Source organism: Natronolimnohabitans sp. A-GB9 (assembly GCF_030848565.1).
Lineage (GTDB): Archaea > Halobacteriota > Halobacteria > Halobacteriales > Natrialbaceae > Natronolimnohabitans.
The window spans coordinates 1-57,671 of the sequence record NZ_JAVDDV010000005.1 but is presented as its reverse complement, the minus strand read 5'-3'; the positions used below and the strand labels follow the sequence as shown (position 1 = coordinate 57,671).

Sequence of the window (57,671 nt, the reverse complement as noted above, 5' to 3'; positions counted from 1 at the left end):
TACGGGATCGAGTACGGTCCGCATCTCGCGGCGTTCAGTGTCGGGTACGTCCTGTTTTCGTATGCGTCGGTTCCGGGCGCCGTCGTCGGTCAGTTCGACGTCGGCTACACCGCAGTCGGGCTGTTGATGAGCGCGGCGCTGGCCGCGTTCGTGATCGTCCAACCGCTCGGCGGTCGGTTCGTCGACGGCCGATCGACGGTACCCGTACTCCTCGGCATCGTGTGTGCCAGTTCCGTCCTGGCCGTCGTCATGGATCTCGTCGACTCCTTCGGGTCGTTGCTGGCGCTGCGAGCGCTCTGGGGGCTCGCCGGCGGGCTCGCGGTGACCGTCTGTGCGACCCAGATCTCGCGGGTGTATACGGGACCACGGGCGACGTGGCACCAGGGACTCAACGGCGGTATGTTCACTGCCGGCGGTGCAGTCGCCTATCTCGTAACGCCGTCGGTCGTCGATTCGACGGGCTGGTTCGGCGTCCACGCCGTGGGAGCACTCGTCGCGGTTCCGGCCGGCGTCGTGCTCTGGCTCGACTCGGACCGTGCCGACCGGACGCGTCCTGTCACCGAGAGCGTCGATTCCAACCCGCAGCGACGCACCGACGGCGGGACCACACCGAGTACTCTCGCGGTGTTGCGCTCGCCGACCGTCCTACTCGCCGCGGCCTGTAACTTCGCGACGCTGGGCGGGTACGTGACGCTCTCGACGTTCGTGGCGGCGTACTTCGCCGATCTCGGACTGGCGGGGCCGTTGAGCGCGCTCGCCCTGTTCGTCGCCTCGCTGGGTCGGCTCGGTGGCGGTATCGCAGTTCTCCGTCCCAGCGTTCCCGACGGCCGGGTGATCGCGGGTGCGGCAAGCGTCGGCGCGGCGAGTCTGTTCGTCCTCCTCGTCGCCGACGGCGTCGCTCTCGTCGCGCTGCCGTTGCTTGCCCTCGCCGCGGTCTCGCTGCCGTTCGGCGCGATCTTCAAGACGGCGTCGACGGCTGCGGGTCGCGACGGGACGGCGGTCGCGTTCGTCGTCGCCTCGGGTAACGTCGCCGCCCTATTGCTTCCCGCGATCACCGGCCACCTCCGGGACGCGACCGGCGAGTACACGCTCGCCTTCGCCCTCATCGGGCTGTTAAACCTCGTCGCGGCCGTCGCCGGCATCGCGATCGCCCGGCGCCGCTGACCGTCGACGAAACGCAGAGTGTCAGGGTCTCAGAACGTCTCTAAAATCCCCAGCACGCGTTCCTCGGCTTCTCGACTCGGTCCGTTGTCGTCACCGTCGCGGTCGCTCTCGAGGTGGTCCTCGACCGTCCGTTCCATCGCCTCGTCCGGGGGTGTCGACTCCCAGCCCAGCGCGGCGAGTTTGTCCGTCGAGAGGATGTGTGGGTACTCCCGATAGAGCGGGTAGTCGTCGAGTTCGATTCCGCCGGCCTCGAGTTCGCGGGGGCCAGCGGTGACCACGTCGACCGTCGTCCCGACTGCGTCGGCGACGACCGTCACCAGCTCCTCGAGGGTCACCAGCCGTCGATCACCGACGTTGTACGCCTCGCCGGCCTCACCGCGTTCGGCGACGATCCGAAGGGCGCTTGCGACGTCCTCGACGTACGCGCGGTGTCTGACGTTCGTTCCGTCGCCGGGGACGAGAACCCGGTCGAAGCGGTTCACGCGGTCGATCCACCAGCCGAGACGTTCGGTGTAGTCGTGAGGACCGTAGACGATCGGCGGTCGGACGCTCATCGCAGCGACGCCGTCCTCGGCGGCCGCGAAGACCGCGCGGTCGCCCTCGGCTTTGCGATTGCCGTACGTCTCCCGGGAGTCGTCGGTCGCCTGGTCGGCCGTACAGGGTTCGAGTGGCGTCTCTCCCTCCCGTTTCGGGATCTCCTCGCGACCGTAGGCCGCGCCACTCGAGACGTAGACGTACGCCTCACAGTCGGCGAAGACACGCGTCGCCGCGCGAACGTCTTTCGGCTGGTAGGCCACGCAGTCGAAGACCGCGTCGGGGTCGATCGTCGTCGCCGCGGCCTCGAGCGCCGAGTCGTTCGTCCGGTCGCCTTCGACGTGGGCAACGCGGTCGTCGTCCGCAAAGGGGTTGTCGTGGGTTCCGCGGTTGAGCAACGTCACGTCGTAGCCACTCTCGAGTAACTCATCGACGAGATGGCGGCCGATAAACCGCGTGCCGCCGATGACGAGTGCGTCGTCCATATCGGACCGTCGTCGGTGGCGGGGAAAACGGTGGCGACCCGTCCGTTGCCACGACTCGCACTGGCTCATACGGACTGCTGTTCCGCTGTTCCGCCTATCGCCGTGCTGGCGATCGGCGGTCGGCGATCGGCGGGACGTGACGACAGGAGACCGTATCACAGACGAGGCCGGACACTCTCGCGAGCGGAACAGTCTCCGACGTGGCGAACTGGTTCTTTTGGCCTGTTTGTGGTACTCGATACCACGAATGTCCTTCCAACAGCGGTCAAGCGGGGCGGGCGAGTACCCACTCGAGTGTGACTACTGTCAGTATCCGATCCCCGGCGATCCCGTAGAGAGCGACGACGGCGTCTTCTGTTCGGCGGCTTGTCTCGAGGGCGACGACGGAAGCCCGATGCCCAACCCGGGCGCGTACAAGCGGATCGTTACCGGCGTCGAACCGCTGGATTCGCTGGTGCCGAACGGCGTTCCGGCGGACGCGTTCGTCCGGCTGGCGGGCGCTGCGGGAACCCGTCGGAGCGAACTCCTGACGGAGCTCGTCTGGCGTGCCCTCGAGCGGGGCGAGCCCGCAGTCGTGGTGACGGCGACGACGCCACCGACGGCGGTGTTAGAGCGGTTCTTCGAGAACGGCTGGAACGTCTTGCCGGCGCTCGAAGACGACCGACTCCGTCTCGTCGACTGTTTCACACACGATCTCACGGACCGCGAGACGGACCGGGAACGACACAGCGAGTGGATCGAGTTCGTCGGCAAAGCAGCAGCCGAGTCGATCGTCACGGTCGACCACCCGGACGACGTCGACGTGATCCGGGCGCGTCTGACCGACGCCCTCGACGCTCTCGAGATGAGCGAGACGGGGCTGGTCACGATCGACTCACTCGAGGTGCTCGCCCGCCGACTCCAGGGGGATCGCCTTCACGATACCCTCCTGGCGCTGCGGGCGACGATCTGTAAGGCCCGGTACGTACCGATCGTCGCCGCCACCACGGCCGAGGACGGCGCGGTCGCCGTCGACGACGCGGCCGTCTTCGATGGGATCGTCGACCTCCGTATCGTCGACGGCCTCGAGTCGGAGACGCGCCAGCGGCAACTCGGCGTCCGGAAGCTGACCGGTGCCCGCCATCTCCCGCAGTGGATCGCTTACGAGTACGAGCCAGCCCGGGGGCTGTTCGCACTCGGGTCGACGACAGACCCGGATCGGGCGCTCGACCGCGGTCCCGTCGAGCGAAACCCGCGAACGATCCAGTGATGTGGTCCTCTGTACCGACGTCCCGAAATCAGTGCACGCGAACTCACGCTCTGCTTTTATCCGCCTCACGACGGTAGGGGCGGTGGCGAACGACCGACGAGATCGGTTCGACCGCGACCGAATCAAACGCGATCTACTACGATTATGAACGACCGAAACGACCGGCGACGAACGAGCGATCGGGGTACCGAGCACTCGAGTGAGGGCGGCGACCGTCGCCAGCAGGGCGGCCGCGGCGGCGGCGATCGACAGCGAGGACAACGCGGGGAGGCCGGACGCGAACGGACCGACCGCTCGCGACGGGACCAGCACCGTGAGCAGGGCTTCGAAACGGACGCGATTCGTGACGGATCGCTCGAGTACGGCGGCGAAGCCCGTCGACAGGACGCTCACGGCGGCGGACAGAGTCAACAGGGTCAGCAGCCGACGGGCGGTCGACAACGCGGACAGTCGACGACGGGTCAGCAGAGACAGCAGGGATACGGCCAAGAAGGACAGCAGAGCTACGGCCGGCAGGAACGCGGTCGACAGGAGACGCCGCCCCAGCAGGATCGACAGAGTCAGCGAGGACAGCAACCACGACAGCGCCGCGGGCGACAGGGAGACGAACAGTTCGGTCGAGAAGGCCACCAGCAGCGTGGTCAGGGACGTAGTAAGCAGCGCCAGCAGCCGATGGGGGGACGACAACGACAGCAGGAGTACAGTCGACAGCCCGAGGCCGGCTCGAGCGGTGGACAGCCACGACGCGAACGAAGCGGTCAGCAGGGACACGAACGAGAGGGCCAGCAGGGACGACGGAGCCAGCAGGGGCGCGAACGACAAGGCCAGTACGCCGAACACGGCGGCCGCGAGGAGTCCCGTCGCGAACGGCAGGAACACACCGGCAGTCAGTTCGAACCCGACGTAACCGACGAGGCGGACCTCGAGTACGGCGGTGTCGCACGGCGAACGACCCGTCAAGATCAGGGCGAGCGATCGCAGTTTGGCGGCGAGCAACAACAGCAACGGCGAAGCCAGCAGCCGCCGGGTGGTCAGCAGGGCCACCAGGGACAGGACCGGAGCCAGCAACAGCAGCGAGGCCAACAGGGCGGTGACCGACGCCAGCAACAGCAACGAGGCCAGCAAGGCGACCGACGCCAGCAACAGCAACGAGGCCAACAAGGCGACCGACGCCAGCAGCAGCGAGGCCAACAAGGCGACCGACGCCAGCAGCAGCGAGGCCAACAAGGCGACCGACGCCAGCAGCAGCGAGGCCAGCAAGGCGGCCGACAGGACCGCGGCACCGACCGGCGCCAATCCCGCGGTCGAACGGAGATGCAGGGCCAACAGGAGCAACAGGACCGCCGGGAACGTGGCTATCGAGGCCCCCACCAGGAGCAGCGCCGTCACCGCGGCCAGGGTGGCCGACACGACGACGACTCACAGCGTGGGGGGAGCCAGCAGGGCTTCCAGCGCGGTCACGAGCGCCGGAGGGAGTCCCGCCAGAGCGATGACCAGCGCCAGCGTCGACGTGACGAGGGGCCCCAAAATCAGCCCGGGCGACGCGGCAGCCAAGACCGATCCGGCGACCGTGGTGACACCAACTACCGCGGCGACGATCGGTCCGGTGGCGGCCTCGAGCACCGCCGACACGAGCAACGATCCCAGAGCGGTGACTGGACCAGTGAGCCGGAGTTCGACCGCACTCGAGGCCGGGACCGAGAGCAGGAGATGGGCCGCGATCAGGATCGGGATCGAGACCTGGGACAATCCCAACGATCCGGCGGTGGCGAGGAGCGCCATCACGCCCAGCGACCCGACGAGGACATGAGCAACCGTCGACACGTCCACGAGAATCTGCCGGAGCACGACGACGAGGAGCGTCGCGACGAACGCTAACGAACTTCGGCACTGACGGCCACCGATCCCGTATCGCCCGTAGAACCGGTCTGATACTTTCCAGCGGCTGTGATACGGTCCCCTGTCGTCACGTCCCGCCGATTGCCGACTCCGTGCTGGAGATCGGCGGGAGATCGGTCCCGCAGTCCGTACGAACCACGTTCGTTTTTGCCGCCTCGAGTTCGATACCCGATATGGGCGGAACGTACGTCCTCCTCGTCGACGTGCCTCGAGCGACGAGCATCGACGTTGGGGCCCTCGGCACCTGTGATTTTTCGGCGGGCACTTACGCCTACGTCGGCAGCGCGTTCGGATCCGGCGGCTTCGCCCGACTCGATCGCCACCGGGAACTCGCCCGCGGCGACCGTGAGACGCGCCACTGGCACATCGACTACCTGCTCGGCCATCCCGAGACCGGACTCGAGGCAGCGATCACGTTCCCCGACGCCGCTCGGGAGTGTGAACTGGCTGCCACGCTACCGGGCGAACCGGTTCCGGAGTTCGGTTCCTCCGACTGTGACTGTCCGGCCCACTTGCTCGCCGCTCCCGACTGCGAGACGATTCGCGAAGCGGCGATCGAGGCCGGTGGCATCCGCGATCGAGATCGGTAACCGGTTCGACCGAACGGGAACCTACACGGTAGCGACGCGCTATCGGTCGTCCGAGCTGTCACCGTCGTGTCCATCTCCTTTCTGTTTCGTTTCGTGATACTGTTGGACAGCACGAGTCGACGATCGGTCGCGCGACCGACGTCTCACTGACTGCTGTCCGACAGTATGAGTCGAGACACCGTCCCGTGGCAGCACCGTTATTATTAAAATTGCTGCAGTAGATAACAACTTTTGTACAATGGCGTGTTCGAACATCATAGTAGGGGGGCAGGATACTGCCTATGCCAGCTGATACGGCCGCCGTCACGATCGTCGGCGGCGGTGTCCACGGGGTCCACCTGGCAGTGCGGCTTCTCGAGGCCGACGCGGTCGGGTTAGCGCAGCTGCGTATCGTCGAGCCGGCCGGACTCCTCGGCGGCTTTCGCCGGAAGTGTCGCCAATGTGGAATGGACGAGCTCCGATCGCCGTTCGTCCATCACGTGAGCAACGATCCGTTCTCGCTACGGGATTTCGCACGGGAACGTGGCCGCGAGTGCGAACTCGTCGAAAGCGAGGTCGGAGCGGACCGGCCGACACTCTCGTTGTTCTTCGATCACGCCGACTGGATCTGTGATCGATACGATCTCGAGTCGGCGGTCGTCGACGCGGCCGCGACGGACGTCCACGACGAACGCGACCGCGTGGCGGTAGAGACGACGGCCGGCACGATCTCGACACGGTGGTGTCTCCTCACCGTCGGCTACGGCGGGTCGTACACGCTTCCGGAGTGGTGTCGCGACCTCCCACCGACGGCGCCCGTCACCCACGTCTGGGATCGGACGTTCGATCCCGAAGCTATCGACGAGACGGCCTCGATCGGTGTCGTCGGTGGTGGGATCACGGCCGCACAACTCGCGACGTCGCTTGCCCGGCCCGGTCGGGAGGTGACGCTGTTCGCCCGGAGTCCGTTTCGCGTCGAATCGCTCGAGGCCAGTACCGACTGGATGCACTTTTCCGGCGTCGTCGATGAACTCCACGACCTCCCGCCGGCGTCGCGTGCCCGCCAGCAAGCCGTCGTCGAGGCGCGCTACGATGGGACGATGCCGCCGTACGTCTTCCGTCGTCTGCGGCGAGCGATCGATCGGGAAGCAGTCGAACTCGAGCGATCCGAGATCACCGTCGCGACCGAAGCCGGAGGTACCGTCGTCGTTACCTGCCGCGATGGAACTGCGATGTGTCTCGACGCGCTCGTCTGTGCGACCGGGTTCGGGTCGCCGTACGACGGCCCGCTGTTCCGGCGACTGCGCTCGAGTTCGACGCTCGAAACCGGATTTCAGGGAGCACCCGTCCTCGACGACGAGACGTTGCGGTGGGTTCGCGAGGATGGATCGCGGTCCCGGATCGCTGTCTCGGGTGCCGCTGCACGCCAGGTGCTCGGCCCGTTCGCCCACAACGTCATCGGTGCCCGGCGAGCGGGTGATCTCATCGTCGACACCGTCGCTTCCGAGCCGGTCGGTTCGGACCGTGAACCGGTAGTGCAGTGACCGGCCTGCGTCTCGCCTCGTATCACGATCGATACCCGACGCGACTCGAGGGGAGCCACGATCCCGTTCCGGCAACTCGTCGAGCGATATCGAGCCGTCGAGCCCACGATCTTATTAACGCCATTCTCATTTTTAGCAAACGTTTTCATCGTGGCGGTCGGAAAGCAGTATATGAGCGATGAGCAGACCGAACGGGACACGGCCGAAAGCACGACCGAATCCGAAGACCAAACCGACGAGCAAACCGGACAGACGCGAGTCTGCCGAGCGACCGGACGGGAACAGGGACTGATCGGGAAGTACGATATCTGGCTCTGCCGACAGTCGTTTCGAGAGATGGCCCGCGATATGGGGTTCCGGAAGTACGATTGATACGGACTGCTTTCCCGAGTTCCCGCCGATCGCCGTCCCCGCGTTGCGATCGGCGGCCAGTGACGACAGGAGACCGCCTGACTGCTGTCCGACAGAATGACGACAGCAGTCCGTATGCGTTCCGCTTCTGACATCGTCACCAGCGCTCGAGTACGGTCGCCACGGGTCGGTGCCCGGCACCGAACGTTATTACCCGGGCTCGAGAATCGACGTCCATGAGTGACACTGATCCAACTGATTCGACCGCCGTTTTAGCCGACGACGCGATGGAGCGATTCCCCGTTCCCGACTACGAGGACCTCCCAGCGGATCTCCGCGAACGCATCGATCACGAGACGGAGCGGGCCGGGTTCACGCCGAACGTCTTCGCCGCGATGGCGTACAAACCGTCCCATTTCCGGGCGTTTTTCGAGTACCACGACGCGCTCGTCGAGGACGCCGCACTCGAGCGCGAGGAGATCGAGATGATCGTCGTCGCGGTTTCGGGGATCAATCACTGTTACTACTGCAACGTCGCCCACGGCGCGCTCGTTCGGATCTACGCCGACGATCCGACGCTTGCAGACCAGCTCGTGGCCAACTACCGGACGGCCGATATCGGTACTGCCCATCGCGCTATGCTCGACGTTGCGGTGAAACTCACCGAACGACCGACCGACGTCGAAGCGGACGACCTTGAGCGCCTCCGGGAGGTCGGATTCGACGACGAGGAGATCTGGGATATCGCAGCGGTCACGGCCTTCTACAACCTGAGCAACCGACTGGCGATGTTCGCGGGGATCCGACCGAACGACGAGTTCCACACGCTCGGCCGGGAGTGACGGCTTCGGTCGCTATCAGTCGTCGCTCGCGGCGAAACTGGTCGAGTCGGCTTCGACGTCGACCTCGGGCATGCCGGGCAGTTCGTCGCGGACGTCGTCCGATCCCTGCTCGGTGATCGCTTCGTGGTAGGCTTCGGGCATCACCTTCACGAAGGCATCGAGCGTTCGCTCCCAGTTTTCGAGGAGGCGTTCGCCCCGCTCGGAGCCGGTGTAGGCGACGTGGTTCTCGACGAGCCGTCGAAGCATCTCCTCGTCTTTCTCCTCGAGTTCGTCGTACAGCGAGACCATCCCGGTGTTGGCGTTGTCGGCGAACTCGTCGTCGGGGTCGTAGACGTAGGCGACGCCGCCGGACATGCCGGCGGCGAAGTTCTTGCCCGTCTCGCCGAGAACGGCGACGACGCCGCCGGTCATGTACTCACAGCCGTGGTCGCCGACGCCCTCGACGACGGCCTTGGCACCGGAGTTACGGACTGCGAAGCGTTCGCCGGCGACGCCGTTGACGTACAGCTGGCCGTCGGTCGCACCGTAGAGCGCGACGTTGCCGATGGCGACGTTCTCCGTCGGATCGTAGCTGGCTATCTCGGGCGTTCGAACCGTGACCTTGCCACCCGAGAGCCCCTTGCCGACGTAGTCGTTGGCGCTACCGTCGAGGTGCAACGAGACGCCGCTTGCCAGGAACGCACCGAAGCTCTGTCCGGCGGTCCCCTCGAGGTCGACCGTGATGGTATCCTCGGGGAGACCGGGTTCACCGTAACGGCTGGTGATGCGATTCGAGAGCATCGCACCGACGGTGCGGTCGACGTTCGTCACCTCGGTCGCTACGTTGACTGGTTCCTCGTCTTCGATGGCGTCGGCCGCGGCCTCGATGAGATCGCGATCGAGCTGGTCCTCGAGTTCGTGGTCCTGTTCGCGGATCTTCCGTCGAACGTCGCCCTCGGGGTCGGCGAGCACCGCAGAGAGATCGACGTTTCGGGCCTTGGGGTGGTCGACGTCGTCGCGCTGGGCGAGGACGTCGACCTGGCCGATCATCTCGTCGACGGTTTCGAAGCCGAGTTCGGCCATGATCTCGCGCAGCTCCTGTGCGATGAACGTCATGTAGTTGATGACGTGTTCTGGCTCACCGGGGAACCGCTTGCGCAGGTCCTCACGCTGGGTGGCGACACCGACTGGACAGGTGTTGTTGTGACACTGACGGGCCATCACGCAGCCGCTGGTGACCAGCGAGGCGGTACCGAAGACGTACTCCTCGGCACCGAGCAAGGCGGCGACGGCGACGTCGCGGCCGGTCTTCATCCCGCCGTCGGCGGAGACGCGAATGCGATCTCGCAGCCCCGTCGCACGGAGCATCTGGTTCGCTTCCGCAAGCCCGAGCTCCCAGGGAAGGCCGGCGTTCTTGATCGAGGTGCGCGGCGAGGCACCCGTCCCACCGGAGTGACCCGAGATGTGGACGACGTCGGCGTTTGCCTTCGCGACCCCTGCTGCGACCGTCCCGATGCCGGCTTCGCTGACGAGCTTGACGTTGATGTCGGCGTCCTCGTTGGCGGCCTTGAGGTCGAAGATCAGCTGCTTCAAGTCCTCGATCGAGTAGATGTCGTGCAGCGGCGGCGGCGAGATTAGCCCGACACCCGGCGTCGACTTGCGGACGTGAGCGATCATCTCGTTGACCTTCGAGCCGGGGAGGTGGCCGCCCTCACCCGGCTTCGAGCCTTGAGCCATCTTGATCTGGAGTTCGTCGGCCGACGAGAGGTACGTCGAGGTGACGCCGAACCGTCCGGACGCGACCTGCTTGACGTTGCACTCCCGTTCGGTTCCGAACCGTTCGGGCGGCTCGCCGCCCTCGCCGGAGTTGGACTTGCCGCCGATTCGGTTCATCGCGATCGAGTTGTTCTCGTGGGCCTCCGGCGAGAGGCTGCCCAGACTCATCGCGGCGGTGGAGAACCGCTGGACGATCTCCTCGATGGGTTCGACCTCCTCGAGGGGGATCGGATCGCGATCGGAGTCGAACTCGAGCAAGCCACGCAAGGTCTGAAGGTTCTCGTTTTGCTCGTTTACCATCGCGGCGAACTCCTGGTAGCGCTCGTAGTCGTTTGCGCGGACGGACTGCTGGAGCGCGCCGACCGTGTCGGGGTTCCACTGATGGTGGATACCGTCCGACCGGTGTTCGAACTCGCCGTGGCGGTCGAGGTCCGTCTCGTCCTCGGCGAAGGCGGTCGCGTGGCGCTCGCGGACGTCCTCCTCGATCTCCGCGAGGCCGATTCCTTCGGTACGGTTCTCGGTGCCCTCGAAGTACTCGGCGACGAGATCGCTATCGAGCCCGACGGCTTCGAAGATCTGGGCGCCCTGGTAGCTCTCGACGGTCGAGATCCCCATCTTGGCCATGATCTTCAACAGGCCGTCCTCGACGGCGCCGACGTAGGCGTCGATCGCGTCCTCGGCATCTGCGCCGTCGTCGCCGGCGGTGAGATCCGTGATCGTCTGGTAGGCCAGGTACGGGTTGACCGCCCCCGCTCCGTAGCCGACCAGCGTCGCGAAGTGGTGGACGGTACGTGGATCAGCGGACTCGACGACGAGCCCGACGTGGTTGCGAAGCCCGTTGCGGACGAGATGGTGGTGGACGCCGCCGGTCGCGAGCAGGCTCGGGATCGCGGCCCGATCTGCGTCGACGTTCCGATCCGAGAGGACGATGATCTCGTGGCCGCCGTCCTCGATCGCGTCGACGACGTCCTCGCGGACGCGTTCGATAGCCGCCTCGAGGTCCGTACCGGGTTCCTCACTGGTCGGCTCGTAAGTGATGTCGATCGTCGCGGCCGTAATGTCGTTTGCCGAGGAGCCACGGATCGACTCGAGTTCGGCGTCGGTCAGGATCGGCGAGTCGAGTACGAGCTGGCGGGCGTGCTCGGGAGACTCGTCGAGCAAGTTGTGCTGGAATCCGAGCCGGCTCTCCATCGAGGTCACGAGCTCCTCGCGGATGTAGTCCAGCGGCGGGTTGGTGACCTGAGCGAACAGCTGCCTGAAGTAGGAAAACAGCGGTCGGTTGAACTCCGTCAGTACGGACAGCGGCGTGTCGTCGCCCATCGAGCCGACGGGGTCTTTCCCCTTCTGGGTCATCGGCTCGATCAGGTTCTCGAGTTCGTCGTGGGTGTAGCCGAACGCGGCCTGGTAGTCACGCAGCCCCGCGACCGGCTGCTGGGGCGTACTCTCGCCGGTCGTTCGGACGTCGTCGAGGTGGACCTGCTCCTGTTCGATCCACTCGCCGTAGCGGTCGTCGGTGAGGTCGTCGAACACCTCGTCGTCGGGGATGACTCGACCCTCGTTCGGGTCAGCCAGGAAGAGTTGGCCGGGCTGGAGACGCCCGCGCTCTTCGATCTCGTCGGGACTGGTCTCGAGCGCGCCGGCCTCGCTGGCCATGATCAGGCGGTTGTCGGTCGTCACGTCGTACCGGCAGGGGCGCAGCCCGTTGCGGTCGAGGACGGCGCCGACGCGTTCGCCGTCGGTCGCAGCCACCAGCGCGGGACCGTCCCACGGTTCGACGAGCGAGGCGTGGAAGTCGTACCAGTCCTTGCGGTCCTGGTCCATCTCGTCGTCACCGCGCCAGGCCTCGGGGACGAGCATCCGCAACGCGTGTTCGAGGTCGCGGCCGTCCTGCATGAGCAGTTCCAAGGCGTTGTCGACGCTTGCGGTGTCCGACTGGTCTGGGTCGTCGATGATCGGTTTGACCGCCTCGAGGTCGGAGAGCACGTCGCTCTCGAGGTCGGTCTCGCGAGCCCGCATCCAGTTGATGTTGCCCTGGATGGTGTTGAACTCGCCGTTGTGGATGATGTTGCGGTAGGGGTGAGCGAGGTGCCAGGCGCCGAGCGTGTTCGTCGAGAACCGTTCGTGGACCATCGCGAACGTCGACGCGACGCGTTCGTCGGTCAGGTCGGGGTAGTACGAGGGAACTTGAACGCCTTTGAGCAGCCCCTTGTAGACGATCGTATCCGAATCGAGAGAGCAGACGTAGAAGCGTTCGATGGCGGCGTCGCGATCTGTGGCTCGTTGCGCACGCTGCTCAACGGCGTTTTCGAGTGCGCGGCGAGCGACGTAGAGCCGCCGGTCGAAGGTCTCATCGTCGACGTCGTCGACGGGCGCGACGGCGACCTGCCAGACGTCGGGCTCGGACTCGACAGCCGTCTCGCCGAGGTCCGCGTTGTTCGTCGGCACCGATCGCCACTCGAGGACCTCGAGATCGTAGGTCGACAGCGACTCTTCGACCAGTTCGACGAGTTCGGCGCGGGCTTCGTCGTCCTGTGGGAAAAAGAGCGATCCGATGGCGTAGGTCTCGGGAAGCTCTACCTCGAGGACGTCCTGGAAGAAGGCGTCGGGTGTCTGGATCATGATACCCGCGCCGTCGCCCGTATTCTCCTCTGCGCCGGTGGTCCCGCGATGTTCGAGATTGACGAGCAGTTCGAGTCCGTCCGCGACGACGTCGTGTCCTCCGTCTCCATCGAGGTCCATGACGACGCCGACACCGCAGTTCGACCGTTCGTCCGTGGGATCCGCGAGCCCCCGCGAACGCTTGGCGGATGATCCCATCTGTGGCTGTGTCATACACTGTGATACCCAGAACTGATATAAGAGGCTACCCCATAATGACTAAGTGTATTATAGACACATACAATCGGATATAAGGTATACTGTTACAATTGAATGGGCCTGATCGACAATGATAGTCACACGTCGATCGCGCACGAGCGGTCGTTGACCGGCGGGACGTGTATCCGACGCGAGCGGTCGGTTCTGGCAGAGTACGACAGTCTCACGGACTGCTATCGACTGGGTCCGGGGACAGTACGAGAACGGGCAGGAATGCTGCCCGGGCAGGGCAGCGATGTCAGAGGCACGTAGTGCTCACCCACCAGAGTGAACACCACACGTGTTCATCAACGTTCCATCGGTAAGCACTATTGGGTTAAAGAGTTAGGTTTGAATCCGGGCACCCTCCCATGGTACCACTAGCTGGTGAACGCACCCCGGGGTCAAGCACCCCCGTTGGCTGCATACGTGCCTCGACGATCCACCGTGACGACCGCCTCGATGACTCTCATACTGCCGGAGAGAACGATTCACCGACGGTTCACTGACTGCTGTCCGGTAGTATCAGAAACAGGGGCCCTGACGGACGGGCAAAGCGATCCTCGGCAGAAACGGGGTCGCTCGAGGCACTGATACGGATTGCTGTAACGATGTACCGCCGATCGCCAGGACGAGGTCGGCGTCCGGCGGTAATTGACGACAGGAGACCGTATGAGCCGAACATATCGTGATTTGGAGGACGTTACCTAGTACCGTTCCAACCGTCGATTGCTGGGTCGAACCGACCTGAACGGCAGGGTTCGACCTGGCAGTTCAGGCGTGGACCGCCATTTAGTACCGTCCCCAGCGTCGAGTGATGCGTACACACAGCCGACCGCTATCGGTTGTACCCATCACTGCAGGCTGGGGACGCCACTTAGTACGACTTCGCGAAGTACGCGATCTCGTCGGCGGGATCGCCACAGACGGCACACTCGTCGTCTTCGGGTTCGGGAACCTCGCCGGCTGTCTGGCCGCCCTCGTCCTCGAGTGGCTGCATGACGATCTCGGCGGCGACCTTCTCCTTGATGGCCTCCTCACAGGCTTCGTCACCGCACCACGCCGTCTTCACGTAGCCGCCGTGCTGGCCGATCGTCCCCATGATCTCCTCGGGGCTGTCGGCTTCACGGATGTTCGCTTCGAGGTTCTCCTCGGCGGCCGCGTACAGTTTGTCGTAGATCTCCTCGAGGTGTTCGTCGACGGCGTCGACGATTCCGTCGCGGTCCTCGACTGCCTCCTCGCTGTCCGGCCGGTGGACCAGCGTGACTTCCTGATCTTCGACCTCGTAGGGGCCGATCTCGAGTCGCAACGGCACGCCGTTTAACTCGTGTTCGTTGAACTTGAAGCCGGGGTTGCGCTCGTCGCGATCGTCGAGTTCGACGCGGAAGCCGGCCGCCTCGAGGTCCTCGGCGAGGTCCTCGGAGTACTCGAGAACCTCGTCTTTGGTGTCTTCCTGCCAGATCGGGACGATGACGACCTGCGTGGGCGCGACCGTCGGTGGGAGTACGAGCCCCTGGTCGTCGGAGTGGGTCATGATCAGCGCACCGATAGCACGCCAGGACAGTCCCCACGAGGTGGTATAAGCCGTCCGCTCTTCCTCGTCCTCGTCGACGTAGGTGATGTCAAACGCCTCGGCGAAGCTCTGGCCGAGGTTGTGACTCGTCGCTCCCTGGACGGACTTCCCGTCGGGCATCAGCGCCTCGACGGTCGTCGTCGTGTCGGCGCCGGGGAACTTGTCGTGTTCGGGTTTCTTGCCGCGCAGCACCGGGATCGCAAGCACGTCCTCGTAGACGCGCTCGTATTGATCGAGACGAGTCCAGACTTCCTCCCAGGCCTCCTCGTTTGTGGCGTGGGCGGTGTGGCCCTCCTGCCACATGAACTCCTTCGTCCGGAAGAACGGCTTGGTCTCCGTGGCCTCCCACCGAACAACGGAACACCACTGGTTGATCCGCAGCGGCAGATCACGGTGGCTGCGGGTCCAGTCGGCCATAAACGGTGCGATGATCGATTCGCTGGTCGGTCGAACCGCCAGCCGCTCCTCTAACTCGTCGTGGCCGCCCTGGGTCACCCACGCGACCTCGGGGTCGAACCCCTCGACGATGTCCTTCTCACGCTCGAGGAAGGACTCGGGGATGAACATCGGGAAGTAGACGTTGTCGACGCCGGTCTCTTTGAACCAGCCGTCCAGCGCGTCCTGGATAGCTTCCCACAGCGCGTAGCCACGAGGCTTCGTGACGATGAAGCCGCCCATCGGGGCGTAGTCAGCGAGATCCGCCTTCTGGACGACCTCGGCGTACCACTCGCCGGGTTTGTGCGATTTCGACTCGGTGATCCCGAGTTCCTGGCTCTCGTCGCTCATTGATTCCACATGCAGTCAGCGCAGTCTTAAACCATGCGAAGGGCGGACGCCCACGGGTTGTCCGGTGTTGATACTGTTGGACAGCACGATTCGACGATCGGTCGCGCGACTGCGGCCGTCCCGAGGGTGACGGCCGCGCGTTCGCGACCGACGTCTCATGACTGCTGTCCGACAGTATGACTGTGACATCCGGATCGCCTCCAAACGTCGTCACGACGGTGTCAAACACCGGGAACTGTCTCACACGGAACGAGAGCAATACAATATCGGGCGGAATGTTCGCCTCGAGAGCACTGTCGAAACCGACCAGGACATCGAAGGTCGAAAGCGTTCGAGAACGGTCGTACCGAAATCTGTGCCCTCGAGCGGATCGCAGTAGGCCGACAGTCGATCGGCGGATTTCTCACTCGTCTTCGTCATCATCGTCGTCCTCGTCATCGTCCTCGTCGTCCTCATCTTCGTCGTCATCATCCTCGTCCTCCTCGTCCTCGCCGTCCTCGCCATCGCCCTCATCGTCCTCATCCTCGTCGTCATCGTCCCCATCTCCGTCGTCTTCCTCATCCTCGTCGTCATCATCCTCGTCCTCCTCGTCCTCGCCGTCCTCGCCATCGCCCTCATCGTCCTCATCCTCGTCGTCATCGTCCCCATCTCCGTCGTCTTCCTCATCCTCGTCGTCCTCGCCATCGCCCTCATCGTCTTCATCCTCGTCGTCATCTTCCTCGTCGTCCTCATCCCCATCTCCGTCGTCTTCCTCATCCTCGTCGTCGTCCTCGTCGGCGTTCTCGCTCTCGTTTTGGGCATCGACATCGCCGTCCTCACCGTCATCGTCGGCATCCTCGTCGACAGCCTCGTCATCACCGACCGCTTCCGAGTCGTCTCCGAACATCTCGTCTTCGGTCTCGCTGTCTTCGTCGGGATCGTTATCGAAACTTCCGTCCAGACACCCAGCGAGTGCGCCGATCGTTCCGACAACTGATGCGACGAGTGTCCGCCGACGAGTCGTATCGACCATAGTAGCGGGACGACGGTATCACGATACCACGGAAGTGTGTTGACGTTGCGATACTCCCTCTGTCTTGTGCGGGTCGTTGTCCGTCTCGTACGGACTACTGTACCGATGTCCTGCCAATCGCCGACCCATATCTGGCAATCAGCGGGACGTGACGACAGGAAACCGTCTCATACTACCGGACAGAAGTCAGTGACCCGTCGGTCGCGAACGCGCGGCCGTCACCGTCGGGACGGCCGCAGTCGCGCGACCGATCGGTGAATAGTTCTGTCCGGCAGTATCAGCCCTCGACTTCGAACGAGCCGTTCCACTCGAGGTCGTAATCGACGAACTCGGCCTCGTCGAGTGGTGTCCCGCCCTCGAAGCGAAACTCGCCGACGACGGTCTTCCCCTCGAGGACGCCCGGCAGCCAGAGGTGGTCATCGTCCCACATTCGATCGTAGGGGACGTCGTCGACGGAGACCCACTCCGGGCGTGCTTCGTCGGTGACCGTCGGCTCGCCAGTAAACGACCGCGTCCGATAGACGTGACAGAACGTGTGTACGTTGCCGTCGAGCAGGAAGGTGAGTTCGCCAGCCTTCGTGAGGGCATCGGGATCGACCTCGAGGCTGACCTCCTCGCGAGTCTCACGGACCGCACACTCCCGGGGCGTCTCGCCGGGCTCGAGTTTGCCGCCGGGTCCGTTGTACCACCCCTCGCCGAGTCCACGGCGTTTCTCGATCAGGAGCACCTCGTCGGTCGCGGCGTCGTCGGAGCCGCGACTCCGCAGCGGGAAACACAGCGTCGTCTCAGTCTCGGCCATACGCACCCGTTCGTTCGATCAGGAATAAAGCGCCCGCCTCGAGCGATCGATGTGAGACCAGTTCCGGTGGTACTATCGGCCCGGCTTCGCAGCTGCGGGACCGTCAACTGTTAAGCCGACACGTACGATTGCCCACCGTATGGAGTACTTGCTGTGGGTCTTGCTGGCGCTTCTCGCCTACTCCTTCGTCGCACCGTTGACGAGTATCGTCATGCAAGACGTCCCGCCGGCGCCGGGACTGTTTCTCGCGACGGTCGTCTTCCTCGCGATCGCCTCCGTCGTCATGGTGGCGACCGGAACCGCCGATCCGTCCTACGCGGTCTCCCTCGAGGCGGGCTACGTCTACGTCGCGGGTGCCTTTCTGGCAGTCGGGATCCTGGCGTATACGGCCGCCCTCGAGATCGGGCCCGTGAGTATCGTGGTTCCGATCTTCGGCATGTTCATCGTCGGCAGTTCGGTTCTCGGTATCCTCGTTCTCGACGAGTCACTGACGGCGACTCGAGTGGCTGGGATCGCCTGTGCAGTGCTCGCGATCGTCCTCACTGCGGGTGGTGACTGATGAGGCGACGGTACCTGTTGCTCTCGGTTGTCGCGTTCGCCGCGTACAGCGTCGTCGCCCCGTTGTTGAAAGTCGCGATGGAGACGATCCCGAGTACGGCCGCGGTCTTCATGTCGAATACGGTCATGCTCGTCCTGATCGGGCTCTTGATGTACTATCAGGGGATCTCGCCACGACCGTATCTCTCGCATCCGAAGACTCCCCATATCGTCGCCTGGGGGCTCTTGCTCGCCGTTGGACTGCTCGCCTACTACCGTGCGCTGGAACTCGGGCCCGTCAGCGTCGTCGTTCCGATCTACGGGCTGTTCATCGCCGTCAGCTCTGTCATCGGGATCGTCGCTCTCGAGGAAGCGTTGACGCCCCGGAAAGGACTTGGAATCGTCTTCGCCGTGCTCGCGGTCGTCCTCATGTCCATGTGATCCCCTCGTGTCTATGTGATCGCTACTCGAGCGAGCGGACGTGGAACGATGGCGGCCGGAATCAGTCGTCGTCGGCCTCGAGGTCGACATCGCCGGCCGGTTCACTGACGTACTCCGCGGGCGCACAGCCTAACGATCGGTGGGGACAGTATCGGCAGTGGTCGCCCGGCGTCGTCTCCCAGTATGTCGGGGTGTCGACCGCTTCGAGCGTCTCGCGGACTGTCGGCCACGACGGGAGCTCGTCGGAGTCGATGAGATCGACGGCTGGCCCCGCGTCCGCACCGACGTAGACGTAACCGACTCGTGTGACGGGTTCGTCGAATCGCTCCTCGCAGGCGCGGGCGTACAGCGCCAGTTGGGTCGCATCCCCGGATGCGATCCGAGCTGTGGTCGTCTTGTAGTCGAGTACGGCGAGGTCGCCGGCCGGCGTTCGCCGGATCGAGTCGACGGCGCCGACGACGTCGCCGGTCACGCCGTCGACGTCCTCGAGCGCGAACGATACTTCCGCTGCCAGCGGCTCCCAGTCGGCGACGGGCGCGTCGAAGGCGGGAGCGGTCGCCTCGAAGAACCGATCGACACAGCCCAAGACGGCCTCGCGATGCTCGAGTAGGCCTCGCGCCGTGAGCTGTCGGACGGCAACCTCACGCCACTCTTTGCGGGTCCGATACCCACGGTAGAAAGCCTCCTCCGCGACGTCGTGGAAGACCGTCCCGACGATCCGGGAGCTAGACTCGAGGCCGTCCCCAGACCGCGAGGGCGGTGACTCGTCGGCGGCCGGATCGTCGAACGCCCGCACGACGTGGTCGAGGTAGTGTTTTCGTGGACAGGTCTCGTGGGTCTCGAGGGCGGTGTAGCTGTGGCGCAACGCGGCCGGCAGCTCGGTCGCGTTCGCGAGCGTCTCGACGGGGAACCGGACGGTATCGGGCGTCAGCGCCGAGAGTCGCCGGCCGCTCGGGAGCCGCCGTGGTCGGGCCGTCCTGTCCGTGTCTCTCCCTGGCTCGTCGCGGTCCTTGTCCCCGTCTCCGCTTTCACGCTCGAGGGCGCCGTAACTCGCCGCGTCGGCCGCTGGCAACAGCGTTTCGTCGCGAAGCAGCCGCCCCAGTCGATGGACGGTCTCGATCGCCTCGCGCGTCTCGAGGGGTTCGATCTGACGGTCGTCGTAGCCGGCGTAGTAGGTGATCGTTCCCGGCGTCTGGCGTGCCGCGACCGCGAGCTCGTCGGTTCGGTCGACGACGGTTTCGGGATAGGTGTCTCGCACTCGCTCGAAGCTCTCGCGAAGCGACGACCACAGTCCCATCCGCTCGCCGGCGACCGACCATTCGATCGCGTCGGCCAGACAGGCATCGGCCGTCGAGACCGCAAGCTCGTCCTCGTTGCCGTCGTAATCGTACGTCGATCCGAAGACGAACAGGTGGTTCTCGGCGCGCGTAAGCGCGACGTGGAGCACGCGCCACTCCTCGCCGACCGTCTCGGTCGCCAGATCGGCACGCAACGGCGACTCGACTTCCGTCGAGAGCGTCGCCGCGAGCAGCCGATAGCGAGCCCGTCGTGCGTAGTCGCGTTCGACACACCACTCCTCGTCGGAGAGGTAGGGGACGAGTACGGTGTCGAACTCGAGGCCCTTTGCCTGGTGGACGGTCATGACGTCGACCGAGTCCGTCGACTGTGTGCCGCGAGTGCGCTCGCTCCCCCCGCCCTGTAACGCCCCCTCGAGGGCCTCGACGAACGCGGGCGTCAACGTCTGGATCACCGAATCGCCGGTGTAGGCGTCGACGAATCGCTCGACGCGCTCGAGCTCCTCGCGTTCCTCAGTCGTGAGAAACCACTCGAGACGAGTGGTCTCGCGGAACCGCCGGACGAACCCAGACAGCGGGTAGACGTCGCGAAGCTCCTCGAGTTCAGTGAGGTGTTTGCGCGCACACTCGACGCGTTCGGGACGGTCGAGCTCGTCGGACAGGGCGGTGTTCATCACCGCGTCGTACAGCGAGCCGTCCCGTCGCTGTAGCGTCGCGAGGTCGGCCTCGGAGAGCCGGTACCGATACAGCAACACGCGCCGGAGGTGGACGTCGGCGTCGGGGTCGACCAGTACGCGCAGGTACGAGACGAGCGTCTGGATCCCGGGAGCGATGTCGCCGCTGGGCGAGCCCGAAATCTCGTAGGGGATCCGTCGCTCCCGGAGCGCGTCGGCGACTGCCTGCGCGTGGCGGTTCGTCCGGACGATGACCGCGATATCCGCGAGCGATCGCGACGAGATGTTCTCGGCGTCGCCGTTTAACAGCCGCGAGACGGTCGTCGCGACCTGAGTGGCCGTCGACTGGCCGAGTTCGTCGCTCTCGATTTTGACGACGCGATCCGGTGGCTCCGCGTCGATTTCCCGCGGGGTCTCGACTGCCGTATCGGCGTCGTCGTCAGTATCGACGTCGCCGTCGGCCCAGTACTCCCCAGGGGTTCGACCGTCCTCTCGGAGCGTTTTCGAGGTCTGGGAACCGTAATCACAGTGGTTTGTCAGATCGAGGATCTCCTGACGGGAGCGGAAGTTGAGTTCGAGTTCGATTGCCTCGTGGTCGTCGTAGGCCGCTGCGAGTCGGTCGAGCCCCTCCCGGTCGGTTCCTCGCCAGCCGTAGATCGCCTGATCCTTGTCACCGATCGCGAGCAGATCCGGCCGCTCGGGACCGTCGGTGAGCTCGGTGATCAGCGCAAACTGGGTCTCGTCGGTGTCCTGGAACTCGTCGCAGTAGACCTGCGTCCACTGTCCAGTGATCTCGGCGGCGATCGCTTCGTCGTCGAGTAACTCGGTCGCCGTCCGCACCAGTTCGTCGAAATCGAGCGTCCGCTCGCGCTCGAGGGAGTCGTGGTAGTCGGCGTAGACGTCGGTGTAGTGGCGGGCCAGCCGCAGGAACTCGACGTAGTGTTTGAGCCGCCCGAACGGGCTCTGTTCGAGGCGGTCGGTCTTCGTACGCCAGATCTCGTTGCCAAACAGTGCGCGGGGCAGCTGTTTCGTCGTCGGATCCTCGAGCGACAGCGCCTCGATCGTGTTGGTTACACAGTCCTGCAGTACCCGAAGATAGCGGTCGATATCGCGGACGACGTCGTCTTCGCGGAACTGTTCCGGTGCCTCCGCGATCTTCTCGCGGCAGTACTCGAGTAGCTTTCCGTAGTCGACGAGTGACGCCTGGGCAGCCTCGAGGTGGTCGTCCGCGTTGAAGTACCGCAGCGCCTCGTTGTCAAAGGAGAGGTCGTTGCCGGCGGTTCGCTCGAGCCAGAGGACGAACTCGTTGCACAGCTCGAGAGTTCGCACTGCCGGCAGTTGCGCCTGGAGCTGGTCGGGTGTGATGTCCTCCTGGCTCATCGCCTGGATGAAGTCGTCGACGGCGGCGGTAAGGTCGTCCGGCGAGCCGTCGCCGCGCCCGGCGGTCGCGAACCCGTAGTCGTTGGCCGCGAGCAGTCGACCGACGATCCGACGGCGCTTGCGCTCGGTGACGACGTCGAACTCGGGCGAGTAGCCGAGGTAGTAGGCGTACTCTCTGACCAGCCGGTAACAGAAGGAGTGGTACGTGTAGACGTCGATCGCCGCGGCGGTCTCGGGATCGAGTCGCTCGGCGACCGCATCGCGAATGCTCCCGGCGGCCTCGTTCGCGAAGGTGAGAACCAACACGTCGTCGGGATCGACGTCGTCTCGTTCGATCGCACGCTCGATCCGCATGAGCATCGTCGTCGTCTTCCCCGTCCCCGCACCGGCGTCGACTGAGGTACAGGCGGCGTGGCTGTCGATGACGGCCTGCTGGTTGCCTTTCGGCTCGTGGGCCGCCCGGCCGCCGTCGGACGACCCGTGGGCGTCGTTACCCATCGAAACGCACCTCCGCCGCGATATAGTCCTCACAACAGACCGTGTACGCACAGTCCGGACAGACCTCACTCGAGAGCTGCTCCCAGCGGTCGGTCGGATCGAACGCGCCGGCAGTCAGGTCGGCGACGACGCGCTCGAGTCGGTCGTCGATCGTCCGGTTTCGGTGTTCGTGTGTCATGCCGTAGGTGTGGTGGTCGACGTAGCGATCGGTCAGGTCGATCGGTTCGAGGGTCGTCTCGACCGTCTCCTGGACCCAGTTGACCGCGGTCCGAGAGCGATCGGCCAGTGGAATCTGGACGTACCGACAGGTCCGGTCCTCGAGCCCGAACCGCTTACACCTGTTCCGGAGGCCGTCGAGGACGACGGCGGTCTCGAAGAGGGCACCGACGAACGAGGGCTCGAAGACGTCCGCCTCGGGATCGAAGTGGTCGGTAAACTGCTCGGCGACGGCGCCCTCCCAGTCCGATCGGTAGCGCAACAGACCAAGCGGGCGCAGCGTCGGGACGAACCGGACGCCGACGATAGACGAGCCGTCGGCGTAGCAGTAGTCGATGGGAGCCGAGATCGTAACGGCGTCGCCCTCGTCGGCCGTCGCCGTCTCGGACAGCGACTGCGTACTCGAGAGCGAACACTCCGGGCCGATCACCTCGCCGCCATCGATCGCCGATCGCAACCGATCGATTCCGGACGCGTGCTCGAGTCCGACCGCGTCGACGTAGGCTTCGAGGGTCGCCTCGAGGACGCGTCGTTCGTGGCGGCGCTGGGCCACCGAGTGAAACCGCTCGTCGTGGTCTTCCCAGAGCGTCTCGAGTCGCGCTCGCGCGGCGTCGAGGAGGGTCGTCCGGTCGCGGTCGGCCTCGTCACGGTCCAGGGCGTCACAGATCGCCGTTTTGAGGATCGCGACGCGGTCCTCGATCGTGGCCGCGGCCTCGTCGCGTTCGCCCTCGAGTTCCTGGACGTGGGCATACTCGTACTGTCGGGGACACCGAAGGTACGTCGTGACGCCCTCGATCGGGATGGGACCGACGGTTCCCGCGTTCGCCGGGGTGTCGGAGACGCCGTCAGTCATCTCGGACCACCTCACCCGCGGCGAACTCGAACTGTGAACGGACCGCCTCGGCGAGTTCGGGATCGACGTCGTCTGCGAGGACGACCGCGATCTCCTCGAACAGTTCCTCGGTCGCACCGAGGTCGGCCTCACCGCCGGTGCTGGCTTCCCGAAGGATTCGCTCGAGTTCGCCGTGAGGCTGGTCGAGCAGCGCCTCGAGGGCGTTTTCTTCGCCGTGGATCGCCGCGTTCGCGTCGGCGTCGACGCTCTCGAGGACGAGTCCCGGCGTCGCGTCGATCCCCTGAAGGTAGCGTGACTCGTCGTACGTTCGCTGTAAGCTCCCGGAACCGCGCTCGTAGGAACAACAGTAGAGCCGGCTCCGCGCGGCGCGGGCGGCGAGTGCGAGCCGCCGGCGGGACCGCTGGGCGTGGTAGGTCTCGAACGGATCGCCAACATCGTCCGCGCCGACGGTGTCGAAGGTAGCCGTGATATCGTCCTCGTTCGGCGCAGTCACGGCGGGGTATGTCTCCATCTCGCGGAGCCACGCCGTCGGGAATAGCTGTGTGAGAAACTGCTCGCCGGGATAGTTGTCGTCGGTCAGATCGAGCAGGAAAACGACTTCCCGGGAGTCGTGCTTGCAGTCCTCGGCAGGACAGACCGTAACGCCGCCGGTCGGCGGCTGGGCCTCGACGGCGTGGACGTAGGGCGCGTCGTACTGGATCGTTCGGCGAAGCATCCGACGAAGCCCCTGCCAGTCGGGCCCGACGAGGTCCGTCTCTTCGACGAACCGGGCGATCTCGAGGATTCGACGGATGCTCTCGTACTGCTCGCGGGCGTCGACCCACGACTCCTCGCGGGCGATCCGTCCCTTCAGGTCCGTCTGCCGGATCCAGCGCTCGAGCGAACGGGCAACGCTCGAGCCGGCACAGGCCTCGAGCAACTCCAGTTCGAAGTCGTCGACGCGGGCATGCAGGCGATCGAGTGCGACCTCGACTGGGTCGGGATCGTCGACGTCGGAGCCGACTCCGTCGCGGCGTCCGTACCCGTCGAGATGTGTCTCGAGGGCGGCACCGTCGCGGGCACACTGCAGTGTGACGAACGCGTAGCACTCGTTGACGACGGGGTCTTCGGCGAGTGAGGGCGTTCCGATGGTCGCCGTCGGCAGACCGGCCTCACGGAGCCGCCGTCGCGTCTCCGGCACGCGTTCGATCCGCGGAACCGCGACGGCGAACTCGTCGTAGCTCCAGCCGTAGCGGTCGCGAAGCGCCTGGATCTCGGTGGCAACTGCACGGACTTGCTGGCGTGCGGTCCGGGTTCGGATCCGGTACGCTCGGCCCCCGTCTCGCTGCGCGTCGGTGTCCGCTCGCGGTGTGGCGCCAGTCGACAAAAATCGCGTGATCGCCCGGTGTGGTCGCCTCGATCGGTCGCCAACCCCGTCTCGCTCGAGTCTCTCGACGTCGAGTCCGGTGCCGACGTGGTCTTCGATACAACCCGGCTCGACTCGCGTCCGTTCGACGCTGGCGTGGCGTTCGCCCAGACAGCGGAGTTCGGCGTCGCGTGTCAGCGCCGCAAGGTAGCGCCGATCGAGCCGGCGAAACTCCTCGAACTCGACGGCGAGGACGGCATCGATCGACTCGCCGATCCGCGAGCGCAGGCCGTCGGCGTCCGCCTCGAGCAGTTCGACGGTGCGAGGGATCACGTCCGCCCGCTCGACGTAGCCCCGGTCCTCGAGTTCCGCGTGGAACCGATCGTTCATCGCATAGAGGAAGGCCAGACAGTCGTGGGGATCGGCCTGCTCGACGTCCTCGAGGCGAAGCTGCTGGCGGGTCGCCTCGAGCAGTAGCTGCCCGACGTCACGGGTAAAGCCCTCGTGGTCGGCGGCCCGCTCTAGATACTCCGGAACCGACCGGCTGGCGCCGTCGATCACCAGCGAGATGAGCTCGATACGTTCTTCGTACTCGAGTCGGTCGAGCGTCGGGTCGTCGGCCTCGAGGGTCTTCGAGGCGTGTTCCGGAAGCGACTCGACGCGGGGTGAGCCAGGAGATCCGTCGGTCGCGGCGACGTCGGCGAGCGCGTCGGAAAGCGTCTCGAGGCCCGCCGGATGGCGTTTCAACACCAGCACGTTCCGGGGGCCGTACGTCTCGGCGAGTGTGGCGTACTCCTCGGCGATCCACTCGAAGAGGACGTCGCTGGGAGCGGGTTCGGAGAGGAGTGTACACGTTCCCTCGAGAGAGGCGGGCGGGGACGCCATCGGTGATACGTCGTCGAGTATAGCCCGTTCAGTACTTAAATGTGCGCCGTCGTGCGGATGTGGTCGTCCTCGTTATGTGATCGACGAAAGTGATATTTGGGCGGTAAGTAGCATCGAGACACTACAGAAAACAAGAGGCAGACGAAATTCGACGCGTCGGCGATAGCCGGACGATCGTGCTGGTGGCATGGATTTCCACGTCCTCCCCAGCCGATTCGCTCGCTCCCGACAGTCGCTCGCTCATCCCTCGCACGATTCGATCCGCGACTCACGTTCGGTTCGCCGCGGATCGGCGCGCGCCACCGCACATCGGCTCGTTGGGCTCGAGCGATGGAACGACGCGGCGACCATCGATCTCGAGTTCGGGGACGCAAGCGACGGGAGAGGGGTGTCGAACGCGTCGAGCCCGGACGGGAATCATACTGTCGGACAGAACTATTGTGAGCAGTTGCCGCTTCCGTCCGGCGAATTCTCTTCAGTGACTGCTGTCCGACAGTATCACGATTGCATCCAGTCGCCCGCCTGTGGCTCCTCGGGATCCGTCGGGATCGCGACGAGGACGGGTTCGTCCGCGGCGACCGCTGACTCGAGTGTCTCCTGGATCGCCGACGGCGTCTCGGCGCGATCGGCGCGCAGGCCGAAACTCGAGGCGAGGCCCTCGAAGTCGATGGGCGTCTCGCCCCAGCCGTAGGCGCCGGCCTCGAGATCGTACGTCCGGTCGGCCTCGTCGCTGATGATCGCGTAATCCTCGTTGACGAAGACGACGACCGTTAGCGGGAGGGCCTCGGCGACGATCGTGTGAAGTTCGTGAACACACATCATGAGGCCGCCGTCGCCGGTCAGCACGACCACGTCGGCGTCGGGGTTTGCACACTGGGCGCCGATTCCCGACGGGAGTCCGGTTCCCATCGTCGCCCACGAGCCGGGGTTGACGTACGATCGCGGCCCGGTGGCCTCGAAGACGTTCAGGCCCCAGACGCGGAAGCCGCCGGCGTCGGCCGCCACGATCGCTTCTCGTGGCACTCCCTCGCGGACGGCCTCGAGCGCGCTCACCGACGGAAGCGGCGGCGACGAGGTCCGCAACGGCGCGAGGCGCTCGCTCGTCGCCTCCCGGACGGCCGCGGCGCGTTCGACGGCGTCGTCGGGTCGGGGTTCGAGGCCACGGTCGGCGAGTGCGTCCTCGAGGGCTGTGAGGGCCGTGCCGGCGTCGGCGACGATCCCGACGGTCGGTTCGTAGCCGGTAGCGAGGTCGTCGGCCTCGAGTGTAACGTGGACGAGCGTCTCGGGGACGTCGACCGACCAGGCGCGGGTCGCAACGGCGTCGAAGTCCGTACCGACCGCGAGCGCGGCGTCGGCCTCGGCAAGCGTCGCGAGCAGTTCCGGGGCGGCGCTGCCCGAGAGCGTGCCGGCGACAGGGCCGCCGTCGCCGTCGGGGAGGACGCCTTTGCCCTTGTACGTGGTCACGACGGGCGCACCGAGTCGGTCGGCGACGCGCCGGAGGTCGTCGCTCGCGTTTGCAGACCGGACGCCGCCGCCGACGACGACCACCGGTTCGTCGGCGTCGGCAAGCAGGTCGACTGCAGACTCGAGGGCGGTCTCGGGAACGTCGGTGACGGACGTCCGGCTGTATGTCCCGGTCGCCGCGAGCGAGACGTCCATCGAGAGGAAGGACTTCGGAATCCCGACGCGGACCGGTCCCTTCGGAGGCGTCTCGGCGACGGCGATCGCCTCCTCGAGGACGGCCGCGGTGCGTTCGGGTCGTTCGACGAGACGGTTCGTCTTGACGACGGTGTCGTAGGTCTCGAGTGGCGTCTCATGGATCCCGTCCCCGCCGCGGATCTCGGGGTCGGTCTCGACGGCGAGATGAACCAGCGGCGTACAGTCGTTGCACGCGTTTTTCAGTCCGTTCATCGCGTTCATATCTCCCGGTCCGGGAACGACGACCGTCGCCGCGGGCCGGCCGCTCGTCTCGGCGTAGCCCCAGGCCTGGTGAGTGACGGCGGTCTCGTGGCGGGCGAGTACGAACCGGACGTCGTCACGCCGGTCGATCGCCTCGTTTAGCGGCAGCGTCTGCTTGCCCGGGATTCCGAACACGGTATCGATCCCTGCAGCCGTCAACCGCTCGAGGACCGCCTGGCTCACGTCCATATACTATGTGTACTGTTCCCCTTCGACAAGCCTTATAGTTGCGACGCCACACAGTATGCGTATGGAAGACATTTTCGTCGCACGTGTCATGTCGACGACCGTACACACGGTCCGATCGGACACACTCGTCGAGGACGCCGCAGGAACGATGCTCGAGAACGACATCGGTTCGGTCGTCGTCACCGACGGCGACGGCCGACTCGAGGGGATTCTGACGACGACGGACTTCGTCCGGATCGTCGCCGAGCGAAAGCCGAAGGATCAGACGCCGGTCTCACAATACATGAGCGAGGACGTCATCACCGCCACGGCTCAGGACGGCATCCGTGACGCCGCGGACGCGATGGTCGAACACGGCTTTCACCACCTGCCGGTCGTCGACGAAGACGAGGCCGTCATCGGCATGATCACGACGTCCGACCTCGCGTCGTACCTCTCTCGAGAAAAAGCACCGAGTCCCGCGTAATCGGTTCGACGCCGTATTCGAGTATCGACGTTGCCCTCGAGTCCGTCTCCAAGTCCGGACCGACGGTCGCCGGGACCCTACTTTTGCTCCGACTCAGTCTCTGAGTCGGACGTGTCGACTCCCGCGTCTTCGGGCAGCCAGCGAACCGTCTCGTCGAGCCGATCCCGTATCTCGCGGGCCTCTGCCGGCGTCAGTTCGACGTCCGCGTGGCCCGTGCCGTGATCGCCGGCCATCGCGTCGATGCTTACGACGATCCGATCGCCGATCTCGTCGTCCGACTCGGGCCGTACCGAGATGTCGGCCCGATCCGGGTAGTCCCGCGGCGGTCCAATCTCGAGGTCGGTCTCGCCGCGAGTGACGCCCACGCAAACGCGTTCTGTATGCTCGAGATCGATCGAATCCGTCGGATCCTCTTCGATCGAGTCTGCGTCTCGGTCGGGAGTCCGCTCGTGGTCGGGCTCGTCGCTCATACGTAGTCGTTGGGTCGCATTCGACTTGGGTGTACGCCCGAGGTCGGAGTGGAACGGACGGATACGCTCGGTCGCTGCGAACGACGTCGACTCGTCCCGTCCTAGCGAGAGATCTCCGTCCCGCCCTCGCTAACGACGGTGTCGACTTCCGACTTGGAGACGAGCGCGGCGTCGCCGGGGATCGTCCGTTTCAGCGCCGCCGTCGCCGCGCCGTACTCGAGGGCTGTCGGGACGTCGTCGCCGTGGAGCCGGCGGGCGATGAACGCGCCGGTGAAGGCGTCGCCGGTGCCGACCGGCGAGACGGTATCTGTCTCGTAGGCGTCCTGTTCGTGGACGACGCCGTCGTGCCAGCCGACGGCACCGTCGGCACCGCGGGTGACGACGACGGTCTCGAAGTCGAACTGGGAGCCAAGCCGGTGGGCCAACTGGCGGGGGTCGCCCTCGATACCGAGGACAGTGCGGGCGTCTCTGGCGGCGATGACGAGGACGTCGATCCCCGGGAACAGCTGGGTCATCGTCTCGCGGGCTTGCTCGGGCGACCAGAGCTTGTTTCGGTAGTTGAAGTCGACGGCAGTCGTCGTCCCGGCCTGTTTGGCTGCCTTGAGCATGTTCGTCGTCGTTTCCCGCAGCGTCGACGAGAGCGCGGGTGTGATTCCGCTGGTGAAAAAGACGCGCGCGTTCTGGATACGATCGACGTCGAACTCCCGCGCCTCGGCCGTCGAGACGGCGCTGTTCTCCCGATCGTAAACCACGTTCGTTCCGCGAGGGTCGCCCGCCCGCTCGAGGTAGTACGTTCCGAGGCGGCCGCGGTGGCTCCAGACGACGTCGGTATCGATTCCGTGACTACGGATTTCGCCGACGACACGCCGTCCAAGCGGAGTCTCTGGGAGCTTCGACATCCAGGTCGCCGTTGCCCCGAGCCGGCTGGCCGCGATCGCGACGTTGCTCTCAGCACCGCCCGCGTGGATCTCGAACTCGTCGGCACTCTCGAGTCGTTCGTTCCCCGGTGGCGACAGCCGGAGCATCGTCTCACCGAACGTGACGATATCGCTCACGGCTCGGCCCTCCGGATCGACCCGCCGATACTGTATACGTCAGTCATATCCGCATCAATGAACGGCGGTGATATAAGTCATAGTGTTATGTCGAAAACTTGTTACCAAGCGCTCGGTTTCGAGAAATCGCGTTCCGGAGCGACATCGGATGGCTCGCGGTTGTACCAGTACATCGTTACAGCAGTCCGTATCAGCCATCGACGGTCTCTTCGACCGCGACGACCCCCGGTTCGTCGACGGCCTCGAGTTCGTCGGTCGTCCCATCACCGCCTTCGATATCGATCGTCATCGATGCGCCGAAGGCCTCGAGTAGCTCACAGCTCGAGACGACGTGGTCTGTAACCTCGGGGACACGAACGCGCCCGCCTGCGAGGGCGATGTAGACGAGCAACTGATCGGCCATGTGGCGATCGACCGGCGGAGCCGGGTCGGTCGTTCGCTCGAGAAAGCGGTTCGCGGCGTCCGCGGCCTCTTCACCGACGCGCTCGGCCGGCTTCCCGCGCTCGCCGAGCGCCGAGAAACCGGCGACACCAGTTCCATGATCGACTCGAAGGACGATCGCCGACCCGGTCGAGGGACTCTCGGCCGTCGTCTCGCGTCGCTCGCCGAGTTCGAGTTCCCGTCCCTCGAGTCCCAGTCGGTCGAGTGCGCCTTCTGCCTGGCGGTGGGCGACGTCGCGGTCGGCCAGTGACTCCGACTCGGTCGCGTAGACGTGGACGGACTCGAGCGACCCCCGTTCCGTGAGGTCGATCGACTCGAGGTCCGACGGGGCGAGTTCGAGGGTCACGCGGCCGCCACCTTCGGGCATGAACCCTCGGCGCTCGACGTCGTAGGTCGCCTCGAGGCCGAACCGTCGGAGCAACGGACGCTTGACGTGGCGAGCGTAGTCGATCGGCGGCGAAAACGGGACGTCGGTGCCGCCGGTGACCGTCACCGAGAGCTCCGACTCGAGCACTGCGGCAAGCGGGAGCACGGCGTCGAACAGCAGCGTCACGCTCCCAGCTGTACCGATGTCGACCTCGTACTCCCCGCCTGGAAGTGAGCCTCGTCCCTGCCCGTTCCAGCCCGTCGTCTCGGCGGTCGACTCGAGGCCCGGATCGAACTCGATCGTCTCCGCGCCGAGTTCGGCGCCGGAGACGTCGGCGTTACAGATCGCGGCCATCGTCTCGAGGACGGCAAGATGCTGGTGGCGAAGGCCAGGCGTCGATCGGTTGCCACGGACGTTTTCGATCCGGATGGGCTCGTTCTCGAGGACCGACAGCGTCAGCGCGGTGCGGACGAACTGACCGCCTGCGTTTGCCCCGTCGAGTTCGTGCGGAGAGGACATCGTAGCCGGTAGTAGGGTCTCGAGTACCGTACCGGTGGTGGTGCGGTTCGACGAACGGAAAACGAGCGGGCTGGAGCCGCGACGAAAAGCGTAGTCGGTCTAGACGCCCCGACCCTGCAACTGCTCTTCCTCGGGGAGATCGGCGTTCGCGTCGCCTTTCATCCCTTTACCGAGGTTCTTCGAGATCTCGGCGAGGCGTTCGGGATCGTCCCAGTTGTTCGTCGCCTCGACGATCGCTTCGGCCATCGCCGGCGGGTTCTCGGCGCCGAAGATGCCGCTGCCGACGAAGATGCCGTCGCACTCGTGGTGCATCATGAGCGCGGCGTCGGCTGGCGTCGCGATACCGCCAGCCGCGAAGTTGACGACCGGAAGCCGACCCAGCTCGGCGGTCTCGTGGACCAGTTCCGCGGGCGCTTCGATCTCACGAGCGTAGGCCTCGCGCTCCTCGTGGGTCATCCCCTCGAGTTCGCGGATCGCGCCTTTGATCGTTCGCTGGTGGTGGACGGCCTGGTTGACGTCGCCCGTCCCCGCTTCGCCTTTGGTTCGGATCATCGCCGCGCCCTCGTTGATCCGGCGCAGGGCTTCACCGAGGTTGCGAGCACCACAGACGAAGGGCGCGGTAAAGTCGCGCTTGTCGATGTGGTAGGCGTCGTCGGCCGGGGTGAGCACTTCCGACTCGTCGATCATGTCGACGCCGGTGGCCTCGAGGATCTGGGCCTCTTTCGTGTGGCCGATACGGGCTTTCCCCATTACCGGAATGGAGACTTCCTCGACGATTTCTTCGACGTCTGCAGGGTCGGCCATCCGGGCGACGCCGCCACGCTTGCGGATGTCCGCTGGAACGGCTTCCAGTGCCATGACGGCGACCGCACCGGCGTCCTCGGCGATGCGGGCCTGTTCGGGGTTGACGACGTCCATGATGACGCCGCCTTTCTGCATCTGGGCGAAACCGCGCTTGACGAGGTCGGTCCCGCGTCGCAGTTCCTCGAGATCAGTATCGTGACTAGCAGTCATGGTACGGGGTTTGGATCCACCGCACTTACGCGTGTCCGTTCGTGACGGGTCGATCGACGACGAGTACGGCCCGATCCCGATCAGGAGCGGTTCGCTCGCGTCTTCCCAGCGGACAGTCGTGCCCGCACTCGAGTGCCGTACAGTCGCGCCAGCGGCTGGGGCCGACAGCCCAGCGCCGTCTGCAGCTCCGGATCGATCTCGAGGCTCGCACCGACGGGCGAGCCGAGTGCGATCTCACCCTCGAGTTCGGCTCGCGTTCGTACCAGTTCGCCGTCCATCGTAGTGTAACTCCACAGCGCCCACTCGCGTTGCCGGGAACCGATCCGTGTCCACGGCCGGGGGACCTCGAGACGGACTCGCTGCGTGCCGTCGTCGTCACGGACGACGGTTCGAAACCCCTGCGGGTCGTCCGTTATCGAGATCGCGGCGCGTTCTTTCGGATACCCCCAGATCTCGCGGCCGAGCGCGACGGACGCCTCGGTCGTCACCGGCAGCCAGTGGACGTAGCCACCGAACTCGCCGTCGACGGCCTGTAGAAACGGGAGGGCGCTTCGACTCCCGCGGACGGCGGGAACGATGACGCCGAACTCGTCGTAGGGTTCGAGTCCGGGTCCGCCGTCCTCGTCCGACTCGTCGCTCGTCCTTCCCACGCGGTGATATCGGATTCCGACGACCATCACGCAGCCGACACCAGGAGCGACGGCGAGCGCAGCGAGCTTCTCGGGAAGGATCGACTCGAGTCGCTTTCGCCGCGCCAGGACGGTCACGCCACCGACCGTACACTCGAGCTCGAGGGGCAACGTGACCTCGTGGCCGGTCGAGAGCGTGACGCGTCGTCGATCCGTGGGTGTGGGCTGCATACGATGGGCCAGCACGCTGGAATAGTTATACTGTTGGGGCCAGTCAGACGGGCTCCTACGGACACCAATCCGTCGGAGATGTCGGTCCAATCGAACGGTATCACCGCCGTCGAACTGTCGCCGACCGCTACTGTTTTGCACACGTCGACCGTCACGTCGGATGAAACGATGTCCGCGACGACCGAACCCCCGAACCGCGATCCGTTGCCGCGATGGCTCGCACCCGTACCGAAACGAATCGAGGACCTCGGGTTGCGGTTCGCGTGGCTCGTCGTCGCGATCAACCTCGCGGGGACGGTCTTCGGCTTCTGGTACTACCGCCAGCAGTTGCTGGACACCGCCATGGTCATGTGGCCGTGGATCCCCGACAGCCCGATGGCGACGCTGCTGATCGCAGTTGCGATCGCGGCGTGGAAACTCGGCTACGAACTACCGTGGCTGACCGCACTGGCCTTCTTCGGCAACGTCATCCTCGGGCTGTGGACGCCGTACACGCTGCTCGTCTTCCACGAGACGTACGCGACCCAGACCCATCCGCTGATGTACCAGTTTCTCTTCTGGAGCCACCTCGCGATGGTCGTCCAGGCCTTCGTCCTCCACCGGATCACCGACTTCCCCGTCTGGGGTGTTGCCGTCGCCGCCGTCTGGTACACGAGCAACCTGATCGTCGACTACTTCGTACCGGTACTCGAGGGGCCACACGGCGTCCACCACACGACGATCCCCGTTCCACAGGACGAACCGATGTTTCTGGGCGCGGACGCACTCGGCGTCGTCGCCGCCGGCGAGGTGACGTTTACGCTGTTGGCGCTGTTTCTCGCGCTCGCGATCCGCGTCAAGAAGTGCGAGCGTGGCACCGTCGGAGACAGCCGCAGTCGTGCGACCGACGGTGGATAGTTCCGTCGGGAGTACGATGCGTATTTAACCGCGGCCTTTATCAATGCAGGCAGTATACCCGGCGTACCCGAACACCGGTGCTCGACCGTCGCTGCCGTCCAATCGAAGACGGTCCAAATCCGGTACAGTCCCCAGCAACCATCATGAGTCAAACCATCGATTCCCCACAAGACGACCTCCTCGGCCTCGAGACCGGCCTCGAAGCGCTCCAGGACAGTCCGGAGTTTGGCGGCCTCGTCGAACCGATTTCGGAACACGAGTCCTACGACCATCTCGCGTTCATCTACGAGTCCCAGGCAGAACAGTTCGCCACTGCCGTACCGTACATCGAACACGGCCTCGAGCGCGGAGAGCGATGCGTCTACATCGCCGACGAGAACGACACCTCGGAGGTGCTTGCGGCCCTTCGGGAGGCAGGGGTCGACGCCGACGCCGCCATAGAGTCCGGGGCGCTGGTCATGTACACCGCACAGGACTCCTACCTCCGGAACGGCTCGTTCGAGCCCGACGAAATGATCTCGTTTATCGCGGACGCGATCGAGGAAGGGACCGAGGAGTACGCCGGCGTGCGGATCACCGGCGAGATGACGTGGGTGTTCGGCGACGATCCGCCGCTCGAGAAACTCATCGAGTACGAGGGGAAGCTCAACGAGTTGTTACCCGACGCGAACGGGATCGCCCTCTGTCAGTACAACCGCGAGCGCTTCCCAGCCGAAATCATCCGCGACGTTATCAAGACCCATCCACACCTGATTTACGACGATACCGTCTGTCAGAACTTCTACTACACGCCACCCGAGGAGTTTTTCGGGCCCGACCAGCCGGAACGCGAAATCGACCGCATGATGGGGACGCTGCTCGATCGAACACAGGCCCGCGTCGAACTGCGGGAGCACCACCAACACCTCGAGCGCCAGATCGAGATCGCAGCAGACGCCGACAGCTCGTTCGAGGAGAAACTCCAGGCTCTCTTCGAACTGGGGTGTGATCGGTTCGATCTCGAACTCGGCGGTCTCGCAACGGTCGATCCGGTACGGGATTCCTTCGAGGTGGAGGCAGTCAGCGACGACCACGAGCATCTCCGTCCCGGCCTCGAGGCGCCGCTCTCGGAGACCTACTGTCGTGCTGCGGTCGCCGCCGACGAGACCGCAGCGATCACCGACCCGGAAGACTGTGGCTTCGCCGGAACGATGGCATACGAGAAGTTCGGCTTCGAGACGTATCTCGGCACGCGGATCAGGGTCGAGGACGCGCCCGATCGGACGCTGTTTTTCGTCTCCTCGGAGCCCCGACCCGACGGGTTCTCCGACGCCGATCGCACGTTCAACCACCTGATGGGCCAGTGGGTGACGTACGAACTCGAGCAGCGACGCCACGAGCGCAAACTCGAGGAGTCAAACGAGCGCCTAGAGCAGTTCGCCTACGCCGCCAGCCACGACCTCCAGGAACCGCTGCGGATGGTGACGAGCTACCTCCAACTGCTCGAAAACCGCTACGGCGACGCCTTCGACGAGGACGGCGAGGAGTTCCTCGCGTACGCCGTCGATGGCGCCGATCGGATGCGCGAGATGATCGACGCGCTGCTGGCCTACTCACGAGTCGACACGCAGGGTGATCCCTTCGAGCCGGTCGAACTGGACGTGGTGTTGGGTGACGTGCTCAACGACCTTCACCTCCAGATCGAGGAGTGTGACGCGACGGTCACGACCGAGCCACTCCCGCGCGTCGAAGGCGATGCCAGCCAGCTTCGGCAGGTACTCCAGAACCTGATCTCCAACGCGATCACCTACAGCGGCGACGAGCCGCCGCGAGTTCACGTCGACGCGAAACGGCGCGGTCGGAAGTGCGTGATCGCCGTCCACGACGAGGGGATCGGTATCGATCCGGAGGATCAGGACCGCGTGTTCACTGTCTTCGACCGACTCCACAGCCGCGAGGAGTACGAGGGCACGGGGATCGGGCTGGCGCTCTGTCAGCGAATCGTCGAGCGCCACGGCGGCGACATCTGGGTCGAGTCGGTGCCGGGCGACGGATCGACGTTCTCGTTTACGCTGCCGGTCGCCGAAGCCGAGGGCCGGTAGCTCGAGACCGGCGGCGAGTGACGACCCGGGTTGGCGGGTTGGCGCCTCGAGCGACTGGGTCGTCCCGCTCGCCCGTTACTTTGATCGGATCGTTCCATCCAGGTTCGAGGCACGTCTTCGACCGGACCGTTGACGACCCCTCATTCAACCACCACTTTATGGTCTGTCATAGCGTCTGTATTGATACCAATCGTTGTGGGCGGCTGTGATACGGGCTGCTGTAACGATGTCCCGCTGATCGCCGATCCCGTGCTGGCGATCGGTGGGCAGTGACGACAGGAGACCGTATGAGGCTCCGTTCCCGAAGTCCGAATTCACAGGCCGAACCCGACCGAGCCCGGAGGACCGATCATGCGTACCCAGACCGACGCCGACGAACCTGCGGTTGAGACCGAATCCGCGACCGAAGCAGAGAGCACTCGAGAGTCGCCCGTAATCCGCATCGACGGCCTCACGAAGCGCTACGGCGACGTTACCGCAAACGACGACGTCACCTTCGACGTCTACTCGGGCGAGATCTTCGGCTACCTCGGCCCGAACGGGGCAGGGAAGACGACGACGATTCGATTACTCCTCGGACTCATCAAACCGACTGCCGGAACGGCAGAAGTTCTCGGTGCGGATATCCGCGATCGACGGGCGCTCACCGAGGCGAAATCAGCCGTCGGGTATCTGCCGGACACGCTCGGGTTCGAGGAACGACTGACGGGGAGACAGGTGCTCGATTACTTCGCCCGGATGCGCGGCGACGAACGACGGGCGGAGCTGCTTGACCTGTTCCATCCGCCACTCGAGAAGCCGGTCGAGACGTACTCACACGGGAACAAACGAATGCTCGGGATCGTCCAGGCGTTCATGCACGATCCGGACCTGATCATCCTCGACGAGCCGACGTCCGGACTCGACCCGCTCAAGCAAGACCGGATGCACGCCTTCCTCGAGGCCGAACGCGACGCCGGGAAGACGATCTTCTTCTCCTCGCACGTCCTCAGCGAAGTCCAACGCATCTGCGACCGGGTGGGGATCATCCGTGAGGGAGGGTTGGTCGCCCTCGAGGACATCGACGACTTGCTCAAACGCAGCGGGAAACAGGTCCGGGTACAGCTGGCGGAGCCGGTCGACGAAGCGGCGTTCGTCACGGAGGAGATGATCGACGTCGAGACCGTCGACAGGACGGTCCGATTCACTTACACCGGCGAGTCGAGCGCGTTGCTCGAGCATCTCGTCGAATTCGAGATCGAAGACGTCGACATCGGGGACCCTCAGCTCGACGACATCTTCAAACACTACTACGGGGACGATACGTCCTCGGAGGGAGGATGACGGCGATTCTGCGTGCCGAGTCCAGGCAGCTGACCCGCAGTTCGATCGTCCTGACCGGCCTGTTGGGGCTGTTGCTTGCGTTCGTACTCGCCGTCTTTCCCGGCTTCGCGGAAGAGGCCGAACTCATCGAAGAGGCGTTTCCGCCGGTCCTACTCGGACTGTTGGGTATCGAGGAGATACACACGATCGAAGGGTTCGTCGGCGGGTACGTTTTCTCCATCGTCTGGCTGCTGTTTGCCGGCATCTACTTCGCGTACGTCAGCGCTGGGATGATCGTCGACGACATCCGTACGCGTCGGATGGATCTCCTCCTCTCGACGCCGGTCTCGCGGGAGTCGGTCGTCCTCCAGAAGGTCGCCGCCCTGTGGGTTCCGCTGGTCGCGTTACACGTCGGCCTGTTCGCGGTCCTCTACGTCGGCATCCAGGTCATCAGCGAGACGCTCGACCCTGCCACGCTCGTGTTGGCACATCTGTTGACCGTCCCCTACTTGCTGGTCTGTGCTGGGATCGGCATCGTCCTCTCGGTCGTTCTCGAGCGCGTCGAGACCGCCCAGGCTGCCGCCCCGGCACTCGTGTTCGTCCTCTGGCTGGTCGACGGACTCACCCACATGGATCAGGATTTCGAGTGGATCGGCGCGATAACACCGAGTCGGTACTTCGATCCGGGGGCGATCTTAGTCCACGAGGAGTACGCGTTTACGGACGCCGGCGTTCTTCTGGCGGCGTTTCTCGTACTGCTGGCCATCGCAATCGTCGTCTTCGTCCGGAGGGATATCTGATGTACCGCTCGAACTCCTCGGCGACGATCGGTCGGTCGCGACCGACACAGGAGGTGCCTTCATGACGGCAGATACGGGCACTGGTACTGGCACTAGTACTGGTACGACGACGGCCATCCTCCGCGTCGAGTCGGGAAAGCGCATTCGCGGCTCGGTCGGGCTCGTCGTCATTTTCGTCCTCCTGTCGGCACTTTACTTCTCGATGTTCCCGAGCCTCTCCGAAGAGATGGAAGCGATCGAGCAGGCGTTTCCGGCGTTTTTCTTCGAGCTCTTCGGAATCGAAGCGTTACACACGATCGAGGGGTTCATCGCCGCCGAAATTTACGCGTTCTTCTGGGTGATCCTCGTCGGCATCTACTTCGCGTACGTCGGCGCGGGACTGATCGCGGCCGACATCGACGACCGGAAGATGGATCTCACGCTCTCGAATCCGATCTCGCGGGAGTCGGTCGTCCTCCAGAAAGTCGCCGCGCTGTGGGTTCCACTGGTCGTCCTGAACGTCGGGGTGGCGACCATCGTCTACGTCGGCGCACTCGTCATCGGCGAGTCGTTCGACCCGGTCGCACTCGCGATGGTCCATCTGCTTTCGGTTCCGTACCTGCTGGTCTGTGCCGGGATCGGACTCGTGCTCTCGGTGATCGTCGACCGACCGAGAACTGCCAGGGCGGCGGCGCTGACGCTCGTGTTCGTCCTCTGGGTCGTCGACGCCGTCTCCGGATTGGATCCCGATTTCGAGTGGATCGGCGCGGCAACGCCGAGCCGGTACTACGACGAGACGGCAATCCTCGTTCACGAGGAGTACGCCATCGCCGACGCCGGCATTCTCCTTGCGGTTTTTCTCCTCCTGGTGGCCATCGCCGTCGTCGTCTTCACGCGCCGGGATATCTGATACGGACTGTTGTGCCGCTGTCCCGCCGATCGCCACACGGGGTCGGCGACCGGCGGTCGGTGACGACAGGAGATCGTATAAGACAGCCGGGACACGGCTACGGCGATCCGTATTATCCGAAGTGATGAACGAAGGCCTGTGCTATATCGAAATCGGGCACGTGCTACCGAACAATGACTCCGAGTCGACGAGACGTGCTCGCGCTCGTAGGCGCGACGACAGCGGCGACCGCCGGCGTAGCAGGGAGTGCCACGATCAGCGCACAGGAAGACACCGACGATCTCCCGGCGTACAGTCAATGGCTCACTATCGAAGATGGCGGCCTCGAGTTCGTCGTCCTCGACTGGGCGGATCTCGAGGACGAAGCACAGCGAGAACTCGAGGAAGCGGGACCGGACGAAGCGGTCCCGGCGGAGTACGAAGCGGATCCGATGGTCGCACCCGTATCCAACGGTATGCTCGCAGCGTATTTCACCGTCGGCCTGGACCTCGCCCAGTACCGACTCGGTAGGCTCGTCGACGAAGCGGCGTTCGAGTCGACCGTCGAGGAACTGCTGTTGGTAAACGACGTGTTGATCGTGACGGGCGCAATCGATCCCGCAGAGATCGACGACGAACTCACCGCCGAACCGGCAGCGGACTTTCTCAGACAGATGGAACGAACGGACGAGATCGGCGACTACGACGTCTACACGCCGATCGACGAGGCCGCCGACGCGGTGATCGCCGTCAGCAGCGACGCGATCGTGTTCGTCGACAGCGACGCACTCGAGGACGACACGGACCCGATGGCGAGACTCGAGACGACCATCGCGGTCACAGCGGGCGACGTCGACCGGGCAACTGAGGTCTCCGACGTGGTCGCGTGGCTCGTCGAAACGGCGGGTGACGGCGACGCCGTCGTCGGACAGTACGGCGACCGGATCGTTGCCGACGCGAACGGAGGAGTTACCGACGTACGCTTCGAGGGCTTCGAGGACGCCGACGGTGTCATCACGTCGTTCACCGCCGAGGACGCGGAGACGGGAACCGGCGAGTTCGCGGCGATCGTCGACGATCCCGACGAAGACGAACTCGAGGCGCTACTCGGGTCCTCTGCGGACGAACGGTCGGTCGATATCGACGAGAATCGCGTTACCGCGGCGGGCACGTGGCGAGAGGTAAACGGGACGGTTACCGAGTGACATCCGCCTCGCCGTGAGGACTCGGAGTTATCTTCTGTCGCATATTCTCCGCCCCGTTACAATCTGCGGTAGCTACCAGTTCGCACGACGAGCAGACGTACACACTCCGTTCTACGCGGTTCGATGTCGTGATATCGCACATCGCGCGCCAGGGCGAGATCGGCGGCCAGTGACGACAGGAGACCGTATGAACCGATTTCCACACCGATCGCAACGCCGTCCGGCGATCAGGTGTACAGCGACGTTCAGTGAGTGTGCCATAGATATATTTTGGCCATTCGTTTATTTTCTCGAGTAGAAGACGCGCCTTCGCTCGCTTCTTTCGAGAACACCGCCCCATACCCAACAGTTGCGTAGGCCACTCTATCGGGTAACCAGGATGATCCCAATAACTGTAAACGCTATCCCAGCAAATCTCGTTATCGTCACTTCGTCTCCGAGGATGACCATACCGATGAGTGCCGCGACGACGAAATACATCGCACCGAGAGTAGAGACGACGGTCGTCGACCCTCCGGAAAGACCGATGTACATCGAAATCAGGCCTATTCCGGTGAACAATCCGGCCACGCCAGCGAGCAGGCCTCCTCTCGCAGTAATGGCAAGCGATGCGTCTGAAACGAGGATGTATCCGAGTGCAAGGGGTCCCGCAACGAGATAGGAGATCGCGGCGGCCGTCCTCGGGTCGATAGACTCCGACGCAGCGTTACCCAAGACTACCCAGATTCCCCAGGTCACCATTGTAATCAAACCGAAGAATACAGCCGAATCTATCTCAGGGAAATTCATCATCGTGATTCAACGTACTGGTCGAATAGCGACGTCCAGAGACGCTCGAAGCGACTGGTATCGAACAGCGGGGTGACCCCAGCGGGGAGGTAGCAGTTTGGGTTCGTGTCGTTGCCTCGGTCATCGGCATGGTATCGCTGTGCCATACATACTGATACCGACCGTGATCGCATTGGTCTCTCTCTTAATCGAATAATCCATTTATATCGGGTCTAGAAGATTTCATCCATTCCTGACCGCTTTCGCAGGTTGTTCGGTGGATGCAGTGAGGACGATGAGGGCGAGCAAAACGGATGATTATCGTCCAGCGGACTCCTCGAGAGAGTTTCGATGCGCGTTCATCCTCGTTCTGATACTGTTGGAGAGCACGATTCGACGATCGGTCGCGCGACTGCGGCCGTCCCGAGGGTGACGGCCGCGAGTTCGCGACCGGCGTCTCACTGACTGCTGTCCGACAGTATGAGACGGTCTTCTGTAGTCAATTACCGCAGATCGCCAGGACGGGGTCGGTGATCGGCGGTAACTAGTTACAGCAGTCCGTATGAGTTGTGTCCCACCAACTCTGGCGGACCGCTCTCTTATATATCCTCTGTATGCAACAAACTAGTTCTGATAGTTGCTACGGGCTTTTCCAGATACATATTCATATATTAAAGACACCTACTCCATAGAACAGTGACTGATATCAAAGCAGTTGTCCGAATCGAGCACCCTGACATAGTACTCACAAAGACAGTCACTCACGACCAGAGTTCGAAAGTCAAGTCGGTGTTAGAGGCAGGAACTGACCCTACATCGGGGAAATTTTTCTATCGCGTACAGTCAGCTGATTTCCGCCAGTTCGAAGACGGATTGCGGAATGATCACACCATTGGCGAGTTTGAACGAGTTATTGAAACTAGAGACGAGAAGGCGATCTATAGCTTCGAATATACAGACGAAGCGAAGGTCATCTCTCCAATTATTTCGACCGCGAATGGTGTCATCCTCGATATGGAGAACGACGGAAACGGTTGGATCCTAACGGTATGGATGCCCGACCGGACGAATCTGGCCCCTCTATGGGACTATGCAGAACAGCACGACATTGATATCGATTTACTGCGCGTGAACGAATACGCTAGTTTAGGGACTACTGACGCAGGATTGACCGATAGCCAACGAGAGGCACTCCTCGTCGCACTCGAGACAGGGTATTTCGACGACCCACGGAACGCAACTCTCAGTGAAGTCGCCGCTAATCTGGATATCTCTCAACCTGCAGCCAGTGGTCTCCTTCGGCGTGGGACCAAACGACTCATCGTTTCTTCCCTGATGGATGACAGCGAGAATTCGAACGGATACGATCGAGAACGGCACTGATGCCGGACTCGAGCGCGTTCGAAAACGGACGGCGCGACTCTACTCGAGGATGACGACCGCCGACTCGGTCTCGATCATCTCACCCTCGCCGGAGTAGGAGCGCTCGAGTTCGACCTCGAATACGTCTTCGTCGAGCTCCTCGCCGGCGACGCGGAGGACGCCCGCATCGTCGTCGATCTCGTAGTCGCCGCTCTCGATGCCGGCGTCGATATCGCCGACCTTCTGGCCGTATTTGGGGCCGAGTGTCGAGTAGTCGAGGTCGATCGCGGCGACCTCGGTGGTCACTTCGGGTTCGTCCTCGAGTACGGTCAGGTCCTGGACGTGCATCACGTTCTGGATGGCGTCCTCGAAGCCTTCGATGGGGCCGTAGACCGAGACCGACTCGAGGTCGGCGTTCAGCGGTAGCTGGTTTTCGCTCTTGTAGCGTCGCAGCGCCGAGATGACCTCCATCGCGGTCTCGCCGGCCTCGAGGTCGGCCGCGTAGCCCTGTGGACTCGGCCACTCGCGGATGTGGATGCTGGTCTCCTCGAGGTTGTCGTCTCGCGACTCGCTATCGCTGTAGACAGCCTGCCAGATCTCTTCCGTGACGTGTGGGAGAAACGGCGCCCACAGCTCGAGGAACGTGCGGTGGGCCGTCCGTAGCGCGTACTGGGTCGACGGGTTGTCCTCACGCTCTTTGGCGATCTCGAGGTAGTCGTCACAGAACGTGTTCCAGAAGAACGTCCGCAGGCGGTCGCGGGCCTTCGCGAACTCGTAGTTCTCGAGTTGGGCCGTCAGCTCCTCGATCGCGTCGTCTAACTCGGCGAGCAGCCAGCGGTCGATCGGCTCGAGTTCTGCGGGTTCGTCGGGCTCGCGTGGCGCGAGGGTATCGACCAGCTTCGAGGCGTTCCAGAGTTTGCGAAGCAGCTTCTCGCCCGCGGTGAGGTCTTTCTCCTGGTAGGGGAAGTCGTCGCCGACGGCGGCGCTTGCCGCCCAGAACCGGACCGCGTCGACGGGGTACTCCGCGAGCACCTCGTCGGGTTCGACGACGTTGCCCCGCGATTTGGACATCTTCTCGCGGTTCTCGTCTAGGACGTGGCCGTTGATCATCGTCGCGTCGAACGGCACCTCGCCGGTGTGCTCGTAACATTTGACGACGGTGTGGAACAGCCAGAAGGAGATGATGTCGTGGCCCTGGGGCCGGAGGTCGAAGGGGTACAGCTCCGGCTTTGCCATCGTGAACTCCTCGGCGTCTTCGTCCCAGTCCCAGCCGGCGTTGATCAGGGGCGTCAGCGAGGAGGTCGCCCAGGTGTCGAAGACGTCGTCCTCGGCGACGAACTCGTCGCCGCCACATTCGGGACAGGTGTCGACCGGCGGCTCGTCCGAGAGCGGATCGACCGGCAGGTCCTCTTTCTCCGCGATGATCTCGTGATCGCAGTCTTCGCAGTACCAGACCGGGAACGGAATCCCCGAGTCACGCTGGCGGGAGATCAGCCAGTCCCACTCGAGGCCCTCGATCCAGTGTTTGTACCGGGTGAACATCTTCTCGGGATACCAGTCCATCTCCCGGCCGGCCTCGAGGTACTCCGCTTTGTGATCTAAGATCTCGACGTACCACTGCTTGGAGACGCGGAACTCGACTGGCGTGTCACAGCGTTCGTGGACCTGAACGGTGTGGGTAATCGACTCGCGGTCTCGCAGATACCCTTCGTCGTCCAGATCCTCGATGATCGCCTCGCGGGCCTCGTCGGTGGACATGCCCTCGTAGTCGCCCGCGAGATCGGTCATCGTCCCCGACTCGTCGATGGCGACTCGCAGCGGCAGGTCGTGGGCCTGGTACCACTCGATGTCCTTCTGGTCACCGAAGGTACAGCACATCACGACGCCGCTTCCTTTCTCCATGTCGACGCGGTCGTCGGCGATGATCGGCACCTCGTGGCCGAAGATCGGGATGCGGGCAGTTTCGCCGATCAGATCCTGGTTCTCGTCGTCGTCGGGGTGGACGAAGACGGAGACACAGGCCGGGATCAGTTCGGGGCGGGTCGTCGAGATGACGAACTCGTCTCGCGGGGCGTCCCCGGTGAGTTCGAACGCGATGTCGTTGAAGTGTGCGCCCTTCTCCATGTCCTCCATCTCGACCTGCGAGATCGCCGTCTCACACTCGGGACACCAGATCGCGGGCGCTTTCTTTCGGTACTCCCGTCCCTGCTCGTAGAGATCGATAAAGGAGAGCTGGGAGATGCGCTGGACGCGAGGCTCGATCGTCTTGTAGGTGTTCGACCAGTCGATCGAGGTTCCGAGCCCCTGCATCTTCTCCGTAAACTCTGCCTCGTACTCCTGACAGACCTCCCGACAGAGCTGCTGGAACTCCCGTCGCTCGTAGTCCTGGTGGCGGATGTCGAGTTCCTTCTCGGTCAGGCGCTCGCTTGCAATCCCGTTGTCGTCGTAGCCGAACGGAAAGAGGACGTCACCGTCGTGCATCCGCTGGAATCGCGCGGCGAAGTCCTGTAGCGTGTGCCCGTAGAGATGCCCCATATGGAGGCTGCCCGACACCGTCGGCGGCGGCGTGTCGATCGCGTAGACGGTGTTGGGATCTTTCTCGGGATCGCTCTCGTAGGCGTAGACGCCTTCGTCGACCCAGCGTTGCTGCCAACGCTTTTCGACCGTTTCGGGGTCGTAGCCGCCCTCGAGGGTTGGTTCCTCGGCTGCTGCGTCCTGGTCCTGGTCTTGGTCTTGATCCTGACCGGGCGTGTCCATACTCATAGTCTCACCGCCCGCGACGGGCGTCGTCCGTGCATCGTCGGTGCCTGAAGAGTGCGTTCGTTCATTGCTGATACCGGTCGTTGCTCGGTGAATGCGTGTCGCCGACAATACATCCGTCGAAACGGGGTTGGAAATTCGGGGCTAAACCGCCCCTACGAAAATCGCGCCGTTCGGGCCGACGAACGGATCGGCCGTGGCCGCGCCGGCATCGGTCATACACGTAGTACTGCCCGGCTCGATGTTAGTTGTTTCGTCACGACCGTGGTCGGCAGCCGCGGCCGTTCACTCGAGACCCCGTCTGTCACTCGAGTCGCGATCCGACGTCAGTTTCGGCCGGGCTCGTCGGGCGCGTCCGTCAGATCGATGATGGCTCGAGAATCGCTTACGTATCTGAGGTCGCCGCCGTGGTACGACGCCAGTCGCTCGAGGAACTCCTCGTCGGTATCCGCCGAGAGTGCGATCGCGACCTCGTCGTAGGAGGTCACGTCGTGACCGCGCTCGAGGACGAGCGAGAACAGTTCTCGAGGCGTGACGGGGTCGCCCGCAGCGAGCCGATCGGCGATCCCCTCGTGGGTCGCTTCGATGCTCGTCTCGACGTCGAACGCGATGTCGACGGAAACCTTTGCCTCGAGCTGGTCGGCGGCGTAAGCCTCTTCGGCGCTTCGGACAGCGGGGACGAGCACCTCCTCGAAGTCGACGCCCTGCTCCCGGAGGCCGAGGTACGCGAATGCGAGCATCGCGGTCAACCCGCTTTGGAGGTCGTCGTCGCTCCCTACGTGTTCGAACACCTGTCTGCGGTCTTTTTTCGAGAGCATCTGGGTCAGCACGTCGAAATCGAGGATCGCGTTCCGGGTCCGGTTCCGGATGCGCGCCTCCGCGTTTCGCTTCGAACCCTCGTGGCTCATCTCGGTCTCGCCTAGCAGATACGCCCGGTCGGCCTCAGTGAGAAAGCCCCGGTCGCGGTCGATTGCAGTGTTCATAATCCATTTCCGGTTACGCATCACCTGCTTTCAACCGAAGGTATAAGAACGTACGGTTCGGATCCGATCACAATGGCGTTCCGCGAGCGATCGATGGCCGTCGGAGACGGCTCGTTTTCGCTGACCGATGTATCGTCGACTCCCGACGGCCCTCGCGGGACGATCGGCCGGAGGTGGCCCTGACCGATGGCGGGTGATCTCGCCGGCCGATACGCGGCGGCGATTACCGACCACAGCCGCCTCGTCGTCGCCCTCCTGCTCGTGGTTACCCTCGTCGTCGCCGCAGGTGCAGTCGTCGGGGAGACCGAAGACGCCGGCATCGGCGAGTTCGAGACCGACTCCGAGGAGGAGGCGGCCTTCGAGTACATCGACGAGAACTACGAGACCGACGACGGGGACGTGACACAGATCGTCGTCCGCGACGAGGGTGGTGACGTCCTCACGAGGGAATCGCTGCTCGACGGGCTGGCCCTCCAGCAGGACGCACGGGCCAACGAGTCGGTAAACGCGACGCTCACCGACGACGGCTTCGTCGGCCTCGAGAACGCAGTCGGAACCGCTGCCTACACCGAAGATCGCATCGAATCGTTCGAGGAACGCGGTGAGGAACTCGGGGAGCAACGGGCCGAACTCGAGGAGCGACGGGCCGAACTCGAGACCAGAAGCGACGCCCTCGAAGACGGACTCGACGAGAGTCGGGAGATCCAGCGCGACTACGAGGAACTGAACGCGACGACCGACGAGAACGACTCCGACTATCAGGCAGGCGCCGCCGAACTCGAGGCGGAGTTCGAGACCACCGTCGAAAACGCCACGGCGGCAGCGCAACTCGACGACGAGGACGCGGCGGAGTACGCGGAACTCGCCCGACAGGCCCAGGAGCTCGAGTCGGCGCTGTTCGAGATCGAACAATCGACCGCACAACCCCAAGAGAGTGACCCGTATCGGGAGGTCCAGGAGTCCCTCGATGGCGTCTACGCCGCCGGCACGGTCGGGCTCCTCGAAGCGGAGTTCGACGCTCTCGAGGACGAGTTCGACGCCCTCGAAGCGGAGTTCGATGCGCTCGAGGCGGAGCAGGAGGCGTTCGAGAACGACAGCGCGCCGACGCTCGACGAGCAAGTCACAGCACTCGAGGACCGTTCCGACGAGGAAGTCGAGGCACTGCTCGCTGACGTCCTCGATCCCGACGCCGATCGGGGTGGCGAGGACGCCTACGAGTTCCTGCCGTCCGATTACGAACCCGGCGAGACCGAGGCCGAGGCCCGGCTCACGCTCATGTTCCAGGACGACGCCGGCGACGACGAACTCTCCGCGGCGGCCGCCGACGCCCAGCTCGAGGTCGAGTCGCTGTTCGAGGAGCGGTTCGACGACGGCTTCGTCTTCGGCCAGGGGATCACCGACGCCGCGTCGGCGAGCGCGGTCGGCGATAGCTTCGCGATCATCACGCCCGTCGCGCTCGTGTTCGTCCTCGGGATCCTCGCGGTCACGTACCGAGACGTCGTCGACGTCCTCATCGGCCTGGCCGGAATCGGCGTCGTGATGGGGTGGCTCGCCGGCCTGATGGGCTGGCTCGAGATCCCCATGAGCCAGCTGCTGATCGCCGTCCCGTTCTTGCTGATCGGGCTCTCGATCGACTACGCGTTACACGTCGTTATGCGGTACCGTGAAGCACGGGCAGGCACGCTCGAGATCGAGAACCCGGACGCCAGGATCGCGACGCTCAGTACCGACGGCGGCGTGGACCGTGGCGTCCGGGCTGGCATGGCCCTCGGCCTGGGTGGCGTCGTGCTCGCGTTGGCCGCAGCCACGTTCTCGACGGGGATCGGCTTTCTCTCGAACGTCGTCAGTCCGCTGCCCGCCATTCAGGACTTCGCGATTCTGAGCGCGGGTGGCATCCTCGCGACGTTCGTCGCGTTCGGGATCTTCGTCCCCGCACTCAAGACCGAAGTCGACGGCCTACTCGAGAACCGGTTCGGTCGCGATCGGGCGAAGCCGGCGTTCGGCGTCACGCCGGGGCCGGTCAACCGGGTACTCTCTGGGGGTGTCTCGCTGGCGCGACGGGCGCCGGTAGCGGTCGTCGCCGTCGCCCTCCTGTTGGCCGTCGGTGGCGCCTACGGTGCGACTGGCATCGACACCGAGTTCAACGAGGCCGATTTCCTGCCCGAGGACGCCCCCGACTGGGCCCAGTCGCTTCCCGGCCCGCTCGCGCCGGACACCTACACCGTCAGCGACGACGCCGAATACCTCGGCGAGAACTTCCAGGACCCCGACTCCCAGGCGGAGATACTGATACGCGGGGACGTGACGGATCCGGCCACGCTGACCGCGATCGAGGACGCTCGTGAGGGAGACGCCGTCACGAGCGCCGATAGCAGCATCGACACCGAGCCGGACGGGACGGCCGCCGTCGACGGCCCGCTGTCGGTCCTCGAGGACGTCGCGGCCGACAACGAAACGGTCGCGGCCGCGATCGACGAACGAGACACCACCGACGACGACGTCCCGAACGAGGATCTGGCTGGCCTCTACGACCTGCTGTACGACGCCGACCCCGATGCGGCCGCGACCGTCCTCGAGCGAACCGGGGATGGTGAGCGATCCACGGTGGACGATGCGTCCACCGATGGCGAGTACGAGTCGGCTCGGCTCGTCGTCAGCGTCCGCGGCGACGCAGGCTCCCAGACCGTCGCCGACGACGTCGGTTCGTTCGCCGACGAGATCGAAGACGGCGCGGCGGTGACGGCCATCGCGACGGGTGGCCCCGTCACGACTGCGGTAGTCCAGGACGCGTTACTCGAGACGCTGGTCCAGGCACTCGCAGTCACCCTCGTCGTCATCTTCGCGTTCTTGACGCTGTTGTACTGGGTTCGCTACCGGGCGCTCTCGCTCGGTGCCGTTACGCTCGCGCCGGTCGTCGCCGCGCTGGCGTGGCTACTCGGGACGATGGCCGTCCTCGACGTCCCCTTCAACAGCGAGACGGCCGTCATCACCAGCCTCGCGATCGGGCTGGGCGTCGACTACAGCATCCACCTCGGCGAGCGGTTCGTCATCGAGCGCGATCGGCATCAAGACGTCGTCGACGCCCTCCAGGCGACGCTTACCGGCACCGGCGGGGCACTGCTCGGCAGCGCTGCGACGACCGCCACTGGGTTCGGCGTCCTCGCGCTTGCACTCGCCCCGCCGCTACAGCGGTTCGGTCTCGTAACCGGTCTGAGTATCGTCTTCGCGTTCGTCGCCTGCGTTACCGTCCTGCCTAGCCTGCTCGTGCTCCGCGAGCGGGTCCTCGAGCGAGTGGCGTGATCTCGGCGACGGATTTGCTGGCCGATGAATTATACGACCGCTCGTGGCCACATGCGATATGGACACGTCACCGAATCTCGCGGATTACGAGGGGCTCTCGACGGTCTTCGAGTGGGACCACATCTACACGGACGCCGACTGGGATGCCCCCGACGAGGTAAACGTCGCTCACGAAGTGTGTGAACGCCATACGTCCGATCGCGGTACCGTCGCGCTCTTTTTCATCGGGGCCGACGGCGAGCGCGAACGAATTACCTTCTGGGAGCTCTCACAGTACTCGAGTCGGTTCGCGAACATTTTAGCGGAACTCGGCCTCGAGCGTGGCGATCGTGTGTTCGCGTTCATGCCGCGGGTGCCCGAACAGTACACGGCGATGCTCGGCGCGCTCAAGTCGGGCTGTGTGTTCGGCGGTATCGACCCACAGTACGGTGCCGACCGGGTCGCCTACCGACTCGAGGACGCCGGTCCGAACGTAGTCGTTACGACGCCCGAACACCGGGAGACGCTGGCCACGGCGCTCGAAGACGCACCGTCGGTCGAACACGTCGTCGTCGTCAGCGACGACGGGAAGGGGGTTCGCCGGGGCGACGTGAGCTACTACGAGGCGATGGACAACGCCTCGTCCGCATACGAGACCGTCGAGACCGAAGGGTCGGATCCCGCGTTGCTGTACTACACGAGCGGGACGACTGACCCCGCCAAGGGGATCGTCCACGGCCACCGGTGGATCGTCGGCGTCGCCGCCGCGACCCTCTATGCGGCCGACCTCCTGCAACACGGGACCGACATCTACTGGGGAACGGGCGAGCGCGGCTGGCTGACCGCACCGGTCAACGCGCTCGGCGTCTGGTTCTGGGGCCACAGCCTGCTGGCCTACGACGGTGCGTTCGACGCGGAGACGTGGGTGTCGATCCTCGACGAGTTTCCCGTGACGATACTCTCGAGCATCCCGCCGATCTACCGGAAGCTACGCGACGCCGAGGACGCTCTCGCTGACGCGGACCTCGATCTTCACCGGGCGCTCAGCACCGGCGAACCCCTCGATCCCGAACTTATCGAGTGGGGCGAGGAAGTCCTCGGCGTCCCGATTCACGAGACCTACGGCCAGGCCGAGACGGGCAACATGATCATCAACGACTATCCGTCCATCGAGACCCGCCCCGGAAGCATCGGCAAACCGCTGCCCGGCGTCGAGGCCGCCGTCGTCGATCCGGACTCCGGATCGCGACTCGAGGCCGACGAGACCGGCGTGATCGCCGTCAGGGGGGATTACCCCTGTTTCTTCCTCGGCTACTGGGACGACCCGGAGCGGACGGCGGACGCGTTCGTCGACGGCCCCGACGGCGAATGGTATCTCACCGACGACCTGGCACGACGGGACGAGGACGGCTACGTCTGGTATCAGGGACGGGCCGACGACGTGATCATCAGCGGCGGCACGCGGATCGGGCCGCGCGTAGTCGAGGACGCGCTCGAAGATCACGAAGCCGTCATGGAGGCTGCTGCCGTTCCGACCGACCATCCGGACCTCGAGCAGGCCATCAAAGGCTACGTCGTGCCGACCGACGACGTCGAGCCGGGCAAGCCGTTCGTCGACGACCTTCGTTCTCACGCATCGTCGTCGCTGTCCGAACGCGAGGTCCCAGCGGCGATCGAGATTTGCGATACACTACCACAGACTGCAGCGGGTACAGTTCGGCGCGAGGAACTCCGGGAGTCGTCGCTCGAGTAGTAGCGTCGTATGATCTCTGAGAGTTGTCCACACCGCGACGAGTACGAACGTTGACGTGGAAGCCCGCACCAGACGGGTACCCGTTCAATCCCGAAGCGGTCTGCCTGTAGCACTGTCCTGGCTATAGTACCAGCTGAAGCTGTTCCCACACCGATCGCAGAGCGCACGGTGCACGTCGGTCCCCGCCCGCCAGTTCGCGGGGCTCGAAAAAACGGCTACGTTTGCCGGGCGTTACCAGCACTTCTCCGGACACTCGCCGACTACCGTCGTCGTGAAATCGCCGAGTGTCGTCGCGTTCGATCGCTCCTCGAGGTCTTCAACGAAGTGGATCTGTTCGTCGGTTTCTGAATCCATATCCGTTCTAATCTTCCCACCATATAATATTATATCTTTCTTCTAGAATATTATTATTTCAACTTGGGTAACCAGCTGGTAGCGCAGCAACGATCGTCGTATCAAACGAGAAATAAGACACGCCAGCGTGGGATTTGCTTTCGACTTGATAGTGGCCTAATTGACCGATGATTAGTTTTATATTGTCTACATATTATATTTTGATAATGGCAGTCTTGTTACTGGGCCCTCGATCAGATCCACAACTCGAAGCCGTAGAACACGAACTCGAGACACGAGGCGTCGAAACTGTCGTCTGGAACGCCGACAACTGGCCGGGTGACGGCAAGTTGTCGTTCCATCAGACGAACGAGGACGTTCGAGTGGCTGCTTCCGATACCGTCGTCGACGGATCGAGCGTTCACACCGCGTATCTTCGAAACTTCGCGCTCAACCCGCGGCTATCCGAGTACGAAAGCCAACTCGAGAATCGACCCTTTTCCCTTCTCAACCAGCTACGTGAGTATCAGGCCGTCCTCGAGTCGATGCTGTACGACCTGCAACGACGTGGCGTCCGGATGATCAATCCTCTCGAGAGTCAAGACGTCCACAAACGGAAACCCTGGCAGCTGTCACGACTTGCGGACGCGGGCGTCCCCGTCCCGGAGACGCTAACGACGACCGATCCGGATGCGGCACGAGCGTTCGTCGACCGACTCGAGGACGTCGTTTACAAACCGGTCAGTGGCGGTGGCCACGCCGCACCGGTCACGGCCGCGGATCTGACTGCCGACCGGCTGTCGTTGCTTACCAACGCCCCGGTACAGTTTCAGGAGCGAATCGACGGGGACGACCTCCGCATCTTCGTCGTCAATGGGGAGATCGTTGCAGCGGCTCGAATCGTCGCTGACGAACTCGACTATCGGACGACCGATCACGACGTCGAACGGATCGACCACTCGACGCTCGACTCCGATATCGCCGACGCTGCCGTCCAGGCAACCGATTGCCTCGGGCTGGCGTTTTCAGGTGTCGACGTCGTCGATGGCGGTGATCGGTTCCGTGTCCTCGAGGCTAACCCCTCCCCGATGTTTGCGACCTTCGACGAGCAAGCGGGCACGGACGTTGCCGGCGCGCTCGCTGACCTACTCGCCGATCGCGACGTCACGCCGAACTGAAACACCGATGAGCGACGACGATACCGACCACGACTACACCCTCGCGGAACTGTTGGAAAACGGGTTCGGCTTCCGGTGGGGGGAGACCGACGGGACGACGTGGCTGCGAAACGACGATGGTGACTACAAGCGCGTCCATCCAGTGTTTTTCGATCGGTTACACGACCTCGCGGACGGATCAACACATCCGGATGAATGCGACGAGCGCGTTCAACACACAATCACGTCATTGTATGACAACGGCTACCTGAAGCCGGGCGGCGACGTCATCCGCCACGAAACGCCGGCCGACATTCGACTCGCACCACGTCTCGGCCTGCTTGCCGTAAGCGTCGCGGTACTTCTCCTCTGTCTGGTGGTTCGCTGGCCGGAACTTCAATCGCTGCCGGCAGATATCGAGTTCGGATTCGAACTCTCGATCGTCGTCCTCCCAGTGTTACTGGGATCGATCGCGATTCACGAACTCGGCCACTACGTCCCGAGTCGGCGGTATTTCGATCCGAATCTTCGGCTCGGAACATTGAATAAGGTAATTCCGGCGATTATCACGCGAACGACTGATGCGTGGCAATGCCCACGGAACGTCCGCATCTGGATCAGCCTCGCCGGTCCGTTCGCCGACATCGTCGTCGCAGCCGGCTTCGCCGTCATGTTCGTTGCCATGCCCGCGCAGCCGATCTTCGGCTTCCTCGCTTTGTTGATCGCGGCACGGGCCGTCTTCGTGCTCAATCCACTCATCGAAGGCGACGGCTACTGGGTCCTCGTCGACGCGCTCGGCTGGCACAATCTGCGTAGCCGCGGCTTTCGGGATCTCAAGCGTGGCTCCGTCTCTGGTCCGGCGGCATATGCACTGTTGTCTGTCGTATTTACCGCCGGATTCGTCGCGCTCAACCTCGTGATCTTGGCGACCGTCTTCGATCTCGTCTAAAGAGTGCGGCGAGAGTTCCACGAATCACCCGACCCGTGGTACCGTGTTCGATACCCGATGTGCCAGGACATCGATACAGGAGACTGTATCACCGAGGACCGGAATCGGAGTGTGCCCGCACCCACAGTTCGCCGATCCGAGAGAGGCGGGTTCGGTACGATTTCCCCTGTTCCTCGCGTTCGATGTACCCCTTGCCGCCCGGACCCAGTCGGTCGACGTTGTAGATGACTTTCGACCGGAAGCTGTCGGTGTACTCCTCGTTGAGTTCGTCGGCCAGCGACTCCGCGAGCTCCGAAACCGAGTCGAACTCGCCGTCCTCGCCGAGTTTGAACAGGATGAGTTCCTCGAAGGGTTTGACGTTCGAGAAGGAGGCGACCGGCAGTTCGACGATGTGGCCGCCGTCGATCTCCTTCGCGCCGATCGTCGTCCCGCGCTCGTCGAACTCCGAGAGGAGGTCTCGAGCACTCTCGAGACGGTCTTCGATCCGCTCGTCCTCGAGGTCGTCCGCGCTCTTGACGTCCTCGAGTAAGGCGATCTGTTCGCGCAGTTCCTCGGCGAGTTCCGTCTCGAGGTACTTCTCGGGTGCGGTGTAGTAGGTGTGAATCCCCTCGCGGTCTTCCTCGCGTTCGACCATCAGCGAGTGGGCGGCGTTGGCAAAGGCGAAGCTGACGGTCCGGGGCATCGCGGCGACGTTGACCCAGACCTCGTTACCGGCGTCTAACTCCGCGGTGATGAGTTCGTAGGCCTGCTCGAAGGCCGCATCGTAGTCGTAGACGTCCGAAAGAACGAACCGCTCCGTACTCGCACCCAGCAGGTTCTGGAAGTCGGTCTCGAGTTTCTCCGAGAGGTGGCGGGAGTACTCGACGTTGGCCTCGCTGCCGACGGCACCCTCGAGCAGGATGACGCTGTCGACGTCGATCTGATCGCGTACCAGCGGCGCGATCAGCCGGTCGTAGTCGAAGCCGACCGGAACGATGTGTGTTTGCATAGTTGTGCCGTAGAACGGCGAGGTAATCAATCCCTGTACGTCGCGGGCAGTGTGGGCCACGGTCCCGGCGACCGGGATCGTCGACGATCCCGATCAGGCCACGTCCGCGGGCTCGTCGCCGAGGTCGACCGTTCGGATCAGTTTCGCGATCGTCTCGCGGTCGCGCTCCGGATCGACGTCGAGTTCGTCGGCAGTCGCCGCCGTTTCGGCGTCGACGCCCTCGAGTGGGAGGACGCCGCCGGCCATTCCGAACGTCGAATCGAGGGGCCAGACGGCGGTGTGGGCTTCGGCCTCGAGATAGATCGGCTCGTCGCCCTCGAGTGCGACCGGATAGCCGACGTCGAGGACGTACCAGCGGCCCGCGTTGCCGTTCGACGCCTCGAACTCGAGGGTGTCCCGCGTCGACTCGACGCGCAGGGCCTCGTCTTCGAGAGTGTCGGTGAACTGTGATTTGGCCTTCGGTGCCGCTTTCTCGAGGGCCGACTCTGGCGCGACGCCAAGCGTCGACAGCGACGGCGAAAACGAGAGATCGACCGTAAACAGCGATCGGGTGGGAATGTCGCTTTCGTTCAGTGCGACCACCCCGTCGGCGGGATCGGCCGGTTCGTACACTGTCGTCTCGGCGGTGACTGATGCAAGCAACACGCTCGATTCCCCGGTCCGGCTCCCCGATACCCGCCACGACTGGGCGAGCGACTCCGGCAGATACGCAGTCATCGCCCTCGCGTAGGCGGTCGTCGCCTTTCGGTTTGCCGGTTCCGTTCGACCTACCAGTACGCCGGTTTCGGTCTCGTACGGACTGCTGTCCGATCACCCGCCGATCGCCGACCCCGTGCTGGTGAGTGGTAGAACGTGACTACAGGAGACCGTCTCAGTCTCCGTCCTGGTGGCGCACTCGAACCATCCCCTCGGAGGTGACGCCGACGATCAACGGCGTCGCGACCTTCCGCCCGGAGACCGCCGAGCCCGCGGCGTCGCTGACGACTTTCATCAGGTCCGGCGCAGTGTGGTCGACTTTGACACCTTTCTCGTCACAGGCCTCGTAGACCAGCTGTGGCACGTCGTAGAGGTCCGTCCCTTCGGAGATGCGAACCCGGACCGGTGCTCGCAGTGCCTCGGCGAATGCGACCGTCTCGCGGGCTTTCTCTAGATTCTCGCGCGCGCTCGACTCGATCGAGGAGACGTTCGCCCGCGACGTCCCGAGCTCGTCTGCGATGTTCGCCTGCGAGACGTCGCGTTCGCGCAGCGCCAGTACCTGTGCCTGTCGATAGGTCAGTACACTCGTTTCGGAGTCGAACCCGATCTCCTCGAGCAGGTCGTCTATCTCGTCGATCATCACGATCGCCTCCGGATCCGATCGCGGCCGGTCTCGCGAGCACCCATATACGAGGATACAACGCCGCCGGGATCAAAGCTCCCCCGATCCGTCGATGAATTGGACGGCAAGTGGCGATCGATCGCAACGTCCCCTAACCAGTAGATATATCAATCGGAATCCCCCACTTTCCGGTGCGCGGACGCTGCACCACGAACGTGCCTCTGACATGCGGTCGGCTCCGTGCCCCACATCCCCGCTTTGGGGACTCTCGCTTTTGAGAGCGAACAGTTCGTCTCGAGAACCGTCTCAGTACTCGAGTTCCCACCGCTGCTCGTCGCCGGTGGCGAGTTCGTCGGCGACGCCGTCGGCTAGCCGGTAGTCGGTCCCCTCGCGGACGACGGTCCCCGCCCGCTCTAGGTGCTCGAGGTGGGCGTACGATTCGCCGGGTCCATGGAGGATGTGGATGCTCTCGAGGTCGCCGAACAGGTCGGCACTGACCGTCCAGGTGTCACAGGGTCCGTGCCGCTCGAGGGCGTCCTCGGCCCTGGACGTCAGGTCACCATCAACCATACGTAACCCAACAATTCGTCGAACATAAAGGAGTGTGTTCAATCGTCGACACTCGTACTCGAGGCTGTAGTACCCCCCAGCGTCGACTGATGGCTGAGATCAGCCGACCGACGCCGATTTCAGCCATCAGTTTAGGCTGGGGACGCCACTAGTGCTCGCCATCAGCCGACAGGTCCGTTTCAAGAAAACGAGGGTCGCGGACGCTGGCCTGCAAACCGGTCGGGAACTGCGGTCGACGATCTGCTATGGTTTCAACGGCAGTTCCGCGCGGCCGTTAGTCCGCATGACCTCGCGATTGCGGTCGGGCCAGGAAAACAATCGACGTCGGAGCGGTTCGCCGTCGGCCGTCGTCGGGTCGTACACACCGATCTTCGCCGTCAGCGTGAGGAACACACCACCGCCGTACCCGAGAAATACCGTGACCGGGACCAGTACGACTACGGAAACAAGCAGTTTCACCAGTCGCTTGAGGGTGGAGTCGTTCTGCGTATTCGGACGTTCTGTCGCCATATCCGAACGAACGACGACCGACAAGAAAAAGATACTGGTTGAGATGATTGAGTAAAACCCATAGCTGGCAAAACTTACGGTTTACTTTCGCGGTACGAACTATTTTTTAGTAGCCTCCTCAACGTCGACTGATGGGGAAAAGCAGCCGATCGACTTCGATTTCCCCATCGGTTCAAGCCGAGGACGCCACTGGCGTGCTTGTTGTACCCCATCTCACTCGGGTCTCTGTCAACCCCTGTTGTCCTGATTCACATAGTAGGGAATTCGGACTAAACTGCATGAAATTATTTCATAACGTCTTATTTAACAGTGCTTTCCTGCTATTATTATAGTTACTGATTGGCTTCGAAAGTATTAATATTCTATTTCAATAAACGATAACTGGAAGTTCATACATGACTGGAAAGAATCACCGCTGGAAGCCGTTCGCGCCCTCACGCCGTCAGATTATTGCCGGCGGCGGAACTGTGGTACTTGCCCCCCTGGCCGGCTGTTCGACGCTCGCCGGATTATTCGACGATATGGCTCTCGAGGAAGTGAACGCGATCAACCAAATCGACGAGGACGTCAGCGGCGAACTCGTGATCGAGGGGCCCGGCGGCGAAACCGTCTTCGACGGCTCGTTCACCGCGACCGAAGAAGAAACTCAACAGGGGTTCAGCGACGTTTGGACGGATGCCGGCTCGTATGAGGTTGCCGTCGAGCTAGAGGACGGACTCGAAATCGACGGCAAATCGAGCGCGGAGAAGATGGTAATGATCGACGATACCGAAAAAGAACTGCTCGCGATCGTCTTCGGCTCCGAAGCGGTCGATGACGCGATCAGCTTCCACGTCGTTGAGGGGTTAAGCGATCTCGAGGACGTCCTCGAGCACGACTGATCCGGACCGCTGTAGGTCATTTGCC

At 64.0% G+C, this 57,671-nt stretch carries 44 protein-coding genes and 1 pseudogene (1 of these 45 running past the window's edge); 22 read left to right on the top strand and 23 right to left on the bottom strand.

The genetic code is table 11. From position 1 onward, the window contains the following. On the top strand, window positions 1-1,164 hold the 3' portion of the coding sequence (locus RBH26_RS08330) for an MFS transporter (protein WP_306757742.1). It extends 12 nt beyond the left edge of the window; only the last 1,164 of its 1,176 coding nucleotides appear in the window; its start codon lies beyond the left edge, outside the window; it ends in the stop codon at window positions 1,162-1,164. Between the two features lie 29 nt (window positions 1,165-1,193). Here the strand turns inward: RBH26_RS08330 and RBH26_RS08325 are convergent, their stop codons facing one another. Continuing rightward, window positions 1,194-2,183, bottom strand: a complete 990-nt coding sequence (locus RBH26_RS08325) for an NAD-dependent epimerase/dehydratase family protein (RefSeq protein WP_306757741.1) — start codon at window positions 2,181-2,183, stop codon at window positions 1,194-1,196. A gap of 247 nt (window positions 2,184-2,430) precedes the next feature. Here RBH26_RS08325 and RBH26_RS08320 point away from each other — a divergent pair, with 247 nt between their 5' ends. From RBH26_RS08320 to RBH26_RS08295, 6 genes are all read left to right on the top strand, one after another. After that, complete coding sequence (locus RBH26_RS08320; RefSeq protein WP_306757740.1) at window positions 2,431-3,432, top strand: ATPase domain-containing protein; 1,002 nt, start codon at window positions 2,431-2,433, stop codon at window positions 3,430-3,432. A gap of 144 nt (window positions 3,433-3,576) precedes the next feature. Next, window positions 3,577-5,310 carry a hypothetical protein gene (locus RBH26_RS08315; protein ID WP_306757739.1) on the top strand — a complete coding sequence of 578 codons (1,734 nt, stop codon included), beginning with the start codon at window positions 3,577-3,579 and terminating at the stop codon, window positions 5,308-5,310. A 194-nt stretch (window positions 5,311-5,504) separates the two neighbouring features. After that, window positions 5,505-5,921 carry a GIY-YIG nuclease family protein gene (locus tag RBH26_RS08310; RefSeq protein ID WP_306757738.1) on the top strand — a complete coding sequence of 139 codons (417 nt, stop codon included), beginning with the start codon at window positions 5,505-5,507 and terminating at the stop codon, window positions 5,919-5,921. A 281-nt stretch (window positions 5,922-6,202) separates the two neighbouring features. Next, on the top strand, window positions 6,203-7,444 hold the full coding sequence (locus tag RBH26_RS08305) for an FAD/NAD(P)-binding protein (protein WP_306757737.1): 1,242 nt from the start codon (window positions 6,203-6,205) through the stop codon (window positions 7,442-7,444). Between the two features lie 171 nt (window positions 7,445-7,615). Further along, a complete protein-coding gene (locus tag RBH26_RS08300; protein WP_306757736.1) occupies window positions 7,616-7,816 on the top strand; it encodes a 30S ribosomal protein S14 in 201 nt (66 codons plus the stop codon). Between the two features lie 215 nt (window positions 7,817-8,031). Continuing rightward, the gene (locus RBH26_RS08295; RefSeq protein ID WP_306757735.1) at window positions 8,032-8,637 is read left to right on the top strand and encodes a peroxidase-related enzyme; all 606 of its coding nucleotides are present in this window, start codon (window positions 8,032-8,034) and stop codon (window positions 8,635-8,637) included. 15 nt (window positions 8,638-8,652) lie between these two features. On the opposite strand, the gene gltB is transcribed toward RBH26_RS08295, so the two are convergent. From gltB to RBH26_RS08275, 4 genes are all read right to left on the bottom strand, one after another. Continuing rightward, window positions 8,653-13,224 (bottom strand): glutamate synthase large subunit, encoded by a 4,572-nt coding sequence (gene gltB / locus RBH26_RS08290; RefSeq protein ID WP_306757734.1) that lies wholly within the window; start codon window positions 13,222-13,224, stop codon window positions 8,653-8,655. Window positions 13,225-14,125: 901 nt separating this feature from the next. Continuing rightward, the gene (gene proS / locus RBH26_RS08285) at window positions 14,126-15,607 is read right to left on the bottom strand and encodes a proline--tRNA ligase (RefSeq protein ID WP_306757733.1); all 1,482 of its coding nucleotides are present in this window, start codon (window positions 15,605-15,607) and stop codon (window positions 14,126-14,128) included. A 403-nt stretch (window positions 15,608-16,010) separates the two neighbouring features. Continuing rightward, the gene (locus RBH26_RS08280) at window positions 16,011-16,619 is read right to left on the bottom strand and encodes a hypothetical protein (protein WP_306757732.1); all 609 of its coding nucleotides are present in this window, start codon (window positions 16,617-16,619) and stop codon (window positions 16,011-16,013) included. 277 nt (window positions 16,620-16,896) lie between these two features. Beyond that, complete coding sequence (locus RBH26_RS08275; RefSeq protein WP_306757731.1) at window positions 16,897-17,418, bottom strand: 8-oxo-dGTP diphosphatase; 522 nt, start codon at window positions 17,416-17,418, stop codon at window positions 16,897-16,899. 139 nt (window positions 17,419-17,557) lie between these two features. Between RBH26_RS08275 and RBH26_RS08270 the strand changes: the two genes are divergently transcribed. Beyond that, on the top strand, window positions 17,558-17,977 hold the full coding sequence (locus RBH26_RS08270; protein WP_306757730.1) for an EamA family transporter: 420 nt from the start codon (window positions 17,558-17,560) through the stop codon (window positions 17,975-17,977). After that, a complete protein-coding gene (locus RBH26_RS08265) occupies window positions 17,977-18,396 on the top strand; it encodes an EamA family transporter (protein ID WP_306757729.1) in 420 nt (139 codons plus the stop codon). The genes RBH26_RS08270 and RBH26_RS08265 overlap by 1 nt, the downstream gene beginning before the upstream one ends. Window positions 18,397-18,457: 61 nt before the next feature. Here RBH26_RS08265 and RBH26_RS08260 read toward each other — a convergent pair whose 3' ends face one another. The 4 genes from RBH26_RS08260 to RBH26_RS08245 all read right to left on the bottom strand — a co-directional run bounded on the left by RBH26_RS08260 (window position 18,458) and on the right by RBH26_RS08245 (window position 27,690). Next, a complete protein-coding gene (locus RBH26_RS08260; RefSeq protein ID WP_306757728.1) occupies window positions 18,458-22,243 on the bottom strand; it encodes a UvrD-helicase domain-containing protein in 3,786 nt (1,261 codons plus the stop codon). Next, window positions 22,236-23,312 carry a hypothetical protein gene (locus tag RBH26_RS08255; RefSeq protein ID WP_306757727.1) on the bottom strand — a complete coding sequence of 359 codons (1,077 nt, stop codon included), beginning with the start codon at window positions 23,310-23,312 and terminating at the stop codon, window positions 22,236-22,238. Before RBH26_RS08255 ends, RBH26_RS08260 begins: the two co-directional genes overlap by 8 nt. Further along, window positions 23,305-25,542 carry a hypothetical protein gene (locus tag RBH26_RS08250; protein WP_306757726.1) on the bottom strand — a complete coding sequence of 746 codons (2,238 nt, stop codon included), beginning with the start codon at window positions 25,540-25,542 and terminating at the stop codon, window positions 23,305-23,307. Before RBH26_RS08250 ends, RBH26_RS08255 begins: the two co-directional genes overlap by 8 nt. Window positions 25,543-26,040: 498 nt before the next feature. Beyond that, complete coding sequence (locus tag RBH26_RS08245; protein WP_306757725.1) at window positions 26,041-27,690, bottom strand: thiamine pyrophosphate-binding protein; 1,650 nt, start codon at window positions 27,688-27,690, stop codon at window positions 26,041-26,043. 61 nt (window positions 27,691-27,751) lie between these two features. Between RBH26_RS08245 and RBH26_RS08240 the strand changes: the two genes are divergently transcribed. Next, window positions 27,752-28,156: a CBS domain-containing protein gene (locus tag RBH26_RS08240; protein ID WP_306757724.1), complete on the top strand. Its 405-nt coding sequence runs from the start codon at window positions 27,752-27,754 to the stop codon at window positions 28,154-28,156. 77 nt (window positions 28,157-28,233) lie between these two features. On the opposite strand, the gene RBH26_RS08235 is transcribed toward RBH26_RS08240, so the two are convergent. The 5 genes from RBH26_RS08235 to RBH26_RS08215 form a co-directional block, all read right to left on the bottom strand. Continuing rightward, window positions 28,234-28,626, bottom strand: a complete 393-nt coding sequence (locus tag RBH26_RS08235) for a hypothetical protein (protein WP_306757723.1) — start codon at window positions 28,624-28,626, stop codon at window positions 28,234-28,236. 101 nt (window positions 28,627-28,727) lie between these two features. Further along, complete coding sequence (gene kdgK1 / locus RBH26_RS08230) at window positions 28,728-29,681, bottom strand: bifunctional 2-dehydro-3-deoxygluconokinase/2-dehydro-3-deoxygalactonokinase (protein ID WP_306757722.1); 954 nt, start codon at window positions 29,679-29,681, stop codon at window positions 28,728-28,730. Between the two features lie 190 nt (window positions 29,682-29,871). Continuing rightward, window positions 29,872-31,008 (bottom strand): RNA 3'-terminal phosphate cyclase, encoded by a 1,137-nt coding sequence (gene rtcA / locus RBH26_RS08225; protein WP_306757721.1) that lies wholly within the window; start codon window positions 31,006-31,008, stop codon window positions 29,872-29,874. 99 nt (window positions 31,009-31,107) lie between these two features. Further along, window positions 31,108-32,022 carry a pyridoxal 5'-phosphate synthase lyase subunit PdxS gene (pdxS, locus tag RBH26_RS08220; RefSeq protein WP_306757720.1) on the bottom strand — a complete coding sequence of 305 codons (915 nt, stop codon included), beginning with the start codon at window positions 32,020-32,022 and terminating at the stop codon, window positions 31,108-31,110. Between the two features lie 80 nt (window positions 32,023-32,102). Further along, complete coding sequence (locus tag RBH26_RS08215; RefSeq protein ID WP_306757719.1) at window positions 32,103-32,882, bottom strand: acetoacetate decarboxylase family protein; 780 nt, start codon at window positions 32,880-32,882, stop codon at window positions 32,103-32,105. 168 nt (window positions 32,883-33,050) lie between these two features. Here RBH26_RS08215 and RBH26_RS08210 point away from each other — a divergent pair, with 168 nt between their 5' ends. From RBH26_RS08210 to RBH26_RS08185, 6 genes are all read left to right on the top strand, one after another. Beyond that, the gene (locus RBH26_RS08210) at window positions 33,051-33,779 is read left to right on the top strand and encodes a DUF1405 domain-containing protein (protein WP_306757718.1); all 729 of its coding nucleotides are present in this window, start codon (window positions 33,051-33,053) and stop codon (window positions 33,777-33,779) included. A 143-nt stretch (window positions 33,780-33,922) separates the two neighbouring features. Then, window positions 33,923-35,860, top strand: a complete 1,938-nt coding sequence (locus RBH26_RS08205) for an MEDS domain-containing protein (protein WP_306757717.1) — start codon at window positions 33,923-33,925, stop codon at window positions 35,858-35,860. Between the two features lie 351 nt (window positions 35,861-36,211). Next, on the top strand, window positions 36,212-37,183 hold the full coding sequence (locus tag RBH26_RS08200) for an ABC transporter ATP-binding protein (RefSeq protein ID WP_306757716.1): 972 nt from the start codon (window positions 36,212-36,214) through the stop codon (window positions 37,181-37,183). After that, window positions 37,180-37,962, top strand: a complete 783-nt coding sequence (locus tag RBH26_RS08195) for an ABC transporter permease subunit (protein WP_306757715.1) — start codon at window positions 37,180-37,182, stop codon at window positions 37,960-37,962. The genes RBH26_RS08200 and RBH26_RS08195 overlap by 4 nt, the downstream gene beginning before the upstream one ends. A gap of 61 nt (window positions 37,963-38,023) precedes the next feature. Next, a complete protein-coding gene (locus tag RBH26_RS08190) occupies window positions 38,024-38,851 on the top strand; it encodes an ABC transporter permease subunit (RefSeq protein ID WP_306757714.1) in 828 nt (275 codons plus the stop codon). A 173-nt stretch (window positions 38,852-39,024) separates the two neighbouring features. Beyond that, a complete protein-coding gene (locus RBH26_RS08185; RefSeq protein ID WP_306757713.1) occupies window positions 39,025-40,035 on the top strand; it encodes a hypothetical protein in 1,011 nt (336 codons plus the stop codon). Window positions 40,036-40,398: 363 nt separating this feature from the next. Here RBH26_RS08185 and RBH26_RS08180 read toward each other — a convergent pair whose 3' ends face one another. Next, the gene (locus RBH26_RS08180; RefSeq protein ID WP_306757984.1) at window positions 40,399-40,824 is read right to left on the bottom strand and encodes a DMT family transporter; all 426 of its coding nucleotides are present in this window, start codon (window positions 40,822-40,824) and stop codon (window positions 40,399-40,401) included. Between the two features lie 675 nt (window positions 40,825-41,499). Here RBH26_RS08180 and RBH26_RS08175 point away from each other — a divergent pair. Beyond that, entirely contained in the window at window positions 41,500-42,186 is a 687-nt protein-coding gene (locus tag RBH26_RS08175) for a helix-turn-helix domain-containing protein (RefSeq protein WP_306757712.1), read from the top strand. Between the two features lie 39 nt (window positions 42,187-42,225). Here RBH26_RS08175 and RBH26_RS08170 read toward each other — a convergent pair whose 3' ends face one another. Together RBH26_RS08170 and RBH26_RS08165 are read right to left on the bottom strand one after the other, a co-directional pair. Further along, window positions 42,226-45,036 carry a valine--tRNA ligase gene (locus tag RBH26_RS08170; RefSeq protein WP_306757711.1) on the bottom strand — a complete coding sequence of 937 codons (2,811 nt, stop codon included), beginning with the start codon at window positions 45,034-45,036 and terminating at the stop codon, window positions 42,226-42,228. 215 nt (window positions 45,037-45,251) lie between these two features. Beyond that, window positions 45,252-45,908: a hypothetical protein gene (locus RBH26_RS08165; protein WP_306757710.1), complete on the bottom strand. Its 657-nt coding sequence runs from the start codon at window positions 45,906-45,908 to the stop codon at window positions 45,252-45,254. Window positions 45,909-46,094: 186 nt separating this feature from the next. Between RBH26_RS08165 and RBH26_RS08160 the strand changes: the two genes are divergently transcribed. Both RBH26_RS08160 and RBH26_RS08155 read left to right on the top strand, forming a co-directional pair. Next, the gene (locus RBH26_RS08160; RefSeq protein ID WP_306757709.1) at window positions 46,095-49,208 is read left to right on the top strand and encodes an MMPL family transporter; all 3,114 of its coding nucleotides are present in this window, start codon (window positions 46,095-46,097) and stop codon (window positions 49,206-49,208) included. A gap of 58 nt (window positions 49,209-49,266) precedes the next feature. Beyond that, on the top strand, window positions 49,267-50,940 hold the full coding sequence (locus RBH26_RS08155; RefSeq protein WP_306757708.1) for an AMP-binding protein: 1,674 nt from the start codon (window positions 49,267-49,269) through the stop codon (window positions 50,938-50,940). Window positions 50,941-51,171: 231 nt separating this feature from the next. Here the strand turns inward: RBH26_RS08155 and RBH26_RS08150 are convergent, their stop codons facing one another. Then, window positions 51,172-51,294, bottom strand: coding sequence for a hypothetical protein (locus RBH26_RS08150; RefSeq protein WP_306757707.1), 123 nt, complete (start codon window positions 51,292-51,294; stop codon window positions 51,172-51,174). Window positions 51,295-51,500: 206 nt separating this feature from the next. Between RBH26_RS08150 and RBH26_RS08145 the strand changes: the two genes are divergently transcribed. Together RBH26_RS08145 and RBH26_RS08140 are read left to right on the top strand one after the other, a co-directional pair. Beyond that, entirely contained in the window at window positions 51,501-52,451 is a 951-nt protein-coding gene (locus RBH26_RS08145) for an ATP-grasp domain-containing protein (protein ID WP_306757706.1), read from the top strand. Between the two features lie 7 nt (window positions 52,452-52,458). Then, the gene (locus RBH26_RS08140) at window positions 52,459-53,379 is read left to right on the top strand and encodes a M50 family metallopeptidase (protein WP_306757705.1); all 921 of its coding nucleotides are present in this window, start codon (window positions 52,459-52,461) and stop codon (window positions 53,377-53,379) included. 88 nt (window positions 53,380-53,467) lie between these two features. Here the strand turns inward: RBH26_RS08140 and RBH26_RS08135 are convergent, their stop codons facing one another. The 5 genes and pseudogenes from RBH26_RS08135 to RBH26_RS08115 form a co-directional block, all read right to left on the bottom strand. Further along, on the bottom strand, window positions 53,468-54,367 hold the full coding sequence (locus RBH26_RS08135; RefSeq protein ID WP_306757704.1) for a DUF6293 family protein: 900 nt from the start codon (window positions 54,365-54,367) through the stop codon (window positions 53,468-53,470). Between the two features lie 93 nt (window positions 54,368-54,460). Beyond that, entirely contained in the window at window positions 54,461-55,084 is a 624-nt protein-coding gene (locus RBH26_RS08130) for a hypothetical protein (protein WP_306757703.1), read from the bottom strand. A gap of 154 nt (window positions 55,085-55,238) precedes the next feature. Next, the gene (locus tag RBH26_RS08125) at window positions 55,239-55,703 is read right to left on the bottom strand and encodes a Tfx family DNA-binding protein (RefSeq protein WP_306757702.1); all 465 of its coding nucleotides are present in this window, start codon (window positions 55,701-55,703) and stop codon (window positions 55,239-55,241) included. Between the two features lie 288 nt (window positions 55,704-55,991). Continuing rightward, window positions 55,992-56,222: pseudogene (locus tag RBH26_RS08120) on the bottom strand (MBL fold metallo-hydrolase); the annotation flags it as partial. Window positions 56,223-56,498: 276 nt separating this feature from the next. Next, complete coding sequence (locus tag RBH26_RS08115) at window positions 56,499-56,765, bottom strand: hypothetical protein (RefSeq protein WP_306757701.1); 267 nt, start codon at window positions 56,763-56,765, stop codon at window positions 56,499-56,501. A gap of 395 nt (window positions 56,766-57,160) precedes the next feature. Here RBH26_RS08115 and RBH26_RS08110 point away from each other — a divergent pair, with 395 nt between their 5' ends. After that, window positions 57,161-57,646, top strand: coding sequence for a hypothetical protein (locus tag RBH26_RS08110; protein WP_306757700.1), 486 nt, complete (start codon window positions 57,161-57,163; stop codon window positions 57,644-57,646). Window positions 57,647-57,671 lie beyond the last annotated feature (25 nt).

Coding starts and splice junctions, on each gene's coding strand:
- RBH26_RS08325 (WP_306757741.1), bottom strand. CDS start 2,183: ATGGACGACGCACTCGTCATCGGCGGCACGCGGTTTATCGGCCGCCAT.
- RBH26_RS08320 (WP_306757740.1), top strand. CDS start 2,431: ATGTCCTTCCAACAGCGGTCAAGCGGGGCGGGCGAGTACCCACTCGAG.
- RBH26_RS08315 (WP_306757739.1), top strand. CDS start 3,577: ATGAACGACCGAAACGACCGGCGACGAACGAGCGATCGGGGTACCGAG.
- RBH26_RS08310 (WP_306757738.1), top strand. CDS start 5,505: ATGGGCGGAACGTACGTCCTCCTCGTCGACGTGCCTCGAGCGACGAGC.
- RBH26_RS08305 (WP_306757737.1), top strand. CDS start 6,203: ATGCCAGCTGATACGGCCGCCGTCACGATCGTCGGCGGCGGTGTCCAC.
- RBH26_RS08300 (WP_306757736.1), top strand. CDS start 7,616: ATGAGCGATGAGCAGACCGAACGGGACACGGCCGAAAGCACGACCGAA.
- RBH26_RS08295 (WP_306757735.1), top strand. CDS start 8,032: ATGAGTGACACTGATCCAACTGATTCGACCGCCGTTTTAGCCGACGAC.
- gltB (WP_306757734.1), bottom strand. CDS start 13,224: ATGACACAGCCACAGATGGGATCATCCGCCAAGCGTTCGCGGGGGCTC.
- proS (WP_306757733.1), bottom strand. CDS start 15,607: ATGAGCGACGAGAGCCAGGAACTCGGGATCACCGAGTCGAAATCGCAC.
- RBH26_RS08280 (WP_306757732.1), bottom strand. CDS start 16,619: ATGGTCGATACGACTCGTCGGCGGACACTCGTCGCATCAGTTGTCGGA.
- RBH26_RS08275 (WP_306757731.1), bottom strand. CDS start 17,418: ATGGCCGAGACTGAGACGACGCTGTGTTTCCCGCTGCGGAGTCGCGGC.
- RBH26_RS08270 (WP_306757730.1), top strand. CDS start 17,558: ATGGAGTACTTGCTGTGGGTCTTGCTGGCGCTTCTCGCCTACTCCTTC.
- RBH26_RS08265 (WP_306757729.1), top strand. CDS start 17,977: ATGAGGCGACGGTACCTGTTGCTCTCGGTTGTCGCGTTCGCCGCGTAC.
- RBH26_RS08260 (WP_306757728.1), bottom strand. CDS start 22,243: ATGGGTAACGACGCCCACGGGTCGTCCGACGGCGGCCGGGCGGCCCAC.
- RBH26_RS08255 (WP_306757727.1), bottom strand. CDS start 23,312: ATGACTGACGGCGTCTCCGACACCCCGGCGAACGCGGGAACCGTCGGT.
- RBH26_RS08250 (WP_306757726.1), bottom strand. CDS start 25,542: ATGGCGTCCCCGCCCGCCTCTCTCGAGGGAACGTGTACACTCCTCTCC.
- RBH26_RS08245 (WP_306757725.1), bottom strand. CDS start 27,690: ATGGACGTGAGCCAGGCGGTCCTCGAGCGGTTGACGGCTGCAGGGATC.
- RBH26_RS08240 (WP_306757724.1), top strand. CDS start 27,752: ATGGAAGACATTTTCGTCGCACGTGTCATGTCGACGACCGTACACACG.
- RBH26_RS08235 (WP_306757723.1), bottom strand. CDS start 28,626: ATGAGCGACGAGCCCGACCACGAGCGGACTCCCGACCGAGACGCAGAC.
- rtcA (WP_306757721.1), bottom strand. CDS start 31,008: ATGTCCTCTCCGCACGAACTCGACGGGGCAAACGCAGGCGGTCAGTTC.
- pdxS (WP_306757720.1), bottom strand. CDS start 32,022: ATGACTGCTAGTCACGATACTGATCTCGAGGAACTGCGACGCGGGACC.
- RBH26_RS08215 (WP_306757719.1), bottom strand. CDS start 32,882: ATGCAGCCCACACCCACGGATCGACGACGCGTCACGCTCTCGACCGGC.
- RBH26_RS08210 (WP_306757718.1), top strand. CDS start 33,051: ATGTCCGCGACGACCGAACCCCCGAACCGCGATCCGTTGCCGCGATGG.
- RBH26_RS08205 (WP_306757717.1), top strand. CDS start 33,923: ATGAGTCAAACCATCGATTCCCCACAAGACGACCTCCTCGGCCTCGAG.
- RBH26_RS08200 (WP_306757716.1), top strand. CDS start 36,212: ATGCGTACCCAGACCGACGCCGACGAACCTGCGGTTGAGACCGAATCC.
- RBH26_RS08195 (WP_306757715.1), top strand. CDS start 37,180: ATGACGGCGATTCTGCGTGCCGAGTCCAGGCAGCTGACCCGCAGTTCG.
- RBH26_RS08190 (WP_306757714.1), top strand. CDS start 38,024: ATGACGGCAGATACGGGCACTGGTACTGGCACTAGTACTGGTACGACG.
- RBH26_RS08185 (WP_306757713.1), top strand. CDS start 39,025: ATGACTCCGAGTCGACGAGACGTGCTCGCGCTCGTAGGCGCGACGACA.
- RBH26_RS08180 (WP_306757984.1), bottom strand. CDS start 40,824: ATGAATTTCCCTGAGATAGATTCGGCTGTATTCTTCGGTTTGATTACA.
- RBH26_RS08165 (WP_306757710.1), bottom strand. CDS start 45,908: ATGAACACTGCAATCGACCGCGACCGGGGCTTTCTCACTGAGGCCGAC.
- RBH26_RS08160 (WP_306757709.1), top strand. CDS start 46,095: ATGGCGGGTGATCTCGCCGGCCGATACGCGGCGGCGATTACCGACCAC.
- RBH26_RS08155 (WP_306757708.1), top strand. CDS start 49,267: ATGGACACGTCACCGAATCTCGCGGATTACGAGGGGCTCTCGACGGTC.
- RBH26_RS08150 (WP_306757707.1), bottom strand. CDS start 51,294: ATGGATTCAGAAACCGACGAACAGATCCACTTCGTTGAAGACCTCGAG.
- RBH26_RS08145 (WP_306757706.1), top strand. CDS start 51,501: ATGGCAGTCTTGTTACTGGGCCCTCGATCAGATCCACAACTCGAAGCC.
- RBH26_RS08140 (WP_306757705.1), top strand. CDS start 52,459: ATGAGCGACGACGATACCGACCACGACTACACCCTCGCGGAACTGTTG.
- RBH26_RS08135 (WP_306757704.1), bottom strand. CDS start 54,367: ATGCAAACACACATCGTTCCGGTCGGCTTCGACTACGACCGGCTGATC.
- RBH26_RS08130 (WP_306757703.1), bottom strand. CDS start 55,084: ATGACTGCGTATCTGCCGGAGTCGCTCGCCCAGTCGTGGCGGGTATCG.
- RBH26_RS08125 (WP_306757702.1), bottom strand. CDS start 55,703: ATGATCGACGAGATAGACGACCTGCTCGAGGAGATCGGGTTCGACTCC.
- RBH26_RS08115 (WP_306757701.1), bottom strand. CDS start 56,765: ATGGCGACAGAACGTCCGAATACGCAGAACGACTCCACCCTCAAGCGA.
- RBH26_RS08110 (WP_306757700.1), top strand. CDS start 57,161: ATGACTGGAAAGAATCACCGCTGGAAGCCGTTCGCGCCCTCACGCCGT.